This is a genomic window from Bacillus sp. CHD6a, from assembly GCF_001293645.1.
GTDB lineage: Bacteria > Bacillota > Bacilli > Bacillales > Bacillaceae_I > Sutcliffiella_A.
The window spans coordinates 1-57,671 of sequence record NZ_LBMD01000025.1; the positions used below are offsets into that span (position 1 = coordinate 1).

Consider the following 57,671-nt stretch of genomic DNA (forward strand, 5'->3'; position numbering starts at 1 on the left):
ATCATTTTCATCAGCTCGTCGCTCAGAAGCGACTTTATTAATATAACATGTTTCATTGTTATAAGTCAACATGTTTTTTAATTTCTTTTTCTCGTTGTCGCGTTTAAGCTTTTCACTTGCGGCGACGAATAATAATATACCATGTAACGACAAACATCGTCAATACATGTTTTAAACTTTTTTAAAATAATTTTCAAAAGGAAAAGAAAAGCTAAAGCTCCTAAGGAAATCCACCCTCATTAGGAGCCTTAAACGGAACATCATTTGTTATTATTTATCTGGCACGACCTGATAAAGTCGATGGAAGACACCGTTACCTTTAGTTTGTTTTTTCTCCACTTGCAGGAAGCCTTTTTCTACTAAGTATTCAACTAGTACGCTTAGATCTACAGAATACTTCTGGAGTTTAGGATGATGCAACATATCATTATAGGACCAAGGTTCTTTTTTCTCCATTAACACTTCTATTAGATGTTTAGCTCCTGTTCTTGTTCTGGAATAGATCATGAACTCATTTGCAAGGAAAAGAAGTTCGAGTCTTTTATCAATTGGTTCTTCCCCTTGAATGAGTTCTTCATATAATTTGTAGATTTCTGGTTCTATTTTCTTCACCTGGTTCCAGACGGTGATTTCTGGATGGAAACCGTGATCGATAACTGCCAACCTTGCCAAGTGGTGAAGAGAATGAACGATATGGTTATAAGCATCGATGTAATGTTTGGAATCAAAGAAATCTTTACCTTCTAGGTATCTTCTTATTAGTTTAGCAAATTCTAAACCAATTTTTAGTTTACGGTCTTCAAGAGGGAAATCAAGGAGTTTACCTCTTAAGGCATAGATAAACTCGTTTCGGTCAAAGAGCACTTTCCCATTGATGATCCAATCAATGACTCTGCGATTCGTTCCAAGCGTTATCCATTCATCTAATTGCTGTTCGCTTGCGATGTAAAGTGCGGCTTTCTTTTGGAGCAATTCATAGTGTTTTACATATAAGGATTCATCTAATTCTTTTACAACCATAAAGAGAATTACATCAAATTTATCTGTATTTGGGCTAACGGGGTTTTTCTTTTCTATCATTAATATTCCTTGCGTGTTTGATTGACTTGCGCGTTCTTGATAGATAGGACGAAGTAAATCTTCCATCTTAAGACCTCCATCTTTAAAGGGTTCCCCCTATTATTCGACACTTTCTTTTAAAAACCTTTTTATCAATATTAATCCAGAACATTCGGTCTTTTTGCAATTTCAACATGTGTGTGACTGTAACTCCATTTTAAGACAAAATGTGCTATTATATTGTTTTAGGAGGTAGTGTTTATGGCTCGTAAATATTCAAGTAAAATTAATAAAATAAGAACCTTTGCACTAAGTCTTGTCTTTATCGGTTTCTTCGTTATGTATATAGGAATATTCTTTCAAGGAAACATGTTAGTCATGACTTTGTTTATGTTATTGGGGCTTTTATGCATCGTTGGTTCCACAGTTGTTTATTTCTGGATCGGCATGTTATCGACTAAAGCTGTTCAGGTAGTTTGCCCGAACTGCGGGAGGCATACTAAAGTTCTTGGCCGTGTTGATATGTGTATGTATTGTAACGAACCGTTAACGATGGATCCTTCCCTTGAAGGGAAAGAATTTAATGAAGATTACAACTCAAAAAAGAAAGCTGATAGGAGCTAAGTCCTATCAGCTTTTTTTATTGGATGTTTCCCCCGATACAAAAGGTCAATGAGCGCCTTTGTCACACTCTGGGCAGACACCGTAAATTTCCATGCGATGGCGAGAAATTTTAAATCCAGTAACATGGGCAGCCAACGCTTCTACTTCATCAAGACCAGGATAATGGAAGTCGACAATTTTGCCGCACTCGTCACAGATCACATGGTAATGGTCGGTAGTCACGTAGTCAAAACGACTGGAGTTGTCTCCGTAGGTCAATTCTTTCACAAGACCCACTTCTCGGAAAACTCTCAGGTTGTTGTAAACGGTCGCGACACTCATGTTTGGAAACTTTCCTTCAAGTGCTTTGTATATATCGTCAGCTGTCGGATGAGACATAGATTGAATAAGATACTCTAAAATCGCATGACGCTGTGGAGTTATGCGAACTCCAGTTTGTTTTAGCGTTTCAAGCGCTTCTTTTAATTGTTCGTTTGCCACAGTCATGCACCTCGCTTTTCATAAAGATTATTACTTTATAATATTTATAATTAGTGTACATTGAAATTGATATTTTTGTCAATGTTATTACTTATATCTATATGAAGTTATCCAGATTTTAAACCTCTGGCTTTAAAATTGGTTCTTCCTTCTTTAACTGACTGTTCACATAGCGTGCAACGACAAATAAATAGTCAGAAAGACGGTTTAAATAAGCAAGTACATTTGGAGAAAGCTCATCACTCAAGCTTACTGCAGATCTTTCCGCTCTTCTTACAATCGTTCGTGCACTATGCAAAGCCGCTCCAGCTTTCGAGCCCCCTGGTAGTACGAAATTCGTCAACGGAGGAAGAGTTCCATCAAGTTCGTCCATTTCGTCCTCGAGACTTTTCACATGCTTTTCTGTCAGCTTCCATTTCACTTCTTTTCCTGCTGGTGTGGCAAGTTCTGCCCCCACGTGAAAAAGGATTGTCTGGATGTTGGAGAATGACTTGATCAATGTTTCTTTACGAATGAAGTCTTCGTCGTTAAGATACGCAACCGCAAGTCCAATCATGGAATTGGCTTCATCACATGTTCCATATGCTTCTACACGCACATGATTTTTATCCACTCTTTGTCCGTACACTAAAGAAGTTTGTCCTTTATCGCCTGTTTTTGTATAAATTTTCATAACTTCATCCCCTACTCTACATTTTTTAGCTACTACTTTCCTTATAGCAAAAAAACACCTGCAAGTCCATTATAGACAAGCAGGTGTTTCCTATTTATTAACCTACATAATCAATTGGAGCGTTCGGTCCGATTGGTAAACCTGTCAGGATCCAAACAATAAGCATGATCACCCATACAATAGAGAAGAACACTGAGTATGGAATCATCGTAGAGATTAATGTACCAATCCCCACCTTTTTGTCATACTTTTGGGCAAACGCTATGACGATTGCAAAATAAGGCATCAATGGTGAGATGACGTTAGTAGTGGAATCTGCAACACGGTATGCCAATTGCGTAAGCTCTGGGGAATACCCTAGACCCATCATCATGGGAACAAATACCGGGGCCATGATTGCCCATTTAGCAGAAGCACTTCCGATAAATAGATTAATAAAGCCAGCTACAATCATAAATACAAGAATTAAAAGAATGCTCATAAAACGATTATCGCTATCAAAACCGATTCCTTGGATGAGTTCTGCTCCATTAACAGCAAGAACAAGTCCAAGGTTTGTTTCATTAAAGTAAGCAACAAACTGACCAGCAACAAATGCAAGTACGATATATGCACCCATCGTTGCCATTGTGTCTGACATCTGGTTGGCTACGTCTTTATCATTTTTTATTGATTTTGTAATCATTCCATATACAAGCCCCGGAATGAAGAACATGATCAGAATTACTGGTACAAGCGTATGGAAAAATGGCGCTTCTAGGAATGAGCCATCTCCACGTAGTGGTCCCCAAGAAGGTACTACTAGCAATGCCATAACTGCAATCGTTGCAATAAATGCAAATAACGCAGCCCATAATCCTTTTTTCTCTTCAGGTTTTAAGTAATCAACGTCCCCTTTATAAGCACCTTTGTACTCACCAAGGCGAGGTTCAACGATTTTATCCGTTACAAACGTTCCAACAATAGTTAGAACAAATACTGAAGCAAACATGAAGTAGAAGTTCATCATGTAGTTCATTCCTGCAGCATATTCTGGGTCAACTGTTGCTGCCGCTTCTTGTGTTAAAGATCCTAATAAGGGATCAAGAGATGTTAATAGCAAGTTTGCACTGAACCCAGCAGATACTCCAGCAAACGCTGCTGCAAGTCCGGCCAGCGGATGCCTACCAAGTCCTGCGAAAAGCACTGCACCAAGCGGTGTTAAGACAACATATCCAGCATCTGCTGCCATAGATGACATAATTCCTCCAAATACTAGAGAAGCTGTCATAAGCTGTTTTGGGACAGATGTTACCAAACCGCGAAGACCGGCGCTGATAAGTCCAGATCTTTCCGCAATACCGATACCAATCATTGTTACAAGCACTGTTCCAAGCGGAGCAAAGCCTGTAAAGTTTGTTACGGCACTTTCAAAGATGTAAGCAATTCCTTCTGAGCTCATTAAATTCTTAACAGTAAGAACTTCTCCTTCATTTAAAGGATCGTCTACTTGTACACCCATGCTGGAAAAAATTCCAGAAGCGATAATTACCAATAACGCGAATATCGCGAATAACGTAACCGGATGTGGCAACTTATTACCAACGCGCTCAATGCTATCAAGAGCACGCATAACAAAGCCGCGTTTCTTTTGCGTTGCTTCCATTTTAAAATCCCCTTTCTCAATCTATTAAATTTTCAAAAAATAAGAAGAAAAAAATCCTTTACCAGTATAATAAAAAACACTCTCGGATGGAAGTGTTCAAGGAATATACATAAAATAACCAATTTTTCAAATAATAATAATACTATGTATCCTTTATTCAGCTAACGTACTTGTCCGCTATGTCTCCTTATTTACTTTACCCATAATAGAGACATTCATATCATAAAAAAGGAGTGCAAGCTCTATGCTCACACTCTAATCACGTCAACTTTTTGAGGAGGTATGCCCTACACTATAAAATACTCTGGAAGGGACCTTTTGTAGTTAGACGTTTGCCTCAATTATTTTAAAAAAGGCTTTTCCTCTTAAAGGTTTTCTTTAATAAAACGTAAAGCCTCTTCCACGTGACCCTTCACTTTTACTTTTCTCCACTCTTTTACTAGTTCGCCTTCTTTATTGATGATGAATGTGGAGCGTTCAATACCCATATATTCTTTTCCGAAATTTTTCTTCAGTTTCCACACTTCGTAACGTTCTGCTACTTCATGATCTTCGTCCACTAAAAGCATAAACGGCAACCCGTGCTTTTCAATAAACTTTTCATGCCTTGATTGAGGGTCTGGACTTATTCCAAGAATAACTGTATCCAGATTAGAGAAGTCTTCATGCATATCCCGGAAATCGCAAGCCTGCGTGGTGCATCCAGGGGTCATATCTTTTGGATAGAAATATAGTACGACATTTTTGCCTTGAAAACTTGAAAGGGACACTGTTTCGCCTGTATTAGACAGTAAAGAAAAATCAGGTGCCTTTTTGCCAACATCTATTGTCATCTTAAAACTCCTCCTTAAACGATTTCTGTATCTTTAAGCCTATCGAAAGCACGAAGAATTATCAAGAAAAGCACTACCATACATATACTTTCACAATTGACCTAAACTAATGATAATTGAAACGAATGGAGGAAGGTATATGAAGAAAGTAGAATTACACGAAGGAGCAGTTACTGAGCATAAGAAAAAAATCAGCGTTAACCAGAAGTCCATCGAGACTCCTTTGAACGCTGACGCCAACTGTGCGGAACCGATATCTGAGTTATCAAATCGCTTTCTAAACGAGGGCAATTAGTAATAACTACCTCTCACGCCCGTCCATATGCAGGACCACCCTTACTACAAAGGCTGCAGGCATAACGAAACCTATCAATGCTTCTATCATGGCAATAGCCCTGCCAATACCTATTGGAGTAATATCACCATATCCAACTGTCAAAATGGTAATGGCACTAAAGTAGACAGAACGAAAGAAAATAGAAAAGTAGCTTCCGTTGATCAGCTCGCCTCTTTCCAACAGAACAGGGTGTCCTTCAATATGAAGAACGGTATATAACAGGCCAAATGAAAGCAGAAGTGTAGAGTATATCAACAGTAACAGAAGGAGTGTCTCTTTTGAAACATAAGGTATGCTTCTGCTTTCTGAAGAGAATACATGTGAAAAGCTTATGAAAATAGCGATGAATATGAAGATGACGATAAATAAATAAAGCATCCTACTCCTCCAATGCGTGGACATGCCATTAGTACAATATACGCGTCAGAAGAGCAGGTATGCTTTTTGTTTTTATTAAGCTTGATCGTACCTATTTACGAGTGGATTGGAGCGGAAGGCACTCGACTCCGGCGGGAGATAGCGGTAGCTTGAGACCCCGCAGCAAAGCTAGGAGGCTCAAGCACCCCCGCAAAGCAAGTGCCTACAACGCAAAGGAACGGTTAAACTTGTAAGCTTTAATTCCCCGCACCTCTATATTTGGTGACTCCAACATTCCAGACGAATACGGCCAGAATAAAGAAAGCCAGTCCGATAAATGGAGTCATAAACGCGTATCCATACCACTCGGACCTGCCAAGGAAATATGCAGACGGATAAACACCTACAAACGCAAAAGGAAGAATCCAAGTCAAAACAAAACGGATGACACTGTTGTAAATATCAACTGGGTATCTACCGTAATTCCCGATATTATACATCATTGGCATTATCGATGTTCTTGCATCTGACCAGAAACCGATACTTGCAAGCAAGACGAATATACCTGCATACACTAGCGCTCCTCCAAGAACAAAAATAATTAATAGTAGATAATCGTACCAGGCAAAAGTGAGATCCAGGAGATTTCCTGCATAGACCATGATGGCAGCACCTGTTACCACACCAAATAAGGATTCCAGTTCCATTCGCTCGAGCACAACTTGAAACAGACTGTGAATTGGCCTAGTCAGGATCCGGTCCATCTCTCCTTTTACGATATACCTTTCATTAAAATCCCAAATATTAAAGAACGAAGAAAACAGCGCAAACGGCACCAAAAAGAACCCATAAATGAATATAATTTCTTCCCTGCTCCAACCGCTCAAAAGCTGAGTATGGCCAAAGACAACCAAGATAAACACCAGGTTCACGGCCTGAAACAACAAGTCGGAGAGGATTTCCACGACCAAGTCAGCGCGGTATTGGAACCGTGTTTTCATATACTGGCCAATGTATTGAAAAAACATCGAAACATAAAACATTCCTCATCCTCCTTGCACGACTAATTGTTTTTTTGCCAAATTCCACAGCAACTGTATCGGAATAATCAAAATGAACACCCAGACTGCCTGCATGAACAGGGCTTGAAATACAGCATTTCCTGTAATACCCTCTGTAAAAATCATACTTGGGATATAACTGATTGCCTGAAACGGCAGGAAACTCATGACGTCTTGTGCCCATAACGGGTAAAAGCTGATAGGTAAAAGCAATCCAGAAAATAAATCAATGACGACACGCTTCGCACGAATCAACCCGTCATTATTAAATAGAAAGAACGTCATGATACCTGTAAGCAAGTTGATCTGTGTATTCACAATAAAACTGAAGATGATGGAGATCCCGAAAAGACCCCACGTGGCAAAGTTTGCAGAGAACTCCAGCGGAAAGACCAATGCCACGATGAACATTCCTGGCACAGAGAAAAACACTAGGCGGAAAATCCCTTCTCCCAGCCCTTGCATCGTTTTCATTCCTAGATAGTTATACGGCCTGATTAATTCTACAGCAACTTTTCCTTCTTTTATCTCTTGGGCAATTTCTCGATCAATATTATTGAAATAAAACGCACGAGCCATCCATGATACGGCTACATAGGTTGTCATTTGGATGGTAGAAATACCTTGGATATCTTCTTTTCCGCTATATATTGCCTGCCAAAGGAAGTAGTAGGCTCCTATATTAATGCTATAAATCAGAATTCCAGAATAATAGTTCGTTCGATACGCGAGCATCATCAAAAAGCGGATGCGTATCATTTCGATATATTTATCCATGTGTCAACACCGGTTGCTTTTTGGATAACCCATCCCCGGTAGCACCCATTCCCTTATCATAGATATTGCGAATAATTTCCTCTGTGGAAATCTCTTGGATGGTGAGGTCTGTGATGGCAAATTGACCCACAACCCTTCCAATGAGTTCGGAAATTTCCTCTTCTTCTTTAGACACCACCGCGCTCCAAATTGTTTCTTTCCCCTCATTTTTCCAATGAACGTCGAGATCAGGAGTCAACGGCATCAGTTGTTCTTCTGTCACATTCTGAGCAAACTGGAATCGAATTTGCTTTCCTTCTCCCCAGTTGTTACGTAGCTTTTGTAGGGAACCATCATAGATGATTTTCCCTTCGTCTAACATAACGACTCTTTCGCAGAGTGCTTCGATGTCTGCCATGTCATGGGTGGTTAATAGAATAGTTGTTTTATATTTTTCGTTTATTTCTTTTAAAAACTGACGGATCTTAAGCTTTACAAGAACATCCAATCCTATTGTAGGTTCATCCAGGAAAAGCAATGGCGGATTGTGAATGAGTGCTGCTGCCAGTTCACATCGCATGCGCTGCCCTAGTGACAACTTTCTTACCGGCTTATCAAGGAGGTGACCTATATCAAGCGTCTTAATGACATGGTCCATATGCTCGTTATAATCCTCGTCTGAAACTTTATATACTTTTTTCAGAAGACGGAAAGACTCTTGTACCGCGATGTCCCACCAAAGCTGGGAACGTTGGCCGAATACCACTCCAATGGAGCGGACAAACTCTTCCCTTTCTTTATGCGGGTTCATGCCATTTACACGCACTGTCCCGGATGTCGGGGTGAGAATGCCGGTCAGCATTTTAATGGTGGTGGACTTTCCTGCACCATTTTCCCCGATATATCCTACCATCTCCCCTTGCTTAATGGTAAAAGACACATCGTTGACGGCTGGCACTATTTTATAATTTCTCGTAAAAAGGTCGCGGAACGCTCCCTTCAAACCAGAACGACTAGAATATGCTTTAAACTCTTTGCGGAGTGAATCTACTTCTATGACGTTATGCATCTAAGTTACTTCCTTTCTATTAATGTGCTTGTTTGAAAAAAAGCTCATAGAGACTAGTGTATTACAAGTAAGGGGGAACACTCAAACGGGAAGCTTTGGGAATTGCTTGATTGCTTATTTGGGGTGTAATAAAAATTTGATTGAGTTGTAACTAGGAAGATAGTAATTTTACGATAACAAGATCAACTGCTCCCTTCTTCTTTTGGCATCGTTCCCGCTCTATGGTAAAAGAGAGGGGGTTTCAATGATGCCCGGAAAGAGTGAAAAAGCAGTGGAGCCGGCTTCATTGGAGGTGTATGACGACCGGTGAAGGAGAAAAAACAGAAGAGCCGGCGTCATTGGAGGTGTATGACGACCGGTGAAGGGCAAAATGCTGTGGAGCCGGCTTCATTGGAGGTGTATGACGACCGGTGAAGGGCAAAAAACTGTGGAGCCGGCGTCATTGGAGATGTATGACGACCGGTGAACGGCAAAAAGCTGAGGAGCCGGCGTCATTGGAGGTGTATGACGACCGGTGAACGGCAAAAAATAGTGGAGCCGGCGTCATTGGAGATGTATGACGACCGGTGAACGGCAAAAAGCTGAGGAGCCGGCGTCATTGGAGGTGTATGACGACCGGTGAACGGCAAAAAGCTGAGGAGCCGGCGTCATTGGAGGTGTATGACGACCGGTGAACGGCAAAAAGCAGTGGAGCCGGCGTCATTGGATGACCGAATCGACTACTTCCTTCTTCTTTTGGCAACGTTCCCACTCTGCGATGTCAAAACCAACCGCTTTCTTCCTTTTCTGACATTGTTTCCGCTCTTCCCTGACTCCACCAGCCATTCTCCGTTACATCCCCACCACATTCATGATAAAATAACATATCATTTGATTTACCTTAATCAAGAGGAGGACTCGATCCATCATGAACTTTTCTAAATCACAACAAATACACGAAGAAGCCTTGCAACATATCGTTGGCGGTGTAAATAGCCCGTCACGTTCTTATAAAGCCGTTGGTGGCGGCGCACCAGTAGTAATGGAACGTGCGGAAGGAGCTTACTTTTGGGATGTCGACGGAAATAAATACATCGACTACCTGGCAGCATACGGCCCAATTATCACCGGTCATGCCCATCCTCACATAACCGAAGCCATTACAAAAGCAGCACAAACCGGAATTCTATACGGAACACCTACTCCCCATGAGGTGAAATTCGCAAAAATGCTGAAAGAAGCGATGCCTGGAATGGACAAGGTACGTTTCGTCAACTCCGGGACAGAAGCGGTAATGACAACAATTCGTGTGGCACGTGCTTACACCGGTCGCGACAAAATCATCAAGTTTGCTGGCTGCTATCACGGTCACTCTGACCTTGTTCTTGTTGCAGCAGGATCTGGTCCGGCAACACTTGGCACACCAGATTCCGCTGGAGTACCTAAGAGTATTGCCAATGAAGTAATCACGGTTCCTTTTAATGATATCGAACCGTTCCGTGAAGCGATGGAAAAATGGGGTGACCAGATTGCAGGTGTCCTTGTGGAGCCAATCGTTGGTAACTTCGGCATCGTTGAACCAAAACCCGGCTTCCTCCAAGCTGTGAACGATATCAGTCATGAAGCTGGCGCATTGGTAATTTACGATGAGGTAATAACAGCATTCCGCTTTATGTACGGAGGAGCACAAGATATGCTTGGTATCACACCAGATCTCACAGCGCTTGGGAAGATCATAGGTGGCGGTCTACCAATCGGAGCGTATGGGGGCCGTGCTGAGATTATGGAAAAGGTAGCGCCACTAGGCCCTGCTTATCAGGCAGGAACCATGGCAGGTAATCCCGCGTCCATCTTATCAGGAATTGCTTGCTTGGAAGTACTTCAAAAAGAAGGAGTCTATGATCACCTCGATTATATCGGCGGATTGCTAGAAGAAGGTATTCTCGAACGAGCAGAAAAGTACGGTATTACCATTACCATTAACCGCCTTAAAGGAGCACTGACCATCTACTTTACAGATGAAAAAGTAGTTAACTATGAACAGGCGGAAAATACCGACGGTGAACAGTTTGCAAAATTCTTCAAACTCATGCTGAATCAAGGAATTAATCTAGCCCCTTCCAAATACGAAGCATGGTTTGTAACAACCGAGCATACCGAAGAAGATGTAAGAGTAACACTAGATGCAGTAGAGCATGCATTCAAAGAATTAGCAACTGCATAAATATGCAAAACAGCGTGTACATTAACACGCTGTCTTTTTCTACATCAAACCTTGAAAACGCTTACAAATAAGCACTTTTATTACCCTCCCACTTGTATGACCTCTTCATTTTTTTGCATAAAAAATTGATTTTTATTGTTTGAAATGTTAGTATATAATTTAAAGTCTGAAAATTCCCTTTTTTGTTTTTCCTCACTTTTTACCTATTTATAAGAAAACCGCCGAGCTTACCTCACGCAGAACGAATAGGCACTACTAACTGCATAGGTTTTTCTTATCAAACTATCAAACCACAGGAGGTGAATGGCTAGTTAGGGTCCCCACGTTTATCCCTAGTTAACAGCCAATCCATATGAAAAACTGGAGTCCAAGTTCATTTAAAGATTTTCACAACGCAGAACATGATGCATGTGGTATTGTATCCGCTATTGAAAAGAAAAAAATCCCAACAAAGAAAAATATTGATGATTGTATAGATGCTCTTGTCAAAATGAACCACCGTGCAGGTTTTATTAATGGTGAAGGAGACGGTGTCGGTATTCATATCGATATCCCACGAGTACTATGGAAAGAAAAACTTGAGAAAGCCAACCAAGACACTTCGCTTGTAGAGCGCGAAGATTTCGTAGTCGGTCACTTCTTCATTAATCACCACGTAAATGTAGACCAAGTAAAAAGCGAGATTACGAGCATTCTAGAAAAAGAATCTCTTAAACTAGTTTTTTCTTCTGATACTGTTACATCTTCTGAAGCATTAGGACCGATTGCGATCATCCAAGACCCAGTGTTTTGGCAGATTGCCTTGGTTTCTGAAAAAGAAGAGTGCACGCAAGCGCAATTATTTCAAGCTGCCATTGAGATCGAAAAAAATGATGACGTCCATGTTGCATCCTTATCCAACTATCATGCTGTCTATAAAGTGATGGGTGCCGGAGATATCTTGCCAAAATTCTATCATGACCTTGCAAGCCCGCTTGTAGCGTCCACGATGACACTTGGTCATAACCGCTATTCTACTAATACACTTTCAAACTTTTTTCGTGTGCAACCATTTAGCGTCCTAGGACATAACGGTGAGATCAATACAATTGCTAAGCTTCGTGACGAGGCAACAATGATTGGCGTACCGCTAACAAATGGAGGAAGTGATTCTCAGGACTTAAACAGAACAATTGATACATTGATTTCTCGAGATGGCTTCACCCTATTTGAGGCACTTGATATTGTATTCCCTCCAATAATCAATGAAATCAAAAGCTATCCTGCTCATTTACAAGATCTATACACATACGTACGTGAAACATGGGGGCATTTCTCCCAAGGACCTGCCGGCATCATCTCTCGTAATAAAGACGAAGCTGTATTCAGTCTAGATGCTCTCGGACTTCGTCCACTTTGGATGTTAGAAACGGAAACATCGTTTTATTTTTCATCTGAGCCAGGTATTATTCCTACAACAGAATACATGTCAGAGCCAAAGCCATTCTCCCCAGGTGAAAAAGTTGGGATGAAGTGGGTTGGCGATACAATTAAAGTATTCGACTACCATGCTTATCAAGAAGAAGTTTATCAACGTATGAACAAGAAGTTTGCAGTGGAAGGCTTCGCTGAGCGTCTTCAGGCTCCGAAACTTGAACACTACGTTTCTACTGCCCCACTTGCAAAAGTGCATAACGGACATTATGCAGCTTTTGGTTGGGACCGTGAGCATATTCAGTTGATTGAACAGATGGCAGAAAAAGGGGCAGAACCGATCCGTTCCCTTGGTCATGACGTGCCGCTTGCTGCTATGAATCCTGGCCGCAACAATATTGCTGATTTTATAAAAGAAAGCGTTGCAGTCGTAACAAATCCGGCCATTGACCGTGACCGTGAGACAGAACATTTTTCTACCAGAACGGTTCTAGGTGCTCGTCCTGCTCTACAAAAAGAAGACGATGTACCAAACGGCTACACAATGGAGCTTCTTACTCCCCTATTGATAGAAGGCCAGGTAGGCATGGATTGCGCCTCAGAGTTAGGGCAGCCTTCTTACGACCAAGTGGTAAACAAGTTCCAAACACAAGGCTTAACGTATTACGTAAATGCTACCTGTAGTTCGGATGAAGATATTACCTCTGCTTTAGACCGTTTAAAAGCGGAGGCAGTGGCTGCAGTAAAAGACGGCAAAACATTATTGATTATTGATGATGCCCAAGCACATAAGGATGGACAGCTTTGGTTGGATCCGCATCTTGTGACGGCAGCGATTAATGAAGAGTTAGTTCAACATCAATATCGCCGCAAATGCGCATTAATGCTGCGTTCCGGTGCCATTCGCTCCCTGCATGATGTCATGGTTGCTATTGGACTTGGTGCAAATGCTATCAGTCCGTACCTACTATTCGGTACAGTGAGTGATGAGACAACTAAGCCTGTTGTGAACCTTTTCGGGGCATTGACAAAAGGTATGGAAAAAGTTATTTCCACAATTGGTATCCATGAATTAAGAGGATACGGTCGCTTATTCTCAGCAATCGGCCTGCATCAAGAAGTGGAGAATGCGCTTTGCATCGTCAATTTCTTAGGTTCCGACAAACTGGGCTTTAATTTTACAAAATTAAAAGAGGATGCTGCAGAGCGTGCAGTGGACTTTGAAGATGAAAAAGCTCGTCCAGGCAAATCGTTCCACCTCTTCCCTCGTATCTGGAAAGCAATCGGGGACGTGGCAAAGAACGGAACATACGATGACTATCGTGAAAAACTCGATGAACAAGAAACGAAAAATCCGATTACCATCCGTCATTTAACTGACTTGAGGGTGGCCGGCAAACAACCTGCAAAAGAAAAAGTGAATATTGGGGTAGGCGCGCACGATTTACCATTCGTCATTGCATCCATGTCTTTTGGTTCTCAAAACGAAATAGCATTTAGAGCATATGCCGAAGCAGCAGATAAACTGAACATGGTCAGCCTGAATGGTGAGGGTGGCGAAATCAAAGATATGCTTGGAAAATATCCAAAAACCCGCGGACAGCAAGTGGCATCCGGACGTTTTGGAGTAAACGCTGAGCTACTTAACAGCTCCAATCTATTAGAAATCAAGATTGGTCAAGGAGCAAAGCCTGGTGAAGGCGGACACTTACCAGGTTCAAAAGTAACAGCTAAAATCGCCGAAGCACGTAACGCAACGATTGGATCGGATTTAATCTCTCCATCCAATAACCATGACATTTACTCTATCGAAGACTTGGCTCAGATGATTGCCGAGCTGAAAACAGCCAACGATCAGGCGAAAGTTGCCGTGAAAGTACCGGTTGTTCCTAATATCGGTACAATTGCAGTCGGAATCGCAAAAGCTGGCGCCGACATCATTACCATCAGTGGTTTTGACGGCGGTACAGGGGCTGCAAGAATCCATGCCCTTCAATATGTAGGTTTACCAGTTGAAATCGGTGTAAAAGCTGCGCATAACGCGTTAATTGAATCCGGACTCCGAAACAAAGTGGAAATCTGGGCGGACGGCGGTATCAAGAGTGCACTAGACTGCATGAAGGTTATGCTATTAGGCGCCAACCGTATTGGTTTTGGAACTCTCTCCATGATCGCCATCGGTTGTACAACATGCCGTGGCTGTCACTTGGATACTTGTCACGTTGGAATTGCAACGCAAATCGAATCCGAAGCACAAGCAAAAGATCACGGTCTTCGTCGTTTTGTTCCCAGACAATCAGATCTTGCCGTACAAGGCTTAATGAACCTGTTTAGCGCTTTTGGTGACGAGCTAAAAGCACTTACTGCTTCCTTAGGTTTTGATAACCTACAAGAAATTGTTGGCCGCTCTGATCTTCTTGAGCAAACGCGCGGCTTGGAATCGCTGGACCTTTCCAACTTGCTTCATACATTAGATGTACCGCAGCTTGCACAAAAAGAAGTAGCGGCAAGTATGGAAAAAGAAAAACTTCTTGTAGCAGCTGGTGCGGAATATCTCGATTACCAAGAAAGCGACTTGCATGAATCTCGTCAATTTGATGCAGTAACAGCAGAACAACGCGTCCTTGGCAGCCGCGTTTCCTGCCACCGTGTACGCGGTCGCTTGGACGGCTCTTATCTGGAACTTCCTGAAGTAGAACTACGCTACAACAAAGGCTCCATCCCAGGTAACGGACTTGGTGCATACAACTCCACCGGTATCAACATCAAGGTTGAGGGTGGCGCACAAGATGGCATAGGTAAAACGGCATTCGGTGGTAGCATCTTCGTCTTCAAATATAAAGGAAAAGACGGCAAGTTCTACAACGGTTCCGTTGGAAAAGGTTTTGGTTACGGCGCACAAAAAGGAGCGCTTGTTGTGCAAGGAAACGCCGACGCCCGTGCAGGTATCCGTCTTTCCGGAGCAGACATGATCATCGGCGGGAAAGTTACCACTCCTATCCCAGCTATTGAACATGGAAACCTTGGCGTCAATGCCAATATTAAAGGCTTTGCATTTGAGTACATGACAAACGGCCGCGGCCTTGTCCTTGGTGACCCTGGTCCATGGATCTGCGCAGGTATGACAGGTGGTACTGTTTACCTTCGTCACCAGCCGGAAATGGGCTTAACAAAAGAAGCACTTCAACGCCGTATCGCAAAAGGTGCTAAAGTGAATATCGAACCACTGAATGCATCTGGCCTGAAGGATGTTGTAGAGTTACTATCCATCTATCATCAATCATTGCTAGATCAGCACCAACTCGAAGAAGCCGCAGAAATCAAGCAAATGATAGATAACCCGGCAGACTTCTTCCTGCAAGTAAACCCTGTCAAAGAACAGGCAGACCCAGCAGTATCTACAGAATGATGTATCTCTTTACTACAACCCGCATAATTTTGCGGGTTTTTTTTAGAAAAAGATTAGTGAATTAAAGCATCCTTGTTGATTGAAGTGGAAGCCAAGACGCCCGGGGGAGGAATGGACTGGCGAGACCCCTCAATCAAAGAGGCCACTGAAAAAGTCTTGATTTTAGTATTTCACTAAACACCGCTGTTGATTTCCGCAAATGGCTTCGCTTTCCTAGGGGCGCTAGGTGGAGCCTCCTCGGCTTCGCCTGCGGGGTCTCCACCTAGCGCTAGCTCCCTCAGGAGTCTTCGCCTTTTGCTCCAATCAACAGCTAGGAATCACTAAATACTTTACTTTATCAGTTATTCAGTGGCCTCCAGGCAAACGAGGAGGCTCACGGACCGCCCGCAGCCAAGCGAAGCGCATGGAACGGAAATCAACAAAGTAAGAGAGAATAATAAAATTTGATAGTCCCGCAATCTTCCATTTGCGGGCTTTTTTCTACCATATTTTTGCTTGCGCTACTTAAGGAAACCGTGTATAGTACAATATCGAATAACATGAATACCACACTTCCGACATATACTATTAAGTGTTTAACTTTCGAGATAATAGGCTATTTACATCGGAAAGACAAGAAAGGACTTATATTAAAATGAAACTTGGTGCACGAATAGTCAAGACCGGTATTGCGATTACCCTTGCTTTGTTTGTGGCACAGTGGCTTAACGTCCCCACGCCCTTCTTTGCAGGAATCGCCGCAATCTTTGCTATCCAACCATCCATCTATAAATCGTATCAATCTATTATTGAACATGTTCAAGCCAACCTGATCGGGGCAATTTTAGCCATCATCTTTTCTTTACTATTCGGACATGATCCTTTTATCATTGGTTTGACCGCCATTTTTGTCATTGGGATTAACTTAAAACTAAAAATTGAAAATACCATACCACTAGCTCTAGTGACCGTTATCGCGATTATGGAAAGCCCTGGGGAAAACTTTTTTGAATTTGCATTAATACGTTTCTCCACTGTCATGATTGGTATCCTTTGCGCATTTCTAGTCAACCTGATTTTCCTACCACCCAAATATGAAACAAGGCTTTATTACAAGGTAAAGTTAACGACAGAAGACATCATAAAATGGATTCGCATCAATATGCGTCATGGTACGGAACATCATCTATTAAAAACAGATATTGAAATGCTGCATCAACGAGTGCTGAAACTTGAACAACTTTTCATGCTGTATAAGGAAGAACGGACATATTTCCCAACATTGAAAAATTCAAGCTCAAAAGCGCGCAAACTTGTCATCTTCAGGCAGCTGATTGTTACAAGTAACCGTGCTTTGTATACATTAAAAATGCTACACCGGTTAGAAAACGAACTGCATCATATGCCCGTACAATACCAGCATTACATTAAAGCAGAATTGGATCATTTGGTTAACCTGCACGAACAGATCTTATTAAAATTCGTCGGGAAAATTAAACAGCACAACACCTCAGAAATGTACGAAGAAGAACGTTTTAACAAACAGCAATTCATTGATGAATTTATGGCTCATAAAGATAACTGGTGCGAATATGAAGGCGATGTCGAAGTCTGGTACCACCTGTTCCCTCTCGTTTCTAAGATTATTGATTATAGCGACCAATTAGAGCACTTGGACAAATTAATCGATAGTTTCCAGAAGTACCATGTGGATGATAATGAGTTTAAAATTGGAGCACATGAAGAAGAATAGGACACTTTCCTGCTTTTATTAAAGGCAGGGAGGTGTTTTTTTATGGGGAGAATTGCTTACATGTAGAAGGTGGCATGGGAAATGTCGAAGGTCTCCTCTAAACGGTAGAAGCATAATTATGCCCTAGAAAATCCAGAACCCTACGGCTCCCTAAATATAAAAAAACCAACCCTAGCACAGAAACCCCGCTAAAGGTTGGCTCACAATAATTAACTTATTTCTTGAATCGTAAACAAATTATAATAGTGACCTTTTTTCCTCATTAATTCTTCATGGGGACCGACTTCTACAATCTCACCATGCTCAAGCAGCACGATGCGGCTTGCATGTGTAATCGTTGATAGACGGTGAGCGACGACAAAAGTTGTCCGGTTGGCCGCCAAACGCTCAAGCGACTCTTGAATCAAATGTTCACTCTCCAGATCAAGTGCAGATGTTGCTTCATCCATTACAAGGATTGGCGGATTCTTCAAGAATACACGGGCGATGGCTACACGCTGCTTCTGGCCACCAGATAGCTTCACACCACGCTCTCCCACTTTCGTTTCGTACCCCTCAGGCAAGCTTGAGATAAATTCATGGGCGTTGGCCGCTTTGGCCGCTTCGATAATCTCATCCATTGTAGCATCGGGTTTACCAAGAGCAATATTTTCGCGAACCGTATCACTGAATAAAATGCTGTCCTGCAACACAATGCCAATTTGTTTCCGTAACGACTGCACGGTGACATCACGAATATCCAATCCATCAAGCTTGATTTTACCTTCTGTGACATCGTAGAATCGCGGCAACAAGCTTACTAATGTCGACTTTCCGCCACCGCTCATCCCAACTAGGGCAATGGTTTCTCCCTCTTGTACTTGCAATGATAAATCCTTCAAAACGTACTCTTCATTTTCTTCATATTTGAAAGAAACATTTTCAAAGCTTACCTCACCACGTGCGGTTTTACATTCCACGGCATTTGGCTTATTCGTAATGTCATATTTCTCATCCACAAATTCAAATACTCGGTCCATGGATGCAATAGATTGCGTTAGCGTAGTAGAAGAATTAATCAATCGGCGCAACGGATTGTAAAGGCGGTCAATATAGGCGATAAACATAACCATTTCCCCTACTGTCAGCCCTTGATTGATAACCTGATAGCCTGCGTACCCAATTACTAAAAGTGGCGCAATATCTGTAATTGTATTTACTACTGCAAAAGTCTTCGCGTTCCAACTTGTATGATCCAAGGCTTTTTGCAAAAAGTTTGTGTTCTGCTTTTTAAATTGCTCCTGTTCGTAGCCCTCAATCGCCATACTTTGGATTACAGGCATTCCTTGGACCCGTTCATGCAAGTGCCCTTGAACTTCTGCAAGCGCCTGTGATCGCACTCTTGTCAAATGACGCAGACGACTGTAGAAATACTTAATCGAGAACCCATAAAACGGGAACAATATAATGGATACAAGCGTCAACGTAATGTCGACTTGAAACATAATTATGATGACTATCAAAATTGTCGCTAAGTCTAGCCAAAAGTTCATCAAACCTGTGATAACAAAATTCTTCGTCTGTTCCACGTCATGAATAACCCTTGAAATAACTTCCCCTGCCCGGTTATTCGCATAAAAACGCAAGCTCAGCCTTTGAATATGATCGAACAACTTATCCCTTAAATCATATAGGACCTTGCTGCCTGTCCATTGTGCAAAATATTGTCTATAGTATTCAATTGGCGGTCTTAACACCAAAAAAGTAACAAAAATAGCGCCCATGATTAAAAGCAGCTCGTTTGTTTTCTCCTCTGCTGAGCGTCCATCTACAAGCAATATATCATCGACTACGTATTTCAATAATAAAGGAATTAATAATGGCAACCCAAATTTCAGCATTCCTATAAGTATGGTACCGACAATTTGCCACCTATACGGTTTTACAAATTGCATGTACCGTTTTATACTATCCAATTGACTTCCTCCCAAATGATGACTGCTATCTTTCTTTTTAGCTTCCTCTTTTCAATTTGAAACATGTATTTATTTTTTTATAACGCCCCTATTGAAACTCGCCATAAAACAAAAAAGGCCTGGCATATCAAGTTACCAGTTGCCTTTTGTATGATACTAGCCTCGGTATGTAAGATAGCGCTCGTACCACAAATCAATAAAGTCCGGAGCAAACGGACCTTTACGCTGCCTGATCCAGGAAATCAACGTTTGGACGTTTCTCTTAAGAATTTTATCAATTACCTCAGGGTAGTTCATCTCTTTTCGATGTTTTTCATACTCATCTTCATCAAGCATAATAAACGTCATGTCAGGGAACACCTTTATATCCAAGTCATAATCTATGTATTTCAACGCTTCATCATCCGCAATAAATGGTGAACTGATGTTGCAATAATAGTACACCCCATCTTCTCTAATCATGCCGATGATATTGAACCAATGCTTTCCATGAAAATAACAAATTGCTGGCTCTCTTGTGACCCAGGTTCTTCCGTCCGACTCTGTCACAATGGTTTTGTCGTTTCCACCAATAACAAGGTTTTGCGTCCCCTTAAGCACAGTTGTTTCATCCCACACTCTGTGAATGTGGCCGTTGTGCTTATAGCTATGTATTTGTATTGTTTCACCTTCTTTGGGACAACCCATTCCTCTTCCCCTTCTTTCTATTTTATGCCCGCACTTCTCAGCTAAAAGCAATCCATTTTCTACTATTATAACGGTTATAGTAAGATTTTAAAACAAAAGAGCCATCTTTATGAAAAGAAGATAGCTCCAAAGTTAACATTTAATCCAATCATATTCCCTTAGAAAGACTCCTGCAAGTGAAAAGATTTAATTGCCTCTTCTGTTTGCGTTTCAAAAATGGACTGAATTTCTGCTAATTCCTCTTTCATCTTCGCAATGTCTTCTTTTAGTTTTCTTAGCTTTGCAGCTTCTTCCTTTAATTGTTCCAGCTGTTCTATCACCTTTTCATTCTCCTCAATCTCTCCCTGAAGTAACAACAATCTGTCCATCGTCTTCAACTGCTCCGCCACCGCCACATCAAACCTATCCACCACAATATCATCCTCCTTACCAAATACCATACCCTCTACTCATAACATTCTGCCCCCATCTCCCAATCCCTTTGACTACATATGTTGAGCTAAGGGAAGTTTTGTCGAGGAAAAAATTTTGAAAAAGGGGTCAGACCCCTACAGGAAAATGCCCCATAACGTCGACGGTTATCTACCACTGAAGACTTTGTCTGATTTTGACGAACGAAAAGGGGACAGACCCCAGCAGGAAATTCTGTTTCCACAACGAAGAAACACTCCCTATCGGTTTGATAAGGAGTGTTTCTTTTTATTGCTTAATTAGTATTGTTGGTTTTGTTGGTTCTTTTTCGCTTCAGCTTGAGCGTTTTGTTGTTTCACGTGTTGCGCGCTAGTTTCGCTCGCATACTCAGCACCATATTGTTGTTGTTGGTTTTGTTGAGCATTTTGTTGTTTCACGTGTTGAATGCTTGTACCAGAAGCTGTTTTAGCTTGGTTTTGTTGGTTGTTGTTTGCCATTGTTTATCACCTCCACGAAATTTAAGATAACCATTTCGAAAGGAAACTATGACAAAAAAATTAAAAAATATTTTCTGTATATTTTAGACGAGTAAAGACCTACCGCCATCCACGATAATCGTCTGTCCTCGAATCATGCTCGCCTTATCAGATAATAAGAACAACACCGTATTTACTAGATCATCAGGTTCTACCATACGTCCAGCAGGTGTATTATTCTTTGCATCTTCAAGCAGTTCGTCTCTATTTGGGAAGTGTTTCAACGCATCGGTATCCACTGCCCCACCTGACACTGCATTCACCACAATATTCTTATCTGCAAGTTCAACTGCAAGGTAACGAGTCAGTGCTTCAATGGCAGCCTTGGAAACGCCAACTGTTGTGTAATTTTTTAAATAACGGATGGAGCCAAGGGAGCTGATGCTGACAATCTTACCTCCGCCAACCTTCTCCATTCTTTTTGCAGCCTCCTGCGCTAAAAACAACAACGCCTTGGAATTGATATTCATGGTCCAGTCCCAATGAGACTCCTCAAGTTCCATCACATGGCGCAACACTCCTGATGCAGCGTTACTTACCAATAGATCAAGACGACCAAACTCTTCATCAATTTTCACAAACATTTCTTTAATCTTTTCCGGTTGTCCGACATTGGCCTTTACAGTCAGTGCTTTTACACCTAGCGCTTCGATCTCGGCTGCTGTCTCTTGTGCAGCTGACTTACTGCGGTTATAGTTGATGACAATGTTATACCCGTCTTTAGCCAACTCCAATGCAATTTTCTTTCCGATACCTCGGCTGCTTCCCGTTACTAATGCCACTTTGTTTGTCATCTTCTCTACTCCTTTATGTATGGAAACTATATATAATATCTTTCAGTATAAGCGTTATTGATTCATCAAACAATAACAGCATAATCATTGCCATAAAGGAGGCAGGAACTATGTACGTTGGACGGGATATGACCGAACTATCGATGCATTCCAAAAAAGAATGGAAAGACAGCGAACTGGCTTACTTTCACCATTCCTTGCAACAAATGGTCCCTTATTTAAATGCAGAGGGTCAGAGCATTCACATGGAGATTGTGAAAGAAATTGAAGCGCGTGGCGGATTACAACGGCACGAAGCAGATTGGACACACGGAACTAGAATAAGCTATGACTGAACATGCAAAAAGGATCAACCGAAAAAGGTTGATCCTCCAATTTTTTCACTGGATAGTTTTTAGATATTCTTTCCACATGTTCTGATGCGAAACAGGAAAAGCATACTCCTGCATTTCTTCTGCAGTCACACTAACAAGATCACTTCCCTCAGGAAGATCTCCTTCCCAGTTCCCAACGTAAACATTTACATCCCATACTAAATGAGAAAAGATATGTTTAATATCGCAAACGTAATCCCCAGGAGTTACATTCATTTCATATTCCGTTTTCATCAATTGCTGTAACTGTTGCTTTGAAGTTCCAAGTTCATCTACTTTTACGAAATTAGGAAATTCCCACATGTTTGCCAACAATCCTTCGCTTGGCCTCTTATGAATTAAAAATCGTCCGTCATTGTCTATGAAAATTCCCGCAACAAGCGCTACCTGCTTTGTTGATTTCTTTTTTGTTTTAACCGGAAGCTCCCGTTGAACTCCCTCTGCAAAAGCACGGCAATGTTCACGGACCGGACATAACAAGCAAGAAGGTGAAGTTGGTGTGCAGACCATTGCACCAAGTTCCATTAACCCTTGATTGAAAAAAGATGGATTGTCTTTTGAAATGAGATCGCGAATGACTTCTTCAAATACTTTACGTGTTTTAGGCTTGGCAATATCATCTCTTATCAACAGTATTCGAGATAAGACTCTCATTACATTACCGTCCACTGCAGGTTCAGGGACACCATAAGCAATACTAAGAATGGCTCCCGTTGTGTACGGGCCCACTCCTTTTAAGGTGGAGATTTCCTTCGGCGTATTCGGGACAATGCCGCCATAGCTTTCATGGACCTCCCTAACCGCGCTTTGCAAATTTCTTGCACGAGAGTAGTAACCAAGACCTTCCCAAGCCTTTAACACCTTGTCCTCCTCTGCTTCAGCCAAGCTTTGGATGTTTGGGAATTGTTTAATAAAGGAATTAAAATAAGGGATAACTGTGTCCACTTTTGTCTGTTGGAGCATGATCTCTGACACCCATACTTTGTAAGGGTCTTGATCCTTACGCCATGGCAAATCTCGTTGCTCCCGCTCAAACCAAGTAATTAAATCGTCTTGAAAACCATATATATCAAAGTCATCTAGTCGTTCGTGATGGGTACTTTCTTTTTTCAAAATAAACCTCCATGTTAGTTCGAAATTTTCAAGCCTATATATTCAACCGTGCCGGCTTCTGTATCAATATACTGGGACAGTTCATGGAAAACATTGCTCTGCTGAGAACCGCGCAATGCTTTCATAGCAAAATAATGCGATTCAGTTGGAAGTAAAAAAGATTCACGATAATAAGCGGCTCCTTTTTCAGAACCAGCTTTGGTCCAATGATACTCATTTGCTCCCATTTGGTTCATCGCTTGCAGAACACGCTGCATCGTTTCTTCATATTGATTTGTCACTGTTTCCTTTATAGGATATTGAATGAAAATATGCAACTGTTTTGTTATCATGTTTGAAAACACCCCTTTTGCATCAGACTAAATAAAAATTAGATGGAGCAAATTTTTTCTAACCAGCCGGAAAGGAGGCCTACCATTGGATACTGGAACACATGTTGTAATGGGTATTGCAATTGGATCCATGGCTACCATTGATCCTTTTGTAGCAAGTAGCCCTGAAACAGCAACAGCCATCATGATGGGAGCAGTAATTGGTTCACAGGCTCCGGACACGGATACCATTTTGAAATTCCGTAATAATGCGACATATATAAGGAATCACCGTGGTATCACTCATTCCATACCTGCAGTGTGCCTCTGGCCGCTTCTTATAGCACCGGGCATCTATTTGTTTATACCAGAAGCTAATTTTCTTTACTTATGGATTTGGACATTTATAGCGGTAATCCTTCATGTTTTTGTCGACATTTTCAACGCTTATGGGACACAGGCGCTCCGTCCTTTTACAAAAAGGTGGGTGGCACTTGGAATTATTAATACCTTTGATCCTGTTATATTCGGCTTTCATATCGCAGGACTTGTACTTTGGGGAGTGGGATTCCACCCAGGCTACACATTTCTCTCGATATATGGCATATTAATCGCCTATTATGTGCTGCGATATCGAATGCAGCAAAAAGTGCTGCAACAGGTAAGGGAGATCATTCCAAGTGTGAAACAAACCCTCATTTCACCGACACTATATTGGAACCAGTGGCATCTTGCCATTACTACTAAGGATAATTTTTACGTCGCAAGGGCAGTCAAGTATCAAATCTTCATTCACGATACATTTGAAAAAGTACCGCTGCCCGAAAATGCCATCATTGAAGCGGCAAAATTCGACGACAATGTTTCCGCATTTCTCTCCTTCTCTCCCGTATACCGGTGGGAGATGGAAGAATACGATGACCATTATGAGGTTCGGTTTATTGATCTTAGGTACCGCAGCAAAGATTATTATCCTTTTGTGGCCATTGTACAGCTGGATCATGATTTGAATATTATCAGCTCGTATACAGGATGGATTTTCAGCGAAGAAAAATTACGAACGAAACTAGAGATTATTCCAAATATAGACTAAACCGCTCGCCCAAACGAAGGGCGAGCGGTCTTTTAATGTGTTAAATGATCATCTGAATTCAAGAGATGCTTATATTTGGGGTTATTGGAGAAAAACTCGTGAAGACGATCTCCATGACGGTCAATGATCTGCATAACCATTCTCTCTGTCATGTCCTTTCCCTTGTATTCATATCCTGCTTTTGCATAGGAGCTCTCAAAATCCTCCCATAAATGTTCCACCCAGGTTCTCGCCTTATCATATGTTAAGGCAGAATTCTTTTCCATCAAGCGATCTGCCAACCGTTCAAAATATTGCTCCATAAAAAAACACTCCGTTCTGTTTTGGTTTAATTTCTCTATGCTTATCATTACATATAATCACATCTAAAATCCAATATTAAAGATAGATGTTGGGCTACTAAGCCAACATCCACTTACCGAGGAGGCGAGTCGCATGAGGAACAAAGCGAGAAACTTTCCAAACCCTAACGACAACAAGTTTGAAGGGGAAGGTCGTGCAAAGTCTGAATATGCTTCAAAGCGTGCTAATGGAACGATTAACACGCATCCACAAGAGCGCATGCGTGCTTCTGGGGCCAGAGAAGAAGATACATTCTAAACTTTGTGTGTAAGGTTTTTTCGTATTTATAGCGATATCTACCGCTATTTATTTCGAAGCGACCCTAACTAATAGGAGGTTGTTATCATGGCAAAACAAAATCACAAGCCATCACGCAGTAATCCTTTTACGTTAAATGACCATCCGTTTCCGCAGCCTAATGCCCATTCTAAGCACTCGTTCCGTCAAGTTAACGGTGAGACGCAACAAGCTCAGAATATCCAGATCTTAGAAGTACAAACAAGAAAAAGATCTTAAAGCTTGCAAAAAAGCAAAGAGGCCTAAGCTTCTTTGCTTTTTTCGTTGATGAGCATGGATATTGGCAATCCTTCTTCTTCCTTGCTTGTTGTATAGCCGTGCATTCTATGTCCCCATGCAAAGACACCGTTCATGTATGTAATTTTAAAATGAACGCCCGGATCGCCTTCTATTTCATACACATCTCCTGGTGTAAAGTCATTAGGATCTAGCATATAAGCTTTCGCCATCGTAATCTTTCGTTCCAATACTGCAAATTCATTTACAATACCAAGTTGTTCCGCTTTTCGTGCCTTTTCTTTTAACATGGCGATTTCCTGATGCAACTCATGAGGTGTCATCTGACTATAGCGTTTTTCCTGTTCCACTTGCTTTCCCCCTAAAAAATCTATATAAAGTAAGAATAGCACGATTCCGACATTACAAAAAGCGATAATGAGAAGGTGATATGCATGCAAACAATACTGGTCACAGGTGCCGGTACAGGTCTTGGAAAAGAATTAGCACTGTCATATGCGAAAACTGGCCACACAATTATCTTGACTGGTAGAAGGTTAGGCCCCTTGGAAGCTGTAAAAGAAGAAATCTTATCTATGGGAGCAAAGGCCTTCGCCTACCAAATGGATATCAGCAGTTTAGATAATGTTAAACAGACGGTAAGGAAGATTACCTCCAAACATACTGTAGACTACTTACTAAACAATGCTGGTGCAGGATGCTTCGGTTCGTTAACTAATTTAGATGATGGAGAGATTGTAACAGCCATTCAGACGAACGTACTTGGGACCATTTTTTTGACGAAAGAATTAGTTCCTCATTTGTTAAAACAGGAGAATAGCAAAATCATGAACATTATCTCCACTGCCGGTCAAAAAGGAAAAGTGAATGAGAGCGTCTATGTTGCAAGTAAATTTGCAGTCCGAGGCTTTACCGAGAGCCTGCAAAAAGAATTAGAAGGAAAGATCCATGTCATCGCAACCTATATGGGCGGAATGGATACGCCCTTTTGGGATGAAACTAATCATATAAAGGACAAGTCCAGGTTGAAATCTCCTAGAGAAGTCGCTGAGATGATTGTTGCTCAGGATGACCAGTTGGAGATACAGATATGATTAAAAAGCAGCCGCTAGGAGCCAAGTCTCTCCCATGCGGCTGCTTTTATATTTGAGAAACATAAGTAACTTCTGCCTCTAAAGTTAATTGTATTACCATTTTGAATAGCCCTTCTACCATTGATTAAAGTTAATTACCCTCATTTTCCTCCAACCACCGGTCTATAAGATCCATTCCAAACCCCTTTCTATACAGTGCCCCCTTCATCTTCATCTTATATTCGTACCCCTCAAGCCCTGCATACTTTCGGTGGTATTTTTCCGCTTGTTTTACAATTGCCTCCCACTCTTCTGATGTATCTTCCTCAAGTTCCGCCTCTTCCACTGCTGTTTGGATGACGGAAAAAGCATATCCCTTTCTCACTAATGCTTGCTCAACTTTTTGAATCATGATTTTAAAAGAGTCTTTTTTATATTTTGGTGCATATTTCAACACAAGCTTTATCGCATGCTCAAGCTCTGTCTCCTGGCTATACTCCGATTCAAGCACCTCAACAATAATATCCTTTCTCACACCCTTTTCAAGCAATTCCTGTTCCATCACGCCTCGGCCCTTTAAAGTAGTGTTCACCTGCGTCCTTACGTATGCATTGGCAAATTCCCTGTCATTTAAATAGCCCTGCTCCTTTAGTTTCACGATAATCTCTTTACTTATAAATGGTTCATATTCTTTTTCTTTTAGGTAATCCTCTATTTCTTTTTCCGTTCTCATTCGAAAAGAAAGATAGTGGACCGCAGCATTATATGCTTTATTGATTTGATCGCTGTAGAGGATTTCTTCTATATCCAACTCATCTAGTTCCTTGCCTTTTACTAGCTGGAATTTCAATAGCGTCGCTTCGTACACAGCAAACGCGTACTCCTCATCCAAGAAAATATTGAATCTTTCCTTGTTTTTTTGCTGTACCGATATTTTGGTTATTTTACGCATTTCTGTTCTCACTCCGTTTCTTAGCACATTGCGCCGTATTAAATAAAGGATAATTAGGGAAAAGAACTAATATAGTATGTAAGATATTCTCTATGGAGGGTGATATAGATGAAAATTGCCATTGCTGGCGGTACGGGGCTTGTTGGTCAAGCTCTGACAGACCATTTAATTGATAAAGGGCATTCCATTTTTATTCTAACGCGAAACACATCGAATAAAAAGGAAAAAGCAAATGTCACCTATGTTGAGTGGCTAAAAGAATCTTCCACTCCAGAAACAAGTTTAGATGGAATGGATGCTTTTGTGAATCTAGCAGGCGAGTCAATCAACAGTGGCCGCTGGACAGAAGAACAGAAAAAGAAAATTATCGAGAGCCGCATCTCTTCCACGAAAGAAATAAATAGAATTATCGGCTTAATGGAAAATAAACCGGAAGTGTTGGTGAACGCAAGTGCTGTTGGCTTTTACGGGACTTCAGAAACGAAAACATTCACCGAGGAGGATACAACTCCTGGATCTGATTTTCTTGCTTCTACCGTTTATGCTTGGGAAAAAGAAGCGGTGCAAGTAAAGAAAGAAGGGGTCCGTACCGTCTTTGCACGTTTCGGGATTATTTTGGATAACGAAGAAGGTGCACTACCTAGAATGATGCTTCCATATAAAATGTTTGTTGGTGGAAAAATCGGCTCAGGTGAACAGTGGATGTCTTGGGTGCATATTAAAGACGTAGTTGGCGCTATTTCTTTTAGCTTGGAAAATATTGCGGTAGAAGGACCACTGAATGTAGTCGCACCACATCCGAAACAAATGAAAGACTTCGGAAAAACGCTTGGAAAAGTAATGGGCCGTCCACACTGGTTTCCAACACCAAGTATCGCTTTGAAGGTGGCGCTTGGAGAAATGAGTGTGCTCGTTTTGGAGGGCCAAAAGGTATTACCAGTAAAATTAGAAGATAAGGGCTATAATTTTTTATTTTCCCATCTTGATGACGCTCTGTCCGACATATTACAATCAAAGTAATGACAGAAAATTAGGAGTCTTCTATGGGAATAGTAATGTTTCGAAACGCAACGGTGTATCCTGTCACATCAGCCCCCCTTTATCATGCGGATGTGATAACTGAAAATAGAAAAATAAAAGCGATTGGCAAAGGATTAGCCGTTCCCGAAAACGGGAAAGTGATAGAATGTAATGAAAAATATCTATTTCCTGGGTTTATTGATGTCCATACCCATCTTGGCTTATATGATGAAGGAACTGGTTGGGCAGGCAATGATGCCAATGAGACTGTCGAACCTTTAACCCCCCATATCCGCGCACTAGACGGGGTTCACCCTTTTGACCCAGGATTCCAGGATGCTATTCAGTATGGAATTACGACTGTCCACGTTATGCCCGGAAGTGCGAATGTAATTGGAGGAACCACGTCAGTCATAAAAACACATGGTGTGAACATTTCTAAAATGATTATTCAAGAAACTGCTGGGTTGAAGGTAGCTTTTGGTGAAAATCCTAAACGAATCCACAGCCAGGGAAATAAGGATTCCATTACCCGAATGGGCATTATGGGGATGCTTCGCGAAGCCTTTTATCAGGCAAAATATTACGACAACCCGGAAAACCTTCGGGTAAAACCAATTATCATGGCTCTTGAGCAAAAAATTCCAGTTCGCATCCACGCTCACAGGGCAGATGATATCATGTCAGGCGTCCGTTTCGCAGAAGAATTCAATTTGCGCTTTACAATCGAGCATTGTACAGAAGGACATCTGATTGCAAATGAATTGAGAGGCAGAAACATGAAAGTCTGCGTTGGTCCAACGATGACGAGGAGATCAAAAATTGAATTGAAAAACAAGAGCTGGAAAACTTATCAGGCATTATCAGAAGCAGGCGTGGAGGTTTCCATCACAACTGACCATCCTTATACCCCTGTCCAATACTTAAATATGTGTGCGGCTTTGGCGGTGAGGGAAGGGTTAGATGAACAAAAAGCATTAGAGGGAATAACCATCACTGCGGCTAAAAACCTTAATGTTGCAGACCGTGTCGGGAGTATAGAAACTGGCAAAGATGCGGACTTGGTACTATGGTCTCATCACCCATTTCAATTTCTCGCAAAGCCTGTCATGACAATGGTTGAAGGTGAAATAATTTACCAAAAAAATTAACAAAAAAGTTGTTTCTTTTTTAAATAAAATCGAGTATGATACGTAGGTAAACAAAATTAAATCAACTAACAATTGTGTTTAAATGTTAGGGAAGGCAAATGGTGCGCCACCAGTTAAACTGGTTCTAGTGGGTTCGATTCCCACCCCGAAATTTTTTGTAATTTAAAAAATTTCGAGGGTGGGCCAGTCTTCACGTGAACGTGACAGTTCTGCCCTCAATTGGAGGGTTAGACATGCTCAAAAAACGTGATTTCCAAGAATCTCAAACTCTTTATGAGTTAATGGTGCACCCTGAAGTCTTCCCTTTTGTGCGTCATAAAGCGTATTCCTACGATGAGTTTCTTTTCCTTACAAAACAAACCATCGAAGCGGAAGAACGCGGAGAATTGATTTCACGTACCATTCTTGATGAGTGGGGCACTCCAATTGGAACAATCAATCTCTTCGATGTGCAAGATGGAGCAGGTTTCCTCGGCACTTGGCTCGGCAAACCATACCATGGCAAAGGCTACAACCAACCTGCCAAGGATCAATTTTTCGAGGAACTGTTTTACGAACTCGACATTAAATCCATTTTCATGCGTATCCGCAAAGTAAATGTTCGTTCCACAAAAGCAGCGGAAAAATTACCTTATGTCGTTTTAGCAAATGAAACGCGCAAAAGCCTGCTGGATGAAATCAACGGCGGAGAAGATATCTACAATCTTTATGAAATCTCCCGCGACCAATATACTCTATACAAACTCCGCACCGGACACGAAGTGCTGCACGAAGAGCATCAGTTGAAGGAAGCATAATAAATTTACGCCTGCCCAATGTTTTGGGTGAGGCGTTTTTTAGTATATTTTCCCACATTCTAGTTAAAACTGATGGTATGCAATTATGAAGGAGGGGTTCTTGATGAATGATAAAAAACGTCGTGAAAAGGCAAAGACAACATTAAGCAAAACACAGGAAGTTACCTACTCTCGTGAGTTTAAAATGGCGGATCGTGTTGGGGGATATACGGAGAGACGCCGGTAGTCCTAATGAAAAAATATGACTTACAGTAAACGTGCCTTCATCCATCTTCTTGGAACTTGATGAAGGCACGTTTTTTATGTTTTACCGAATCGGGCAATTTGAGAAATCCCGAGATCCCCTCTCTTTAATAGAACTTCAAACTCCCATCTTCCTCTCCAACATCTCCCTCACATCACCGTCCTCTTCTCAGGTTAACCTATTTATGAAGACATAAAGGAACAACAAGCGTATGTACCTTCTGTCTATCACATATTCTTAGGAGGGTTTCGAATGGGACGTTCACGCGGACATCAATCAGGTGGCAAGAACAAATCATCACTTCCACAAGTACCTAAGAACATGAAAATAGCTGCACAAGATACAGAATTCGGGAAAGAGCAACATGCGGACAATGAGATTCTAGAAGCACAAGCTCGCGCATCAGCAGCTGGAATTAAACGAAACAGTAAAAAAGATACCTTTAGATAGTTCCACATTTTTGCCGGGTATGATCAAAAAGGTCATGCCCAGTTTTCTATTTATACTAATATAAATTAATCGCTAAATTGCGAATAATTTTATGTGGATAAATTTTCAGAATGTTGTTGATAATGTGGATAAGTGTGTGTATATCCCGTCTATCAAGGAAATTGACTGTGCACAACTGCAAATAAACATGACTTTAGAACCACAAAACATAAAGAATTACATTACCCAATACCTATTTCGAAATAATTCTAATCTTTTCCAACCTCCTAACATTTGTTTGATATCAACTACTCCAACGATTAAAATAAAGATACTATTATAAAGCGAGGTGTGGCCCACAATGAGTAACTATATGATTGGACTGGAGATCGGCACCTCTACAACCAAATCTGTCATTTTCAATAGAGATGGAGAGGTGGTTTCCGAGTCAGAACATGCCTATTCTACCTACCGTCCAAAACCTAGTTATTCGGAACAAAATCCCATGGAGATAGAGAGTGCTGCACGACTGGCCGTCTCCACTTCTATTCGTAAATTAAAAATCGCTCCACACGATATTATTGGTCTAAGTATTTCGGCTCCTATGCATAGTTTGATCTGTATTGATGATAATAACGAACCCATCTCTCCCATGATAACTTGGGCTGACGGCAGAAGCTATCCACAAGCTGCCATTATAAAGGAGTCTTACGGCCAAGACCTATATGAGCAAACTGGAACGCCGATTCATCCCATGTCACCTTTTGTGAAGCTTGTTTGGATGAAAGAGAATCAATATACACCGTATTATGAGGCAACTCGCTTTGTTTCTATAAAAGAATATATTTTATATAAATGGTGCAGGACGTGGCAAGTAGATTATTCTATTGCCTCTGCGACCGGACTATTCAACATTCATACACTCCGTTGGGATGAAGAAGCGCTTGCCATTGCGGGAGTAAATGAATCTCAGCTCTCAAAAGTGGTTCCATGTACCACACAAGTCGGCCCACTTACAGAAAATATCGCAAAAGAAATGTCACTACATACATTTACCCCCATTATTATTGGGGCAAGTGGCGGTGTGCTAGCCAATATTGGGGTTGGAGCTACAGAAGAAGGAGAAACGGCATTAACGATTGGTGGCAGTGGGGCTATTCGAAGATTCACCACCCAGAAAACGATTGACGCAGAACAACGTACCTTTCAATATGCGTTTACGAAAGAAAGTCGTATCGTCGGCGGTGCAACCAACAATGGTACGATTCTCATGCAGTGGCTAGCAAGACAATTCTCTTCCTTAACAAAAAAGGAAACGGTAGAAGTGTCTGATCTTGAAACACTTGCTGCAACTTCAAGCGCAGGAGCTAACGGGCTATTTTTCCTGCCATATCTGAATGGAGAACGTGCGCCAAAATGGAACGCTAAAGCAAAGGGGGGGTGGATGGGCCTTACCCTTTCGCACACAAGTGCAGACATGATTCGCAGCGTGATGGAAAGTGTAATCTTCAACATGTATGAGATTCATGAAAAACTTCACGAACACACACATCCTATAAAAAAACTGGTGGTCAGTGGTAGCTATGCTCAATCACCTCTATGGGTTCAGATGACAGCAGATATTTTTCGCAAAACGGTCATCTTACCGGAAAGTACCCATGCTACTGCGTGGGGTGCTGCCTGGTTTGGTATGTTTGCCCTAGGAGAAGTGAAGTCCCTTGAAGCGATTAAATCATCAATTCCAATTAAGCATGAGGTATTGCCTACTGTTCGTAATGTGGCCATGTACGAAGAATATTACCATCTCTACCGTGAGCTATATAATAAAAATAAACCGTTATTTGCAGAAATCGACCGTTTGCAATATTGACGATTTCAAGAATAATCGGGCAAATACGTCTGTTCCTTTTAAAGCTAAAAACTTTTGACGATTCTTTAATCGCCGCTGTTGATTTAGCCACTGAAAAAGACATTGATTTTGAAATTTTATAAAACACCGCTGTTGATTTCCGCAAATGGCTTCGCTTTCCTAGGGGCTGACGTGAGCCTCCTCGGCTACGCCTGCGGGGTCTCCACCTAGCGCTATCTCCCTCAGGAGTCTACGCCATTTCCTCCAATCACCAGCTAGGAAGCATAATAAACTTTACGTTATCAGTTTTTCAGTGGCTTCGGCGCAAGCAGAGAAGGCTCATGGACCGCCCGCAGGCAAGCGAAGCGCCTGGAACGGAAATCAACCGCATCATTTAATTTTATATCATTTAAGAGAAAGAGCTAGCAGTCCTGTTGACTGCTAGCTCTTTTTTCACCTTACCCTTTAACTTGTTCTCTTTTCCTAATACTAATCCCAGTAAACCCATAAAACAGACTTAATAACGGACTGACTAAGCAAAACAGGGCAAACGGTAAGTAATCCAGCACAGGTACTTCAAGCACACCTGCCATGAACACACCACTTACTCCGTATGGAATTAATGGATTAATAACAGTTCCCGCGTCTTCTAACACTCTTGCCAAGTTTTTAGGCGCAATTCCCTGTTTTTCGTATTCCTTTTCAAAGGCTTGGCCGGTTAGTATGATGGACATATACTGCTCTCCAACGGTTACATTTACTCCAATTGCTGTTGCTACCGTCGCGAAAATCAGCTTTCCAGTGGATGATACAAAGGATTGAATCATCACTAGTAATCGTTCCATCACTCGCAGCTGTTGAATTAATCCACCCATACTCAAGGTTAGTATCACTAGGGATACCGACCACATCATGCTTTGGATCCCGCCCTTTGTCAAAATGCTGTCGATCGCTTCGTCCCCAGTTGCCCCGGTATACCCATTTTGCATAACATCCATAAGTTGGGCTACTTGAACGCCAGGTTGAAGGACGAATGCCATCACGGCACCAACGATAATGCCAACCATCATGACAAAGATTGCAGGTACACGTTTAAGTGCCACTCCAAACATGACCACTGCCGGGATTAATGCCCAAATGCTGACCATGCCCTGATCTTTAAGAACCTTAGGCAATTCTGCAAAATCCCCTATCTGCCCTCCACCGTTAACAGTAGAGAAAAGTCCAAATACCACCAAGCAAATAATGGCTGCAGGAATGGTTGTCCATAACATGTGTCGGATATGCTCAAATAAGTCAACCTTGCAGACTGCAGATGCAATATTGGTTGTATCTGAAAGAGGCGACATTTTATCTCCTAAAAGAGCCCCAGATATTATAGCACCTGCCACTATAGCCGGATTGAGTCCCATGCCTGTCCCAAGCGCGATAAAGGCAACTCCTACCGTTGCAGCAGTAGTAAAAGAACTACCAATGCTAATCCCAATTATTGCGGTTATAATAAACACACTTGGAAGGAAGAATTGAGCGGAAATGAGCTGTCCTCCATAGTAGATGAACGTTGGTATTGTACCAGCAAGCATCCACACCCCAATTAAAATACCAATGAGAATAAATAATAAAATCGGTGTAAGACCTTCTTTTAAACCATTTTTTAATCCCGTTTCAATAAAGTCCCATGAATGTCCTTTAATGAAGGAAAATAATATCAAGACCATAATACTTGCAAAAATCGGTATGTGAGGCTCTGCTTTAAAAATAAATAATGATAAAGAAATGATTGCGATGATGCTGATAATTAAACTAAGAGCTGCAAAGCCGCTAATGTTTATTTTTTCTTTTTGTATATGCTGCTCCAATGATATTCCCTCCAAAAAATAAGTTTGCCTACCTGTTAATTTGCACCAAAAAAGCTTCCTCATCCCAAAAGTAAGGGACGAAGAAGCTCCGCGGTACCACCCTAATTGGCAACATGTTAATTGCCCACTCATCTGCTGTGATAGCCTTTAAAAATATGTATCGTACTTCATCTTCCATCACGCCTAGATTCTCACCATCCATCCAGTCTCTTTTTGCTGCAATAAGGAAAACTACTTTTATACATAGCTATCAACCTATTTATATACTAAACTCAACTCGGCTAATTTTCGCTAACACACTTAAACGCTTAAACGCTTTTAGGTGTTAAAGTGTTGTTTTTAAGATAATATATAATTTAACGCTTGTCAACAAAAAAAATCCTCCTGCGTTTTGCTGAGGCCACTGAAAAAGTCTTGCTTTTAGTATTTTTATAAACATCGCTGTTGATTTCCGCAAATGGCTTCGCTTTCCTAGGGGCTGACGTGAGCCTCCTCTGCTACGCCTGCGGGGTCTCCACCTAGCGCTAGCTCCCTCAGGACAAGGAAGGCTTCGGCAGCGATTCATCGCACGAAGAAAATGCGTAGCATTTTCGAGGAGTCTTCGCCTTTTGCTCCAAACAACAGCTAGGAATCAATAAAAACTTTATTTTATCAGATTTTCAGTGGCCTCGTTTTGCTTAGGAGGATTTATCGGTTTTATGTGTTAGGTAAATGAATAACAAAGTTAGTTTTTTCATCATCAGATTTACAAAATATTCTACCATTGTGCTTTTCAATCAATTTTTTGCAGATATACAGTCCTATTCCTGTGCCTAAATCCTTCGTAGTAAAGAAGGGTTCAAATATAGCGTGAATGGTGTTTTCTTCTATTTTCGGTCCGTTATTGGATATGGATAGCTCGGTAAATGCCCCATTCTCTACACAAACCACTTGAATGGCACGAGAGCCACCCTTTTCCTGCTGTAGTGCATCAATTGAATTAATGATCAGATTCAAAAAAACCTGCCTTAATTCGTCTTTATTGGCAATTATGTTTACGGAAGGATCAATGTCCAATTGAATAACGACATCTCCGTCTAGTAAGCTAGGATATAAAAATTCTACCAATTCTTGTAAAAGGAAGGATAAGTTCACTTCTTCTCGCTTACTCTCAATCAATTCTTTTCTAGAGACATGTAAAAATTGAGATATGCGGTAATTAAGTTGATCCAATTCATGACGCATTATTTCCAAATACGGATGGTCAGGAAGTTCTTGCTCCAAGAGTCTTGTGAACCCAATTACCGAGGTTAAAGGGTTTCTAAATTCATGGACAAAACTTGAGCTCATTTGCCCAAGAATAGTAAGACGTTCTTTGTGGGTTTGATTAATATATACCTCTTTTTCTTCTAACTGTTTTTCTTTGATCTCCGTGTATTTCCTAACAGCCAGGTAAGAAAACTTGTCAAACAGGGCATTGATTTGGTCAATAAATGGTTTCAGTTCCTTTAATGGAATACCGGAATCCCAAACCCACTTAACAACTTCACTTCTTCCGGTATTGACATTGTATACGAACTCGCTAATGTTTACATTGGCTTGGACACGTTCAAGCGCTGTCTTATTTGCCAGCTGAGTAATTTCTTCTTCAGTTAATGGATTTTTTATCGCTTTTTTTATGAGTTGGTACATTTGCCAGCCGTTGCGTATTGCTTCTTCCTTATATATATCATCTTCCGAGATGACACTATTATTTCTCCAATTACTGATAAATTGATCATGATTTTCTTCTAAGAACAAAATGAGTCTCTGAGCAGCGTCCATACTTGCCAGCCACCTTCTACTATATTTTCGGACAATCTATGTCTATCATACCAGAAAATTTCAGCAGAAGAAAAAATATTCTGACTATCCATGTCATTAGTTGGATACTTCTTATTTTTTCATCATCGAGAAAGGACATTTACCTTCCATAGGCTTTACATCGTCTCCAATAAAGTATTGTTTCCATTCCCGATGGTCTGGGTCTCCGTAGTGACTAATATTAGGATGGGTTGAGAGCCGGTCCCATTTCTCCACACGCTCTCTTACCTTCTCACGGGACATGATTCCACCCTTTGATGTCCCTTCCAGTCCTTCAAATATCCTTCTTGGCTGGAACCCTAGAATAAGACTGTTCCCTAAATCTCTTGTCTTTCTCTGCTTGTAGGCAGGAGCATTTCCAAAGACGAAATACGGCTCTTCTGCAAAAGAAAACGCCCACAGGTGATGATCTGGATCTGTAGGATAATCTTTAGGCCAAGGCTGATTATCTTTCATATGTAAGAACTGCAAAATCTCCCAAAAATATTCCCGATAGTAAGGGATCGTTTTTTCTTCTTTCTCTGGCTCGACAAAAAGAAAGAGACCATGCCGTACAAGTGGTTTTTCAGGATTAAACAGGGAGTTAAATTCCTTTAAAGTATCCGGCAAATGACTCCAATTATCATGACTAATATAAGAATAGCGAAGTTCCCCTTTTTTTTCTGCACTCATTCCAAAATAACAAGGAAATGTTTTATTTGTTACAACTTCGCGGAAATTCTTATATTCTTGCACAACCCATTTGGGTACAATTTTCTCATTCATCATTTCTTCTTTTGTAAGCAACTTACCTTTTGTGGAGCGAACTGCTGCTTCCATTTCATCACCTCTAGAATTAGTAGTTTATGAACCTTTTAACTAGCAAACTACCCTTAAACATTCCAGGCAAAACATGGACAAATAGATGCGGAAAAAGGTTTTATCTATCTAGGAAGAGGGTATTAAGTTATGGGGTGTTTACTATTCTAGAAAGATAGAGGAGAAAAAGAATATGGGCATACTAATTGTCGATGATAACCAAGTAAATTTGTTCGTTATCGAAAATATCTTAAAAAGGGCGGGGTACAAAGAATACTTATCCTTCACATCCGCTAATGAAATGTTTAGATATTTACATAATAATAATTCCGCATCACCTCAAATGCCCGTCGATATCATCTTAATGGATATCATGATGCCTGAAATAGACGGAATTGAAGCGTGTAGAACACTTCAAAACAATCCACACCTGAAAGATATCCCTGTCATTTTTGTCACCGCATTAGAAGATTCTAATAAGGTAGCAGAAGCGCTGGATGCAGGTGGTTTGGACTATGTCATGAAGCCCATCAATAAAACAGAACTTTTGGCACGTATTCGGGTAGTTCTTCGACTTAAAGAGGAGAAGGATAAGAATAAAAAGCAGGCGGAAAAGATCAAAAATCAGTTGGACCTTTCTCAACAAGTACAGAATAGTCTTTTAAGCGAACCAATCATTGAGGACAAATTCACTGTGAAAGCATCCTACATTCCCGCTTATAAACTCGCAGGCGACATGTATTATTGGTATAAGGTAGACGACTCGAGGTATGCAGTCATACTGTTGGACATGATGGGGCACGGTATTTCTGCCTCCTTAGTATGCATGTTCATCTCCTCTGTATTGCGAGACTCCATCAGAGGCCGCTCCGACCCTGAATTCGTTATTAGTGAGTTAAATCGGTGGATGCATGCCCTCAATTTACGGAATCAGCAAATTCCATATTATTTTACAGCTATTTATCTTGTCATCGATACAAATGAAAAATCAATGGAATATGTGAATGCTGGTCATCCGGCTGGTTTTGCGTTCATTGATGAAGAGGAAGTAGTAGAGCTTTCTAATCGTACATGTGCTTTAGGTTTCTTCGAGAACGTAGATGTTACGACGACGAAGGTCCCTTATAAGGATTCGGTTCAAATTATGCTTTATACAGACGGGGTTGTCGAAACATTGGAGAAAGTGGGTATGAATCAATACCCTCAGTTTATTAAATCCGCATCAAAACTCTGGGATTTAACAAACATCCCTGAACCTATTAACCTGGTCTTACCAGCTGACATGCAACAACAAGCCTCCGACGACATGTGCGTCGTCATGATACAAGCGAGATAAATGCATAAAAAGGAGAGCTGATTAACTATAGCTCTCCTTTTTTGCGATAAATCTTATCATACACATCAAACTCTTCAAAACCAGGATGGGCATCAAGACGAAGTGCCTCTTTGCTTCCGAGCCCAAGAAACCCCTGAGATCCTAGACTTTCCTGAAACAATTGAATTACATTAAATTGAAGCTCCAAATCAAAATAAATCAATACATTACGGCAAACAATGATATGAAACTCATTGAACGAACGGTCTGTCACAAGGTTATGCTGAGCAAACACAATTCTGTTCAACAGGTTTTCCTTTATATAGGCAAACTGGTGATCAGATTGATAATATTCCGAAAAGGCCGTTTTACCACCTGCTTGCATATAATTCTTCGTATATGTTTTCATTTTGGAAAGGGGAATGACGCCTTTTTGTGCCTTCTCTAAGATCTGTTCATTCATGTCTGTTGCATAGATTTTCGACTTATGGCCGACCCCCTCTTCTTCTAAAAGAATGGCCATAGAATAGGCTTCCTCTCCGGAAGAACAGCCTGCGTGCCATACACGAATTTCCGGTAACTCTCTTAAAAGAGGAATCACCTTTTCACGGAAGGACAAGAAAAAAGAAGGATCACGGAACATCTCTGTTACATTAATAGAAAAATCATCTAATATCTTTTTCAGAAATACTTCTTGATGTATTACTTTTTCTGTTAGTTCCGTGATATTTTTTAACCCTTCTAACCTTAATCTATTTTCCACTCTTCTCTTAATCGAAGACTTCATATATTTTCGAAAATCGAAACCCGAAAGCCGATAAACTGCGGTTAAGAATAATTCTAATTCTAAATCTTGCTTGTCCACTTGTAATCCTGCCTCCAAAAAAAAATCTTAAAAAAGGAACGGTTACTCATCCAACGAACCGTAACCGTCCCTTTTGTCTATAGCCTAATTTTTTGCTAACCAAACTCTCATTGCAGACAATAGTTGTTCAAGTTTAAGTGGTTTGCTGATATAATCAGAAGCTCCCACTTCCAGACATTTTTCACGGTCACCTTTCATCGCTTTCGCAGTAAGGGCAATGATTGGGACGTCTTTATGTTTTTCTAGATTACGAATTGTTTTAATGGCTTTATATCCATCCATGACCGGCATCATAATATCCATTAAAATAATATCAACATGTTCGGTTTCATGGAGGATGTCGAGGCACTGTAATCCGTTCTCTGCTGTTAAGATATTCATATCCTCTTTGTTCAATGCATTATTCAGGGCATAGACGTTTCGATGGTCATCATCTACCACAACAACCGTCTTTCCTTTTAGGATATTAGAGATATCATTTTCTTCAACTATTGTTTGCGATTTATTACGTACGTCTTCATTCCTCGCCATGTCTAGAACCATGTTTTCCTCTTCCAACAAATCTGTTTCAGATGTGGCTGCTACTTCCTGCCACGCTGCCTCTACTTCTTTTATCTGAGGCATGCCTTTTGGTAGACTAGGAATCAATAGTGTGAAGACACTTCCCTCGCCCTCTTCGCTTTCTACAAACACACTGCCCCCCAAAAGATTAGAAAACTCTTTCGAGATGGAAAGGCCAAGTCCTGTGCCACCATACTTTCTCATCGTCGCTCCATCCCCTTGATGGAACGCTTCAAAAATAAGGGACTGCTTGTCCTTGGAAATGCCTATTCCGGTATCTTCCACAGATATTTTTAACCAAGTATCCGATATTACATTTGCGTTTGCTTTTAGAAGGTCCCTTTTTAGTGCCTTCTCGATTTTCACCGAGACTTTCCCTTGTTCTGTAAACTTAAACGCATTCGATAATAGATTTTTTACTATCTGTTGAAGACGTTGTTCATCTGTGAAAAATACATCTGGTAACTGATTTCCGCGAACAATCTCGTAATCCAGCTTTTTATGCTTGGCAATATGGGTGAATTGAAGCTCCAGGCGGTTGATGAACTCTTCCACATTCATTTCCCCAAACATCACTTCCAGCTTTTTCACCTCGACCTTGGAAAGATCAAGAATATCATTAATTAGATTCAACAAATCCTGACCGGAAGAGTTGATGACACGGGAGAACTCTCTTTGTTCATCTGTTAATTGATCTTCCGGATCTTCCGCCAGCATTTCTGATAGTAATAGAATACTATTCAGCGGTGTTCTCAGCTCGTGGGACATATTTGCCAAAAACTCCGATTTATATTTTGAGCTAAGTTGAAGCTGTTTCGCTTTTTCTTCAAGCTCCGTTTTTGCATGTTGAAGATCCGCAGATTTCTGTTCCGCATCGCGGGACCTTTCTTCAAGCTGCTCATTAATCATGCGCAACTCTTCTGATTGGGTCTGAAGCTCTTCTGACTGAGCTTGCAATTCCTCAGACTGAGATTGCAGCTCCTCTGTTTGCGCTTGTGATTCAAGTAACAGACGCTCTACTTCCATTCTTCCTAGAATGTTGGTGATGGCAATTCCGAGCGTTTCCAACACTTTGTTTAAGAGCTGGCGATGCGTCTTTGTGAATTCTGTTAATGTCGCCATTTCAATCACGGCAATCACTTCATCTTTTACGATGACAGGAGCAATGATGATACTCTTCGGTTTAATATGCCCAATTCCTGTCGTAATGACGGAATAGGCTTCAGGGACATCCTCCAGTAGGATTACCTTTTTGTCCCAGGCGCACTGTCCTACCAACCCCTCACGCAACTTATATGCTTCTCCACCAACTTCTTCTGCACCGTCAGCATAGGTCGCAATTTTTCGATAGGAGGATTCTTTTCCTTCCCCATCCAACAGATAAAAAGCACCAAGCTTTGCATCCGTAAGAGGTGTTAAGGTTGCAATGAACTTTTGTGCAAGTGAGTCTGTAGAAACATTACGGTGATAGAGGTTAATAATATCTGCAGAATTTTTTTGCACCCAGTTTTGTCTACCAATTTCTTCTGTAAACTGTTTTTCTTTCTTATGATAAGTTTCAATGGATGAAGCCATCGTGTTAAATGCTACCGATATTTCTCCAATTTCATCCTTTATGCCTGTGCTTAATCGAGGCAAAACAGATAGGTCATTATAGTTAATATCTTTAATTCCATTCTTGACTTCATCTAGACGTCTGTTTGTGCTTCGAATTACCCAAAGTGTGGTCAGGACAATTACCATTAATGATAGGATGACGGCCGTAACCATAATAATGATTAGAGTTTGATAGGTTTCATTTGCGTTTGACAAAGTATCTTGCATAAACGATTCCTGCATATCTTTAAAATCAGATATGTCTTGCAGAAGTGCTGTTCTCGTATCAAGTTGAGAAACATAGATGTCTTGCAACTCTCCATTAGAAGCACCATTGTTAATTTCGGAAACAATTTGTTGTTCCATAACCCAGTACGAATCGTAACGTTCTTGAATACTACGTATTAACGCCTTTGTTTCTCTCCGCTCTAGAACAGCTTCCAATTCTATGATGTTGGTTCTGGCAGCTTCTCTATTTTCTGCTATGTTTTCTAGATTATCTGTTATATCTTCTGCGGCATCCCTATTAATAATAAACAATAGCTGCCTGTCTGTTTCATAGAATAACTGTCTAATATCAGTCGCTTTGTTGACTTTGTAATACCTGTCCTCTACTATTTCGAGCATGTTTGTCTTCATGGAATTGCTCATTAATAGAATGACAGACAATAGCAAAACAAGCGAAACCACCGTAACCCCCAGCCCGACGAATTGTTTTCTCTTAAAGCTCACCGCAACTCCCACTTTCATTGATTTATGATGCCAAAACGCACGCAATTATTGAGATTAATTATACCAGTTAGAGGAAATAGTGGTCGAGTTTGGATGCTCGGAGTTAGAAGATTTTTGTTCAAGTAAAAAACAGAAAAATGCCTGGTTCTCTTCTTATTAGAAGAACCCGGCATTTTTCATATTTCCTTAGATGAAATTGGAAGAAATAATTTAATTCCTCTTTTATTAAAGGGCAATAGTTTCATATCAGCTATCAAGTGGCTGATATAGGAAATGGTGCATGTTAAGAATACTCCGTTAATAGAAAGTGAGTGTTCTAGCTTTAAAGCTATGTAAGCGAAAAATGCTACACCAAGTAGGGAGTGGGTATAACTTCGGTGGGACACCAAGGAAGCCACTATGATATAGACGCCAAAAAGCATCACCCACATTTGTTGCAGGGAAACACCTCCTATAATAACCCCTGCACCAGTGATGGTAAGCATATGTTTCTGTTTGATGAAGGAAGAAATAAGAATCATAAGCGCTCCAATTCCTATTCCCCTCAACTTTTCCTCTAGGGTTCCTTCATATAAACTGTATAGGATCATCATTGTTCCTATGATTTGAGCAATTAATCTCGTCACTTTGTGGGATAACGTTATTCTTCCGCGGAGTTTCCCGTCAATATCAAGGTCTGGCACAAGGCCTGATATGGTCCCAATGCTGACTAAGATAAGAGTGGTAGTTGGGGTTGTGTTTAACGTGTTTGCTACTGCGAAACCTGTAGCTGCCCCTATGGCTGCATGTGCAGTTCCATTCATGTTTTATTTCACCTCTGTCTGACGTTCTGAGTTGGTGATGTGTCAGAATTCCCTTTAAATCTTCGATTATGAAACATCACATTTTAGCTATTTTACAAGAAAACATTTGTTCTGTTTAGGTGCAAAAGTCCTGATTGTTAGTGACTGGGAACCAGGGGATGCGGGTATGTTGGGAAAATGTATTTTTGGAGTGGATAGTGCGAATCGCCCGATTGTACCTGTAAATCGCCCGATTCCTCGCTATTTTCGCCCGATTCCCGGGTCACATACCCCCAATAGCTTTCTAATCATCGACTCCTGTTGTACTAAACTCTAATATAAAATGCCCCTCCCACTTGAAAGTGAGGCCACTGAAAAACTGATAACGTAAAGTTTTTATTGATTCCTAGCTGTTGATTGGAGCAAAAGGCGAAGACTCCTGAGGGAGATAGCGCTAGGTGGAGACCCCGCAGGCGTAGCCGAGGAGGCTGTCGTCAGCCCCTAGGAAAGCGAAGCCATTTGCGGAAATCAACAGCGGTGTTTAATAAAATTTCAAAATCAAGGTCTTTTTCAGTGGCTTCCTTGAAGTGCAGGGGAGTCTCCAACTCAATCCATTTTCTTCAAAAAGTGCTCCACAAGCTCGCTATGATCACAAAGTTCCTTCTTTCCTTTCTCACTGATCACATAGGTCCCCCGCTTTACGCGCTCAAACCAGCGGTAATAGTTCTTCGTTAATATGGAGGAGGTTTTTTCGCCCGTTCCTAAATCCCGCAAAGCCTTTGGCGACAGAGGACCTAACTTTTCAAGAAAACATGCAATTTGAACGCAGTTCTCTTTATAAGCAGTTCTTATCTTTACTCGGTTGCTACCTCCGAGATTGACATCAGATGAACGCCCGTCCATCTCTTTGACCAATGCATCACGCTTTCGCTTATGTTGACGCATGCTTTTAGCTCGGTCAAACGGAACTGGATCAAACATAACCTCCACACGCTTCCCTCGCCCACTGAATGACACTACAATTAAGCCCAGTTCAAGCCGCTTAATCAAATGACACAAATCAGTCCAACGTTTTGAACGCCTGCTAAAAGATGGCTTTGGAATCGCAATATATACGAGGTCCGTAAGCTTTTGCCGCTTCGTCGCCTGTATGAGCAGCTGAACATTTAAAGTCAGCTTTAGCTCTACTACAACCACCGCTTCGCCTTTCACCATCGCAATATCGCAGTCGTTCACTTCCCCGTAAACCTCATAGCCTTCTTTGACAAAATGCTTTTGAATTGGTTTATACAAATCTACTTCATATATTTTTTTCTTTTCCGTCATGCTTACACACCAACCTCCCCTAAATGGAAAGAATCTCTCGGATATCCTCCTCCGTTAATGACTTTGATATTCTTTCATCAGGGTCTATTATTTCCTCTATTAAATGTCTCTTTTTATCTTGCAATTCGTTCATTTTTTCTTCAATCGTTCCCCTTGTTACAAGCTTTATCACCTGAACCTTTTGCGTTTGGCCCATACGGTGGGCACGGTCAGCCGCCTGCTCTTCCACTGCGGGATTCCACCAAAGATCATATAAGATAACAGTGTCAGCACCAGTCAGGTTAAGACCAGTCCCACCTGCCTTTAGCGAAATTAAGAAAAAGTCTCTTTCCCCAGAATTGAACCTTTCACAACGTTCTACTCTTTCTTCTGATGGAGTTTGGCCGTCCAGATAAAAGTAGGGAATTCCTTGAAATGCAAGCTCTCTTCCTATCAGCTCCAGCATTTTTGTAAATTGGGAGAAAATAAGCACCCTTCTGCCTGAACCCTGAGATTCTTCAATTAATTGTAAGAGCATGTCAAACTTCGCAGACCTTCCCTTATATCCGTTAACAAAAAGCGTGGGATGGCAACATATTTGGCGGAGCCTTGTTAACCCAGCCAGTATTCTAATTTTATTTTTCCTCAAAGTGTCTTTGTTCAAATGTTTCAATGTGTCATGTCGAAGCTTTGCAAGATAAGCTGCATAAAGCTTCTTTTGCTCTGGTAAAAGCTCTACTGATTCCAAGCTTTCAAGTTTCTCCGGCAATTCCGCCAGTACATCCTCTTTCACACGCCGAAGCATAAAGGGCCGGATTCTACGTGAGATGGTTTTTCTAGTCAAATTGCTGTATTCCTTCAATCCCATAAACAACTCAGGAAAGACAACATGAAAAATAGACCACAGCTCTTCGAGAGAATTTTCAACAGGAGTCCCTGTTAAAGCAAATTTATTATCGGCTTTCACTCGTTTCACTGCACGAAACGTTTGAGTAACTGGATTTTTAAAGGCCTGTGCTTCATCAAAAAACACCGTATGGAAAAGGTTAGCAGCATATAGGTTAATATCACGACGCAACAAAGGATAGGAAGTGATGACGACATCCACTTCTTTTATCTGAGAAAAAGCCTGTTCACGTTCCTTTCGAGTTCCATCCATAATGAGAGCCTTGAACTCTGGGGCAAATTTACCAATTTCACTAAGCCAGTTATAGGTTAGTGAGGAAGGAGTAACAATCAATACTGGACACCTGTTATGGCGGATATCAGGTAGCTCAGAGAGGATAAATGTGATACTCTGCAAGGTTTTCCCAAGTCCCATATCATCAGCCAAGATTCCACCAAAACCATAGTGAGCAAGTGTTTTCATCCATCTGTAGCCTTGTATTTGGTAATCTCTTATGAGGTTAGCCACTTGATTTGGAACTTGAAAATGGTCACCACTTGGATTTCTTACGTCCTCCAGAAATTGGCGGAAACTCTCTTCTAAGGAAAACACACCCTCATCTGTTACGGAATCCATCATCTTGAAGCCTTTAATTATGGGGACATTTAAACCCTGTTCTAAATCCTCATTTTGCACTGGATTGGCTTGTAAAAAACGTTGAATCTCCTCAAATTCCCTCGTCTCCAAAGAAAGTATTGAGCCACTCTTCAAACGATAATATTTTCTTTTTTCCTCTAATGCATGTAAAAGCTCCCTGATTTGCGATTCTGGTATGCCGTCCATTTCAAATTTAAATTCTAGCCAATTTGTGCGCTCTTTTTTTACTCTAATTCGTATTTGCGGCTTAGCAGGCTCTCTAAAAATACGATTTCTAATAGCAGTTGTTGCATACACTTGTACAAAACGTTGCAACTTAGGCAACATATGATAGAGAAATTGGTACTCCAGCTCTTCGTTGTGAAGAAAGTATCCTTCTTCTGTACTACCAAATTCACTGTCCTCCATTAGATCAAGGATTAATTGCTCCTTATCATAATCGCGGATAATCATGGTGTTCATCCGGTGTTCTCTTGGATCTAATGGATTAATCATCACCTGTTCGTATTGAAACTCTAAACTTGCTAAAAGCCGATTTTTCACTCTGTCCAAATAAAGTATTGCTACTAATGGGGTTTTTGCAAAACGCTTGGCGACCGCTTCATCAAGTTCCACTTTTCCGAGTTTTCGTAAGCCCGGCACTACCTTCTCCATAAACACCTGAACCTGATTTGGAGCAATAGGGATGGAATTTGTCCTAGATGCATCCAACATTCTTTTCAACTCAGCAAGTCGATGACAGTCATCCGTCTCCAAGGATATAAAGTATCCATCCTTAAAAACAATATTATATGCTCTGAAAACCACTACACTATTTAGCCCATCAACCTTTAGTAGAACCCCATTTGCGTTATCTTCTGTAAAAGAAAAATGAAGGGAAAGAGGGTCTTTTACTAACTTAAAGCCTTCGTATGCTTGCTTATTAAGAAGTGTTTTCACATCTACCTGCTGTAAAAGCGGTGCAATTTTTCTAAAGGAGGATGGTGGAAGAATTAGTGCTTGTGGCGATTTTTCCATTTGCTCCATAAATGTTTTTTCATCATCTAAAATGTCTATTAAATGGTGAATTACAGCATCCGCTTCTTTTTTGAAGCATTGAATCTTTGGGTCAAAGAAGTCACTTTGCTTTCCATTCTTAATAAAATGTAATAGTTTACGCGGATCTTGGACAACGCTCTGCTGCAACGAAAGCTCTATTCCAAGAAAATTTTCTTCATCTTTTAATACTGGTTTTATAAAGAAATCTACGTCTACCACTTCTCTTTTTTCGAAATGCATCTGACTGCCACTTGAAGGTTTCTTATCTGCTTGGAATAGGCGGAACACTTCTCCTGACAAGTCTTGCTGTGACAAGTGACTTTCATGAATCGTTAAAAGTACAGCTGCAATATGCTGACATTCTATTTTTACGGAAGCTAGCTTTGGACAACTACAGCTTGTATGAAAATCTCCGGTTCCATCCGTCCTTATGACAACCCGGAAATCCTCGGAGGCCATAACAACAGCAACACACCGATCATTCGTCCACTCTTCTATCTTTACTTTATCCGCTCTACGAAATGCCTCCCCGCTTTTTAAGGAAACAGAACCACATCGTTCTTGTATGAGTTTTTTATCTACATGTATGTTCATGTGGTGTTCTCCTTTCAGGGTGGATTTCCACTTTATTATGTAGATTGTAACATACAATAAGAAGCACAGCCCCATAGTCTCGCAAGCTGTGTCTCCGGTTTTCTATATTCTTCTTACACTCTTAATTTCATTTCATCAACTGCTTCGTTCAATCTTCCAAGATCATAAATTCCTTTCATCAGAAAGAATTTGATTACAAGGTCAGAAATATCGTTTTCCGACAAGGATAACCCTGCAGCACCAAGCAGGTCTTCTGTTTCTTTTTCATCAAGTCCCAAGGCAAAAGCCAATGCCACCATCGTTGCTTTTTTGGGACGATAATCCGGATTGGTTCGTATTTTAGAAAAGTGTTTCCGGTCCAAACCGGCCTTTTTATATATCTCCGCATCTGTTCCGCCATGGCGGTCCATGTAATGAAACAGGACCTGTTGAAGAGTGGGCTTCTTATTATTTTTAATAAACTCTTCTATCTCAAAGATATCACTTTTTTCATGTAAAATAGGAGATTCATTGTAGCAGATGTAATCTTCTTTCCCACGTACATCATAAATTCGATGCTGCCAAATAAATTCTTCGAGTTCCTCCAAAAACTTTTTATCTACCATTCTCCTACCTCCAAATGTCGCTTAAAAGGCGACCATTTTATGGATATTATTAGTTATTATTATAGCATGAAGGAGGAGGATGAAAATGAATAAAAACTTAACAGAAATTATTTTTCTATTGGACAGAAGCGGATCAATGGGAGGTCTTGAAAAAGATACAATCGGAGGGTTTAACGCATTCTTGGAAAGACAATGTAGACATGAAGGAGACACGCTTGTAACCACCGTCCTTTTCGACGATGTAGTGGAAACTTTGTGGAATGGTGTGGATGCGAAGGATGTTAAATTAACCAGAGAAGATTATTACGTTAGGGGCACTACCTCCCTTTTGGACGCAATCGGCAGAACTATACTAGATGTCGGAAACCGGTTGTCTCGAACGGATGATGTTAAACGGCCTGGTAATGTAATCTTTGTCATCACCACGGACGGTATGGAAAATTCAAGCATAGAGTTCACGTATCCGAGAGTAAAAGAATTAATCCGTCACCAAGAAGAAAAATACAGTTGGCAATTCATCTTTATGGGAGCCAATATTGATGTAGCAAAGGAAGCGGAAAGCTTAGGTATACAGGAGGATCAAGCATTTAATTTTGAAGCTACCCACAAAGGTGTCGAGATGATGTATGAAAATGTCTGTGACATTGTTTCTGAAAAAAGGATACAATTGAAAAATTAAATAATATGTAGGACAGAAAAAGTGAACAAAAAGAACCCGTCGTTGTAGATATAATACGGGTTCTCCCACTCTTTTTCACCTATTTAGTAGCTGTGGAAAGCAACTCTTCCATCCCTACCCAAAGCTCTGTTTTTTCTATCTGTGCTGCCATCTGCAATAAGAGATCCTCCCTCCCCCTCCCTGCCATAAACTGGACACCTATTGAAAGACCCTTCATTGTCACATGAACTGGTAACGACATAGCCGGTTGCCCAGTCAAATTTGAAAGCTGCGTAAAAGGAACTCTTTTTAAACTTTCTTGTACAAGTTGTTCCACGATGCCCATTTTCTTAAGGATTGTAGCAGATCCTAATTTCCCCGTCACTTGCAGCGCAATACTCTCAAGAGGCTTAAGTTTGTGATCCCCAATTTTTGAAGGAGGGAAGGCAGTAGCTGGTGTTATATATAAATCGTAGGTGTCGTGAAATTCTTCCATTGCATATGCTGCAACGTCCCATTCCCTCATATGGAGGACAAATTCTTGCGCAGACATGGATTTTCCAATTAGGGCAAGCAGCCAAGTTGCAGGCTCCACATCATTCAAAGTAGCTTTCCTTCCAAGTATCTCGTCAAGGGTAGAAATCATGGCGCTAACTTCTCCAAAGTAGAGAGAAAGATAACTTGTGGCAACTTTCTTCCCATCTACCGGTGCATCCTTCTCTTCAAGAATATGCCCTTCTGACTCTAGATGTTTTAACGTTTTTGTGACTGCCTCAACACAGTCCGGATGAACTTCTGTACCAATGGGGGATTTAGTAGAGTACGCAATACGGAGCTTTTTCTCAATCGGCTGTTGAATGATATCTAAGTAGCTTCCTTCATAATCAGGGATAGAAAATGCCGCTCCCTTTTCAGCTCCCATTAACTCATCTAAGGCTGCTGCGCTGTCTCTTACGGTCCTTGTCAACACGTGTTCAACTGCCGCTCCTTGCCAAAACCGACCAAGCTGCGGACCTACCGGAGTTCTTCCTCTTGTAGGTTTCAACCCAAACAGTCCACAGTATGCAGCTGGAATACGAATAGAGCCCCCTCCATCATTTGCACCTGCAATTGGTACCATTCCTGAGGCCACCGCCGCTGCCGAACCGCCACTTGAACCCCCAGGGGTATGAGTTAGTTTCCATGGATTTCTTGCAGGACCGTATACAACAGGTTCTGTTATTGCCATTAAACCAAACTCTGGGACATTTGTTTGTCCTAAAAACAGAAAGCCGCTTCTCCTGAGCCGACTTACATATTCTGAATCCCTTTTGGCCCTATATTTGTAGAGAGCTTTAGAGCCAAGTGTTTTCGGTTCCCCTTTTATTTCCTGCCCTATATCTTTTAATAGAATTGGAACCCCTGCAAACTGCCCTGTAGAAGCCAGTTCCGCTGCAGTCCTTGCCTGTTCGTACATCGTATGGATAACCGCATTCAGTTGGGGATTTTGCGTTTCAATTTCACTGACCGCCATTTCTAACAGTTCAACAGGCTTCACTTCTTTGTTTTTTACCAACTCTGCCAATCCAAGACCGTCATACTTTTTATATTCATCCCTCTTCAACGTTATCACCTCTCTATACTCTATTCCTTAAGGTAGGAGAATAAACCTCTCTCTAGTAACCAATTAGTATTCCATTATGATGATGTAGGTTTCTCTATCAGCACCAAAGCCCACCTTTTAACATAGGCTACCATACAGAAACTTATCTTTTACATCTCTGGCTTGATTGCCTTGGAGGGGAGTTTGGTACAGATGGAATTGACGGCAGCGCATTGGATGTATTTAGTTGGAACACTAGTTATTATCGTTACTATGTTGTTCAGGAAAAATATAGTGGTTCCGGCCATCCTGGTGACTTTTTTTGTAGGGTGGATTTTCAAGGGGTCATTCATATTTGGGCTTCAAACCATATTTAACGCCAGCCTGGTTGCGGCAGGAGAGCTTTTTAATATCTTCCTGATTATCGCCATCATGACGGCACTTTTACATTCCCTTAAATCATTAGGGACGGATGAACAAATGATTACTCCTTTTCAGCGGGTCATGAAAAACGGGCATGTCTCGTTTTGGGTAATTGTGTTTGTTACCTACGCGATTTCCCTGTTTTTCTGGCCGACTCCAGCGGTACCGCTTGTGGGTGCACTCTTAATTCCTGTTGCCATTAGAGCCGGGCTACCACCCATTGGGGCCGCTATCGCCATTTCCCTTGCCGGTCAAGGGATGGCGCTATCTTCGGATTACATTATTCAAATTGCACCGTCCTTAACAGCCACCGCTGCTGCAGTTGACATCGGTACGGTAGCCGATCGCGGATTGATCTTATCTCTTGTTACAGGAGTTGTTGCTATCACACTTGCTTATATTTCAATTCGCAAGCTTATTGTACGGCCGTCTAATGAGCATCTAATTAAATGGAACAATATAGATAACCAGGGCGGTGATACGAATGATATGACAAAAAGCGGATCTGTGACAAAAAGCAAATACAGCACACTGTTTGCTATCTTAGTTCCAGGAACGTTTCTAGCTATCATCATCTATATGGTTCTGGCCAAATTTTCCGATGTCATTCCTTCTCTAGAGGGTGGGGCAGGCGCGTCTCTTATCGGAGGAGCTTCGCTTATTCTATTAATTGGAGCGTCATTCTTCCTTAACGCGCGTACCACCTTTCAAACTGTCAGTGACAATATGGTCAAAGGATTCTTGTTTGCCTTTAAGGCGATGGGGCCGGTTATTCCAATTGCTGGATTCTTCTTTATTGGTAGCGGGGAACTTGCTTCTAGAATTCTTGGCACTCCTGTTGAAGAGACACCCTCCTTCCTGTTTGACCTCATACTTGCCGGTCAGTCTTACATCCCTGAAAGTTCATTTATAGCAGGATTTGGAATACTCTTAATTGGAATGATAACAGGGTTAGATGGTTCTGGCTTCTCAGGACTCCCTCTTGTTGGAGCGCTTTCCGGAGCCCTTAGTGAAAGTGTTGGAGTGGAAGCTGCCACACTTGCAGCAATAGGACAGATGGGTTCTGTGTGGGTTGGAGGGGGAACATTGATTGCCTGGTCTTCCCTTGTAGCTGTTGCCGGATTTTCAAAGGTTCCTGTCATGGAGCTTGTTCGCCGGAGCTTTATACCCGTAATTATCGGGTTGATTGTAGCAACGTTAGTAGGACTCTGGTTATACTAATATACCTAAAAGCCTTCATTCTTTTATGGATGAAGGCTTTTAACTGTTAAGATTGGGTATGTGTATTTACATAAGGAAAAAAATAGTTGAAACTTTCGTTCTACCTGTTCGTATCTTTAAATATACGATAATTAAGTAATTACTCATTTCGGAGGTTTAGGCTATATGATAAAAAAGGTAATGAGCTATTTAAATTTAGGTTCTCCTCATGTAGATTTAGTTTTGAATAATATGGAGCTAAATCCAGGTGAAAAAGTGACTGGCGCTTTTCACGTGGAAGGCGGTTGGGTTAGGCAGCACATAAAAAGATTAGAATGTGATCTAGTAAAAGAATTTCAAGGGGATACGGTCGAAACAGTGGATGCTGTAACGACCATTCTCATGTCCAAGAGCATGGATGCAAATGATAAGGTAGAGTATCCATTTTGCTATCAGCTTCCGAATGCATTAGAGCCTTCTACCAATCATATAAGCTATCGTTTCCACACACGATTGATTTTTCAAGATGATGTGAAGAGCATGGATCATGATGAGATTATTGTTCTTGGGCGAGAAATAATCAAGGCCTGACTCCTATTGGAGGCAGGCCTTTGTTTTTTCAATTTATTCTTCCTGTATTTATTTTCATTTTTACTTGGATGAAAGGAATGAAAAAGCAAAGAAAAGGGGTCTGACCCTCACCACTCTAAAGTGATAAAGTCAACCCCTGCTCCTACTAATTTTATTCTACTGTTGGCAGTGTTAGTTTGTATTTAGCAAAGCCATTTTGGGAGGCTCCTGCGTATTGGATGGTGCCGTTTTCTGGTAAGGTGTCGACTGCGTTAGGTGAGGAGTCGAATGTTACGTTGACAGATTTAGTAACTGGCGCAAACGTCCAGTTTCCGTCAGCTGATGGATCAATTTCACCTTGCTCTAGAATATAGTCAATGATTGCCTGACGGTTTTCATCCGGGTACAACTCCATATCCATTTTGTTGCGTACTCCTGGGAAGTTACCGCTCGCACGATAGTTATTGGTTACAACAATAAACTCCTGATTCAAGTCCATTGGTTCTCCGTTATATGCCAGGTTCTTAATACGGTTTGCCCCTTCGTTCATGACAACCCCGTCTTTGTTGTATTTTGCCGGCTCTGTTATATCAATTTCATAAGTGACGCCGTCAATGACATCATAGTTATAGGTTGGGAAGTCTGTGTTAATCAAAGCTTGTTCACTACTATTATTGGGATCGACCTGCTTGAATTGTCCAGCTGACATCTCAAGCCATTCTTTTACATCAGCACCTGTCACCTTCACTGTAGCTACTGTGTTTGGATATAAATACAAGTCTGCTACATTTTTAATGGCTATTTCTCCCTGAGGGATGAATGTATAATAGTCTGCTCCGTTTCTCCCTCCAGCTTTGAAAGGTGCTCCCGCAGAAAGAATAGGCGTATTTTCATCTACCGTTCCTTTTAATTGTTTTTCTATATACCATCTTTGTGCATTAGTGACGATTTGGACGGAAGGATCATCCTGCACCAAAGCAAAGTAACTCTGAATGTCGGCTTTTGTTGTGCCAACTGCAGTTCGAACGTAGTTTACTGTCCCCTCATGCGCTTCTTTTACCGCATGTAAAATAGCTGGATCTGGCTCCACGTCCTTTACATTCCTTAATTTTGTTGTAGAATCTGTCACTTTCCAATCACCTTTCACTTTAGAGAGTGTAAGGTCCATAATCCCTAAATTGTTCCCCCAGTTACCAGGCATCACAACCGGAACACCATTAATGGTTCCCTTTTCTGCGTCCACACCAGGAAGGTCTTTAAAGTCTCCAGGGAATGTAAGATGATTGTGTCCTGTAATAATGGCATCGATACCATCTATTTTGGTCAAATCATATGTAGCATTCTCTTCCATCTCTGCATACTCCACATCACCCATCCCAGAGTGTGCCAAAACGATAATGATGTCAGCACCGGCTTTTTCCATTTTAGGAATAATTGCTTCCACTGATTGAACAATATCCTTTGTGACAACTTTCCCTTCAAGATGCGCTTTGTCCCATTGCAAGATTTGTGGCGTGACAACCCCAGTTACACCAACACGGAGTACTTTGTTTTTCCCCTTCTTATTCTTGAACTTTTTCTTTATTATTTTAAAGGGCTTCACATAATACTTACTGTTGTCAGCACCATCATCATAAAATACGTTTGAACTGACATATGGGAATGGAGCACCCTCTAATACCGTATCAAGGAAATCCAAGCCATAGTTAAACTCATGATTGCCAAGTGTGGCAGCATCATAATCTAGTAATCCCATTGCTTGGAATACAGGATGAACCTCTCCAGGTTGTAATACATCTACCTTCGCTTTGTAGTCTCCTAGAGGATTTCCTTGAATAAGATCTCCGTTGTCAAAAAGCATCGTGTTTGGTACTTCTTCACGGGCCTGTTTAATCAATGTAGCTGTTTTTGCAAGACCAAAATCTTTAACTTCCATGTCCTTATAGTAATCATAGTTATAAAGGTGAGTATGGATATCTGTTGTTCCCATTACTCTTAGTTCCACTTCATGTTGCCTTGATTTTGTTCCTTTATTTGACGCAGCCTCCGCCGAGTGGAACATGGGTGATGTTGCTAGTAAAGATACAGCCATCGTGACAGCCAACACTTTTTTTCCTAGTTGTTGGAAAACTTGATTCAAGCAAAACAGCTCCTTTTAAAAAGTAAATGGTCATACCCTTTCATTATAGAGAGTATTATTCGTTTAGAAATAATCTGAAAGGACTGAATTTGACAAAATACAACAGGAATCTTTCAATAATACGGGTATAAATACTTATATTGTAAAATGACCCTGATAAAGAAGCGGGGTTCCTACGAATTTCTTTACATATAAAGTAAGTGGAGTAGGTTTGAAACCTCCATCCTTGAGGATTGGAACCATTTTAAAAGCTATTGTGACTTTTTCAGCCGTTTTTGTAACTATTTTTACTGTTATTGTGACTTTTCAAAGGGTTATTATAACTTTTTCTTTTTCAGCCCCATATAGCTCTCGCATCCACACAAAAAAACCGCCCAGCGCATTCACACGCCAAACGGTTCTATTCAAACTATGAAACTTTTATCGAATCTCTACGCGACCTTTTTCCCCAACTCGTACACTACCATCCTTAATCTCCACTGCTTCTCCAGCAGCCAAGTTTGTGAAGATGATAGGCGTGATGATGGATGTCGCTTCTTCTGACACAATGCGAAGGTCAACGTTCAGTAACGCTTGTCCTTGCTCAACTGTGTCGCCTTGTTCTACTAAACTTTCAAAACCTTTTCCTTTTAGGTTAACTGTGTCAATTCCGACATGCACAAGCACTTCGCGGCCATCAGCCGTTTCAATTCCGATTGCATGTTTGGTCGGGAACAAGTTTACGATCTTCCCTGCAACAGGTGATACCACTTTACCGTCCGTTGGTTCGATGGCAAAACCGTCACCCATCATTTTTTGAGAGAAAATCTTATCAGGAACTTCAGAAATAGGCAGTAGTTTACCTGTCATCGGCATTACTACCTCAAACTTTTCGGAAGTTTTTACTGCAACAGTATCCACAGTCTTATCTTCAGAAGTTGCTGCCACTTCTTGCTTCACTGGCGTTTTCCCACTTAAAATATCTTGGATTTGTCCTTTAATTGTCTCAGAACGAGGTCCGAAAATTGCTTGGATGTTGCGGTCGATCTGCATAACACCTGCAGCACCTAACTTTTTCAGTCGCTCTTTATCAACTTGCTCCACATCTTTTACACTTACACGAAGACGAGTGATACACGCGTCCAGGTTTGTAAGATTTTCTCTTCCGCCAAGTGCCTCTAGTACACCGAATGGCAGTTCATCAACGGAAGCGGAACCAGCCGTTGCTTCCTCTGTTTTTTCCTCACGACCTGGAGTCATTAAATTAAACTTCTTGATTGCAAAACGGAATCCAAAGTAATAGATAACCGAGAATACTAGACCAACAGGAATCACCAACCACCATGCCGTCGCATTTGGAAGGATACCAAATAGAATATAGTCAATGACACCACCAGAGAACGTCATACCGATTTTTACATCTAGAATATGCATGATCATGAAGGATAAACCAGCGAACACTGCATGGATTGCAAACAATACTGGTGCTACGAATAAGAAACTGAACTCAAGTGGTTCTGTGATACCTGTTAAGAAAGATGTTAATGCCGCTGAACCCATGATACCTGCAACAAATTTCTTGTTTTCTGGACGTGCACAGTGATAGATTGCTAGTGCAGCTGCCGGAAGACCGAACATCATGAATGGGAATTTACCAGTCATGAACGTACCTGCAGTAAGCTCGGCACCGTCTTTCACCTGCTCCATGAAAATGCGTTGGTCCCCACGAACCAATTCTCCTGCCGCGTTTGTATAAGAACCAAACTCGAACCAGAATGGAGAATAGAAAATATGATGCAAACCAAATGGAATCAGTCCACGTTCAATGACACCGAAAATAAATGCTGCCAACGTACGGTTTGATTCTGTCATAAAGTAAGAGAAGGTATTTAGTCCTTCTTGCGCAAATGGCCATACGAAGTTCATGACCACCCCTAGTACAAGTGCGGAAGCTGCCGTTACAATCGGAACGAAACGCTTACCAGCAAAAAATCCTAAGTAAGATGGCAATTCAATATTGTAAAATTTATTGTACATATAGGCACCGAGCACCCCGGCTATGATACCCCCGAATACCCCGGTTTGAAGGGTTGGGATTCCTAACACATTAGCAAGTGCAGGGTCTGATCCTACCTGTTCAGCGGTCACTCCACTGATTACACTCATCGTAACGTTCATAATTAAGTAACCAATCATGGCTGCAAGTCCGGCAACACCGTCTCCTCCAGCTAGTCCAATGGCTACCCCGATAGCAAAGAGTAGTGGCAGGTTAGAGAATACGATACTTCCTGCCTGTTCCATAATTTGTGCCAGTAGCACGAGGGAGTCTGCCTCTAGAAAGCCGAGACGACTTGTTAGGTTTGGGTTT

Annotated in this window: 53 protein-coding genes (1 of these 53 running past the window's edge); 21 read left to right on the forward strand and 32 right to left on the reverse strand. The window is 41.2% G+C overall.

Annotated elements, in window-relative coordinates; genetic code table 11:
• Window positions 1–270 precede the first annotated feature (270 nt).
• On the reverse strand, window positions 271–1,146 hold the full coding sequence (locus AAV98_RS15820; RefSeq protein WP_060666519.1) for a nucleotidyltransferase-like protein: 876 nt from the start codon (window positions 1,144–1,146) through the stop codon (window positions 271–273).
• A gap of 174 nt (window positions 1,147–1,320) precedes the next feature.
• Between AAV98_RS15820 and AAV98_RS15825 the strand changes: the two genes are divergently transcribed.
• Window positions 1,321–1,683, forward strand: a complete 363-nt coding sequence (locus AAV98_RS15825; protein ID WP_060666520.1) for a YgzB family protein — start codon at window positions 1,321–1,323, stop codon at window positions 1,681–1,683.
• Between the two features lie 45 nt (window positions 1,684–1,728).
• On the opposite strand, the gene perR is transcribed toward AAV98_RS15825, so the two are convergent.
• The 4 genes from perR to bcp form a co-directional block, all read right to left on the reverse strand.
• Complete coding sequence (perR, locus tag AAV98_RS15830) at window positions 1,729–2,163, reverse strand: peroxide-responsive transcriptional repressor PerR (protein WP_169289790.1); 435 nt, start codon at window positions 2,161–2,163, stop codon at window positions 1,729–1,731.
• A gap of 118 nt (window positions 2,164–2,281) precedes the next feature.
• Window positions 2,282–2,836 carry a cob(I)yrinic acid a,c-diamide adenosyltransferase gene (locus tag AAV98_RS15835; RefSeq protein WP_060666522.1) on the reverse strand — a complete coding sequence of 185 codons (555 nt, stop codon included), beginning with the start codon at window positions 2,834–2,836 and terminating at the stop codon, window positions 2,282–2,284.
• 97 nt (window positions 2,837–2,933) lie between these two features.
• Window positions 2,934–4,481 carry an AbgT family transporter gene (locus tag AAV98_RS15840; protein WP_060666523.1) on the reverse strand — a complete coding sequence of 516 codons (1,548 nt, stop codon included), beginning with the start codon at window positions 4,479–4,481 and terminating at the stop codon, window positions 2,934–2,936.
• Between the two features lie 365 nt (window positions 4,482–4,846).
• On the reverse strand, window positions 4,847–5,314 hold the full coding sequence (gene bcp, locus AAV98_RS15845) for a thioredoxin-dependent thiol peroxidase (protein ID WP_060666524.1): 468 nt from the start codon (window positions 5,312–5,314) through the stop codon (window positions 4,847–4,849).
• Between the two features lie 139 nt (window positions 5,315–5,453).
• On the opposite strand from bcp, the gene AAV98_RS20355 reads away from it, so the two are divergent.
• Window positions 5,454–5,609, forward strand: a complete 156-nt coding sequence (locus tag AAV98_RS20355) for a hypothetical protein (RefSeq protein WP_156317816.1) — start codon at window positions 5,454–5,456, stop codon at window positions 5,607–5,609.
• Between the two features lie 6 nt (window positions 5,610–5,615).
• Here AAV98_RS20355 and AAV98_RS15850 read toward each other — a convergent pair whose 3' ends face one another.
• The 4 genes from AAV98_RS15850 to AAV98_RS15865 all read right to left on the reverse strand — a co-directional run bounded on the left by AAV98_RS15850 (window position 5,616) and on the right by AAV98_RS15865 (window position 8,894).
• Window positions 5,616–6,029, reverse strand: coding sequence for a potassium channel family protein (locus tag AAV98_RS15850; protein ID WP_060666525.1), 414 nt, complete (start codon window positions 6,027–6,029; stop codon window positions 5,616–5,618).
• 236 nt (window positions 6,030–6,265) lie between these two features.
• Window positions 6,266–7,051, reverse strand: coding sequence for an ABC transporter permease (locus AAV98_RS15855; RefSeq protein WP_060666526.1), 786 nt, complete (start codon window positions 7,049–7,051; stop codon window positions 6,266–6,268).
• Window positions 7,052–7,054: 3 nt separating this feature from the next.
• The gene (locus tag AAV98_RS15860) at window positions 7,055–7,846 is read right to left on the reverse strand and encodes an ABC transporter permease (protein WP_060666527.1); all 792 of its coding nucleotides are present in this window, start codon (window positions 7,844–7,846) and stop codon (window positions 7,055–7,057) included.
• A complete protein-coding gene (locus AAV98_RS15865; RefSeq protein ID WP_060666528.1) occupies window positions 7,839–8,894 on the reverse strand; it encodes an ABC transporter ATP-binding protein in 1,056 nt (351 codons plus the stop codon). The genes AAV98_RS15860 and AAV98_RS15865 overlap by 8 nt, the downstream gene beginning before the upstream one ends.
• A gap of 660 nt (window positions 8,895–9,554) precedes the next feature.
• Between AAV98_RS15865 and AAV98_RS20360 the strand changes: the two genes are divergently transcribed.
• From AAV98_RS20360 to AAV98_RS15880, 4 genes are all read left to right on the forward strand, one after another.
• Entirely contained in the window at window positions 9,555–9,815 is a 261-nt protein-coding gene (locus AAV98_RS20360; protein WP_156317819.1) for a hypothetical protein, read from the forward strand.
• Window positions 9,802–11,097: a glutamate-1-semialdehyde 2,1-aminomutase gene (locus AAV98_RS15870; protein WP_060666529.1), complete on the forward strand. Its 1,296-nt coding sequence runs from the start codon at window positions 9,802–9,804 to the stop codon at window positions 11,095–11,097. Before AAV98_RS20360 ends, AAV98_RS15870 begins: the two co-directional genes overlap by 14 nt.
• A gap of 352 nt (window positions 11,098–11,449) precedes the next feature.
• The gene (locus AAV98_RS15875) at window positions 11,450–15,919 is read left to right on the forward strand and encodes a glutamate synthase-related protein (RefSeq protein WP_060666530.1); all 4,470 of its coding nucleotides are present in this window, start codon (window positions 11,450–11,452) and stop codon (window positions 15,917–15,919) included.
• A 634-nt stretch (window positions 15,920–16,553) separates the two neighbouring features.
• Window positions 16,554–17,651, forward strand: a complete 1,098-nt coding sequence (locus tag AAV98_RS15880; RefSeq protein ID WP_060666531.1) for an FUSC family protein — start codon at window positions 16,554–16,556, stop codon at window positions 17,649–17,651.
• Between the two features lie 209 nt (window positions 17,652–17,860).
• Here AAV98_RS15880 and AAV98_RS15885 read toward each other — a convergent pair whose 3' ends face one another.
• The 5 genes from AAV98_RS15885 to fabL all read right to left on the reverse strand — a co-directional run bounded on the left by AAV98_RS15885 (window position 17,861) and on the right by fabL (window position 22,034).
• Complete coding sequence (locus tag AAV98_RS15885; protein ID WP_060666532.1) at window positions 17,861–19,606, reverse strand: ABC transporter ATP-binding protein; 1,746 nt, start codon at window positions 19,604–19,606, stop codon at window positions 17,861–17,863.
• 156 nt (window positions 19,607–19,762) lie between these two features.
• Window positions 19,763–20,293, reverse strand: coding sequence for a nucleoside tri-diphosphate phosphatase (ntdP, locus tag AAV98_RS15890; RefSeq protein ID WP_060666533.1), 531 nt, complete (start codon window positions 20,291–20,293; stop codon window positions 19,763–19,765).
• Between the two features lie 158 nt (window positions 20,294–20,451).
• The gene (locus AAV98_RS15895) at window positions 20,452–20,733 is read right to left on the reverse strand and encodes a YgaB family protein (RefSeq protein WP_060666534.1); all 282 of its coding nucleotides are present in this window, start codon (window positions 20,731–20,733) and stop codon (window positions 20,452–20,454) included.
• 270 nt (window positions 20,734–21,003) lie between these two features.
• Window positions 21,004–21,201, reverse strand: a complete 198-nt coding sequence (locus AAV98_RS15900) for a gamma-type small acid-soluble spore protein (RefSeq protein ID WP_060666535.1) — start codon at window positions 21,199–21,201, stop codon at window positions 21,004–21,006.
• An 83-nt stretch (window positions 21,202–21,284) separates the two neighbouring features.
• On the reverse strand, window positions 21,285–22,034 hold the full coding sequence (gene fabL, locus AAV98_RS15905) for an enoyl-[acyl-carrier-protein] reductase FabL (RefSeq protein ID WP_060666536.1): 750 nt from the start codon (window positions 22,032–22,034) through the stop codon (window positions 21,285–21,287).
• A gap of 110 nt (window positions 22,035–22,144) precedes the next feature.
• Between fabL and AAV98_RS15910 the strand changes: the two genes are divergently transcribed.
• On the forward strand, window positions 22,145–22,369 hold the full coding sequence (locus AAV98_RS15910; protein WP_060666537.1) for a hypothetical protein: 225 nt from the start codon (window positions 22,145–22,147) through the stop codon (window positions 22,367–22,369).
• 45 nt (window positions 22,370–22,414) lie between these two features.
• On the opposite strand, the gene mutY is transcribed toward AAV98_RS15910, so the two are convergent.
• Window positions 22,415–23,521 carry an A/G-specific adenine glycosylase gene (mutY, locus tag AAV98_RS15915; protein WP_060666538.1) on the reverse strand — a complete coding sequence of 369 codons (1,107 nt, stop codon included), beginning with the start codon at window positions 23,519–23,521 and terminating at the stop codon, window positions 22,415–22,417.
• 14 nt (window positions 23,522–23,535) lie between these two features.
• The gene (locus AAV98_RS15920) at window positions 23,536–23,853 is read right to left on the reverse strand and encodes a hypothetical protein (protein ID WP_060666539.1); all 318 of its coding nucleotides are present in this window, start codon (window positions 23,851–23,853) and stop codon (window positions 23,536–23,538) included.
• An 85-nt stretch (window positions 23,854–23,938) separates the two neighbouring features.
• Between AAV98_RS15920 and AAV98_RS15925 the strand changes: the two genes are divergently transcribed.
• A complete protein-coding gene (locus AAV98_RS15925; RefSeq protein ID WP_060666540.1) occupies window positions 23,939–24,925 on the forward strand; it encodes a metal-dependent hydrolase in 987 nt (328 codons plus the stop codon).
• Between the two features lie 32 nt (window positions 24,926–24,957).
• Here the strand turns inward: AAV98_RS15925 and AAV98_RS15930 are convergent, their stop codons facing one another.
• A complete protein-coding gene (locus AAV98_RS15930; RefSeq protein ID WP_060666541.1) occupies window positions 24,958–25,227 on the reverse strand; it encodes a YfhJ family protein in 270 nt (89 codons plus the stop codon).
• Window positions 25,228–25,360: 133 nt separating this feature from the next.
• Here AAV98_RS15930 and AAV98_RS15935 point away from each other — a divergent pair, with 133 nt between their 5' ends.
• Both AAV98_RS15935 and AAV98_RS20040 read left to right on the forward strand, forming a co-directional pair.
• Window positions 25,361–25,525: a small, acid-soluble spore protein K gene (locus tag AAV98_RS15935; protein WP_010198995.1), complete on the forward strand. Its 165-nt coding sequence runs from the start codon at window positions 25,361–25,363 to the stop codon at window positions 25,523–25,525.
• A gap of 87 nt (window positions 25,526–25,612) precedes the next feature.
• Window positions 25,613–25,783, forward strand: coding sequence for a YpzG family protein (locus tag AAV98_RS20040; protein ID WP_010198993.1), 171 nt, complete (start codon window positions 25,613–25,615; stop codon window positions 25,781–25,783).
• A gap of 23 nt (window positions 25,784–25,806) precedes the next feature.
• Here the strand turns inward: AAV98_RS20040 and AAV98_RS15940 are convergent, their stop codons facing one another.
• A complete protein-coding gene (locus tag AAV98_RS15940) occupies window positions 25,807–26,151 on the reverse strand; it encodes a YfhH family protein (RefSeq protein ID WP_269433476.1) in 345 nt (114 codons plus the stop codon).
• A gap of 84 nt (window positions 26,152–26,235) precedes the next feature.
• Between AAV98_RS15940 and AAV98_RS15945 the strand changes: the two genes are divergently transcribed.
• Entirely contained in the window at window positions 26,236–26,895 is a 660-nt protein-coding gene (locus tag AAV98_RS15945; RefSeq protein WP_060666542.1) for an SDR family NAD(P)-dependent oxidoreductase, read from the forward strand.
• A 130-nt stretch (window positions 26,896–27,025) separates the two neighbouring features.
• Here the strand turns inward: AAV98_RS15945 and recX are convergent, their stop codons facing one another.
• A complete protein-coding gene (recX, locus tag AAV98_RS15950) occupies window positions 27,026–27,826 on the reverse strand; it encodes a recombination regulator RecX (protein WP_060666543.1) in 801 nt (266 codons plus the stop codon).
• A gap of 108 nt (window positions 27,827–27,934) precedes the next feature.
• On the opposite strand from recX, the gene AAV98_RS15955 reads away from it, so the two are divergent.
• The 6 genes from AAV98_RS15955 (at window position 27,935) to AAV98_RS15975 (ending at window position 33,337) form a co-directional block, all read left to right on the forward strand.
• Complete coding sequence (locus AAV98_RS15955) at window positions 27,935–28,846, forward strand: TIGR01777 family oxidoreductase (RefSeq protein WP_060666544.1); 912 nt, start codon at window positions 27,935–27,937, stop codon at window positions 28,844–28,846.
• 23 nt (window positions 28,847–28,869) lie between these two features.
• Window positions 28,870–29,997 carry an amidohydrolase gene (locus tag AAV98_RS15960; RefSeq protein WP_060666545.1) on the forward strand — a complete coding sequence of 376 codons (1,128 nt, stop codon included), beginning with the start codon at window positions 28,870–28,872 and terminating at the stop codon, window positions 29,995–29,997.
• 233 nt (window positions 29,998–30,230) lie between these two features.
• Window positions 30,231–30,794 carry a GNAT family N-acetyltransferase gene (locus AAV98_RS15965; protein ID WP_060666546.1) on the forward strand — a complete coding sequence of 188 codons (564 nt, stop codon included), beginning with the start codon at window positions 30,231–30,233 and terminating at the stop codon, window positions 30,792–30,794.
• A gap of 103 nt (window positions 30,795–30,897) precedes the next feature.
• Window positions 30,898–31,020, forward strand: coding sequence for a YfhE family protein (locus AAV98_RS20045; RefSeq protein WP_082380928.1), 123 nt, complete (start codon window positions 30,898–30,900; stop codon window positions 31,018–31,020).
• 270 nt (window positions 31,021–31,290) lie between these two features.
• Window positions 31,291–31,488, forward strand: a complete 198-nt coding sequence (locus AAV98_RS15970) for a YfhD family protein (RefSeq protein WP_060666547.1) — start codon at window positions 31,291–31,293, stop codon at window positions 31,486–31,488.
• 340 nt (window positions 31,489–31,828) lie between these two features.
• Window positions 31,829–33,337, forward strand: a complete 1,509-nt coding sequence (locus tag AAV98_RS15975; protein ID WP_060666548.1) for a gluconokinase — start codon at window positions 31,829–31,831, stop codon at window positions 33,335–33,337.
• A 437-nt stretch (window positions 33,338–33,774) separates the two neighbouring features.
• Here AAV98_RS15975 and nhaC read toward each other — a convergent pair whose 3' ends face one another.
• From nhaC to AAV98_RS15990, 4 genes are all read right to left on the reverse strand, one after another.
• Window positions 33,775–35,175 carry a Na+/H+ antiporter NhaC gene (gene nhaC / locus AAV98_RS15980; protein WP_060666549.1) on the reverse strand — a complete coding sequence of 467 codons (1,401 nt, stop codon included), beginning with the start codon at window positions 35,173–35,175 and terminating at the stop codon, window positions 33,775–33,777.
• Window positions 35,176–35,203: 28 nt separating this feature from the next.
• Window positions 35,204–35,377, reverse strand: a complete 174-nt coding sequence (locus AAV98_RS20365; RefSeq protein ID WP_156317821.1) for a hypothetical protein — start codon at window positions 35,375–35,377, stop codon at window positions 35,204–35,206.
• Between the two features lie 494 nt (window positions 35,378–35,871).
• On the reverse strand, window positions 35,872–36,978 hold the full coding sequence (locus AAV98_RS15985) for a sensor histidine kinase (protein ID WP_060666550.1): 1,107 nt from the start codon (window positions 36,976–36,978) through the stop codon (window positions 35,872–35,874).
• Window positions 36,979–37,089: 111 nt separating this feature from the next.
• Window positions 37,090–37,836, reverse strand: coding sequence for a YqcI/YcgG family protein (locus AAV98_RS15990; RefSeq protein ID WP_060666551.1), 747 nt, complete (start codon window positions 37,834–37,836; stop codon window positions 37,090–37,092).
• 172 nt (window positions 37,837–38,008) lie between these two features.
• On the opposite strand from AAV98_RS15990, the gene AAV98_RS15995 reads away from it, so the two are divergent.
• Window positions 38,009–39,151, forward strand: a complete 1,143-nt coding sequence (locus AAV98_RS15995; RefSeq protein ID WP_060666552.1) for a SpoIIE family protein phosphatase — start codon at window positions 38,009–38,011, stop codon at window positions 39,149–39,151.
• Window positions 39,152–39,176: 25 nt separating this feature from the next.
• Here AAV98_RS15995 and AAV98_RS16000 read toward each other — a convergent pair whose 3' ends face one another.
• From AAV98_RS16000 to AAV98_RS16025, 6 genes are all read right to left on the reverse strand, one after another.
• Entirely contained in the window at window positions 39,177–39,995 is an 819-nt protein-coding gene (locus AAV98_RS16000; RefSeq protein WP_060666553.1) for a CheR family methyltransferase, read from the reverse strand.
• 84 nt (window positions 39,996–40,079) lie between these two features.
• Complete coding sequence (locus tag AAV98_RS16005; protein WP_060666554.1) at window positions 40,080–42,884, reverse strand: hybrid sensor histidine kinase/response regulator; 2,805 nt, start codon at window positions 42,882–42,884, stop codon at window positions 40,080–40,082.
• A gap of 176 nt (window positions 42,885–43,060) precedes the next feature.
• On the reverse strand, window positions 43,061–43,687 hold the full coding sequence (locus AAV98_RS16010; protein ID WP_060666555.1) for a metal-dependent hydrolase: 627 nt from the start codon (window positions 43,685–43,687) through the stop codon (window positions 43,061–43,063).
• A gap of 585 nt (window positions 43,688–44,272) precedes the next feature.
• Window positions 44,273–44,992, reverse strand: coding sequence for a DUF2161 domain-containing phosphodiesterase (locus AAV98_RS16015; RefSeq protein ID WP_060666556.1), 720 nt, complete (start codon window positions 44,990–44,992; stop codon window positions 44,273–44,275).
• A gap of 19 nt (window positions 44,993–45,011) precedes the next feature.
• The gene (locus tag AAV98_RS16020) at window positions 45,012–48,146 is read right to left on the reverse strand and encodes a DEAD/DEAH box helicase (protein WP_060666557.1); all 3,135 of its coding nucleotides are present in this window, start codon (window positions 48,144–48,146) and stop codon (window positions 45,012–45,014) included.
• A gap of 113 nt (window positions 48,147–48,259) precedes the next feature.
• A complete protein-coding gene (locus AAV98_RS16025; RefSeq protein WP_060666558.1) occupies window positions 48,260–48,751 on the reverse strand; it encodes a hypothetical protein in 492 nt (163 codons plus the stop codon).
• A gap of 85 nt (window positions 48,752–48,836) precedes the next feature.
• On the opposite strand from AAV98_RS16025, the gene AAV98_RS16030 reads away from it, so the two are divergent.
• Window positions 48,837–49,430, forward strand: a complete 594-nt coding sequence (locus AAV98_RS16030; protein WP_060666559.1) for a vWA domain-containing protein — start codon at window positions 48,837–48,839, stop codon at window positions 49,428–49,430.
• A gap of 79 nt (window positions 49,431–49,509) precedes the next feature.
• On the opposite strand, the gene AAV98_RS16035 is transcribed toward AAV98_RS16030, so the two are convergent.
• The gene (locus AAV98_RS16035) at window positions 49,510–51,012 is read right to left on the reverse strand and encodes an amidase family protein (protein WP_060666560.1); all 1,503 of its coding nucleotides are present in this window, start codon (window positions 51,010–51,012) and stop codon (window positions 49,510–49,512) included.
• 192 nt (window positions 51,013–51,204) lie between these two features.
• On the opposite strand from AAV98_RS16035, the gene AAV98_RS16040 reads away from it, so the two are divergent.
• Together AAV98_RS16040 and AAV98_RS16045 are read left to right on the forward strand one after the other, a co-directional pair.
• Window positions 51,205–52,635 (forward strand): hypothetical protein, encoded by a 1,431-nt coding sequence (locus AAV98_RS16040; protein WP_060666573.1) that lies wholly within the window; start codon window positions 51,205–51,207, stop codon window positions 52,633–52,635.
• 165 nt (window positions 52,636–52,800) lie between these two features.
• Complete coding sequence (locus AAV98_RS16045) at window positions 52,801–53,205, forward strand: sporulation protein (RefSeq protein WP_060666561.1); 405 nt, start codon at window positions 52,801–52,803, stop codon at window positions 53,203–53,205.
• Window positions 53,206–53,356: 151 nt separating this feature from the next.
• On the opposite strand, the gene AAV98_RS16050 is transcribed toward AAV98_RS16045, so the two are convergent.
• Both AAV98_RS16050 and ptsG read right to left on the reverse strand, forming a co-directional pair.
• Complete coding sequence (locus AAV98_RS16050) at window positions 53,357–55,276, reverse strand: bifunctional 2',3'-cyclic-nucleotide 2'-phosphodiesterase/3'-nucleotidase (protein ID WP_060666574.1); 1,920 nt, start codon at window positions 55,274–55,276, stop codon at window positions 53,357–53,359.
• Window positions 55,277–55,744: 468 nt separating this feature from the next.
• Window positions 55,745–57,671, reverse strand: the 3' portion of a protein-coding gene (gene ptsG, locus AAV98_RS16055; protein WP_060666562.1) for a glucose-specific PTS transporter subunit IIBC. 110 nt of this gene lie beyond the right edge of the window; 1,927 of the gene's 2,037 nt are visible here — the last part of the coding sequence; its start codon lies beyond the right edge, outside the window; the stop codon is at window positions 55,745–55,747.

What these genes read in the sequence shown, in the direction of transcription:
- AAV98_RS15820 (WP_060666519.1), bottom strand. Translation starts at nt 1,146, where the DNA reads ATGGAAGATTTACTTCGTCCTATCTATCAAGAACGCGCAAGTCAATCA.
- AAV98_RS15825 (WP_060666520.1), top strand. Translation starts at nt 1,321, where the DNA reads ATGGCTCGTAAATATTCAAGTAAAATTAATAAAATAAGAACCTTTGCA.
- AAV98_RS15835 (WP_060666522.1), bottom strand. Translation starts at nt 2,836, where the DNA reads ATGAAAATTTATACAAAAACAGGCGATAAAGGACAAACTTCTTTAGTG.
- AAV98_RS15840 (WP_060666523.1), bottom strand. Translation starts at nt 4,481, where the DNA reads ATGGAAGCAACGCAAAAGAAACGCGGCTTTGTTATGCGTGCTCTTGAT.
- bcp (WP_060666524.1), bottom strand. Translation starts at nt 5,314, where the DNA reads ATGACAATAGATGTTGGCAAAAAGGCACCTGATTTTTCTTTACTGTCT.
- AAV98_RS20355 (WP_156317816.1), top strand. Translation starts at nt 5,454, where the DNA reads ATGAAGAAAGTAGAATTACACGAAGGAGCAGTTACTGAGCATAAGAAA.
- AAV98_RS15850 (WP_060666525.1), bottom strand. Translation starts at nt 6,029, where the DNA reads ATGCTTTATTTATTTATCGTCATCTTCATATTCATCGCTATTTTCATA.
- AAV98_RS15855 (WP_060666526.1), bottom strand. Translation starts at nt 7,051, where the DNA reads ATGTTTTATGTTTCGATGTTTTTTCAATACATTGGCCAGTATATGAAA.
- AAV98_RS15860 (WP_060666527.1), bottom strand. Translation starts at nt 7,846, where the DNA reads ATGGATAAATATATCGAAATGATACGCATCCGCTTTTTGATGATGCTC.
- AAV98_RS15865 (WP_060666528.1), bottom strand. Translation starts at nt 8,894, where the DNA reads ATGCATAACGTCATAGAAGTAGATTCACTCCGCAAAGAGTTTAAAGCA.
- AAV98_RS20360 (WP_156317819.1), top strand. Translation starts at nt 9,555, where the DNA reads ATGACGACCGGTGAACGGCAAAAAGCAGTGGAGCCGGCGTCATTGGAT.
- AAV98_RS15870 (WP_060666529.1), top strand. Translation starts at nt 9,802, where the DNA reads ATGAACTTTTCTAAATCACAACAAATACACGAAGAAGCCTTGCAACAT.
- AAV98_RS15875 (WP_060666530.1), top strand. Translation starts at nt 11,450, where the DNA reads ATGAAAAACTGGAGTCCAAGTTCATTTAAAGATTTTCACAACGCAGAA.
- AAV98_RS15880 (WP_060666531.1), top strand. Translation starts at nt 16,554, where the DNA reads ATGAAACTTGGTGCACGAATAGTCAAGACCGGTATTGCGATTACCCTT.
- ntdP (WP_060666533.1), bottom strand. Translation starts at nt 20,293, where the DNA reads ATGGGTTGTCCCAAAGAAGGTGAAACAATACAAATACATAGCTATAAG.
- AAV98_RS15895 (WP_060666534.1), bottom strand. Translation starts at nt 20,733, where the DNA reads ATGGTATTTGGTAAGGAGGATGATATTGTGGTGGATAGGTTTGATGTG.
- AAV98_RS15900 (WP_060666535.1), bottom strand. Translation starts at nt 21,201, where the DNA reads ATGGCAAACAACAACCAACAAAACCAAGCTAAAACAGCTTCTGGTACA.
- fabL (WP_060666536.1), bottom strand. Translation starts at nt 22,034, where the DNA reads ATGACAAACAAAGTGGCATTAGTAACGGGAAGCAGCCGAGGTATCGGA.
- AAV98_RS15910 (WP_060666537.1), top strand. Translation starts at nt 22,145, where the DNA reads ATGTACGTTGGACGGGATATGACCGAACTATCGATGCATTCCAAAAAA.
- AAV98_RS15920 (WP_060666539.1), bottom strand. Translation starts at nt 23,853, where the DNA reads ATGATAACAAAACAGTTGCATATTTTCATTCAATATCCTATAAAGGAA.
- AAV98_RS15930 (WP_060666541.1), bottom strand. Translation starts at nt 25,227, where the DNA reads ATGGAGCAATATTTTGAACGGTTGGCAGATCGCTTGATGGAAAAGAAT.
- AAV98_RS15935 (WP_010198995.1), top strand. Translation starts at nt 25,361, where the DNA reads ATGAGGAACAAAGCGAGAAACTTTCCAAACCCTAACGACAACAAGTTT.
- AAV98_RS20040 (WP_010198993.1), top strand. Translation starts at nt 25,613, where the DNA reads ATGGCAAAACAAAATCACAAGCCATCACGCAGTAATCCTTTTACGTTA.
- AAV98_RS15945 (WP_060666542.1), top strand. Translation starts at nt 26,236, where the DNA reads ATGCAAACAATACTGGTCACAGGTGCCGGTACAGGTCTTGGAAAAGAA.
- recX (WP_060666543.1), bottom strand. Translation starts at nt 27,826, where the DNA reads ATGCGTAAAATAACCAAAATATCGGTACAGCAAAAAAACAAGGAAAGA.
- AAV98_RS15955 (WP_060666544.1), top strand. Translation starts at nt 27,935, where the DNA reads ATGAAAATTGCCATTGCTGGCGGTACGGGGCTTGTTGGTCAAGCTCTG.
- AAV98_RS15960 (WP_060666545.1), top strand. Translation starts at nt 28,870, where the DNA reads ATGGGAATAGTAATGTTTCGAAACGCAACGGTGTATCCTGTCACATCA.
- AAV98_RS15965 (WP_060666546.1), top strand. Translation starts at nt 30,231, where the DNA reads ATGCTCAAAAAACGTGATTTCCAAGAATCTCAAACTCTTTATGAGTTA.
- AAV98_RS20045 (WP_082380928.1), top strand. Translation starts at nt 30,898, where the DNA reads ATGAATGATAAAAAACGTCGTGAAAAGGCAAAGACAACATTAAGCAAA.
- AAV98_RS15970 (WP_060666547.1), top strand. Translation starts at nt 31,291, where the DNA reads ATGGGACGTTCACGCGGACATCAATCAGGTGGCAAGAACAAATCATCA.
- AAV98_RS15975 (WP_060666548.1), top strand. Translation starts at nt 31,829, where the DNA reads ATGAGTAACTATATGATTGGACTGGAGATCGGCACCTCTACAACCAAA.
- AAV98_RS20365 (WP_156317821.1), bottom strand. Translation starts at nt 35,377, where the DNA reads ATGGATGGTGAGAATCTAGGCGTGATGGAAGATGAAGTACGATACATA.
- AAV98_RS15985 (WP_060666550.1), bottom strand. Translation starts at nt 36,978, where the DNA reads ATGGACGCTGCTCAGAGACTCATTTTGTTCTTAGAAGAAAATCATGAT.
- AAV98_RS15990 (WP_060666551.1), bottom strand. Translation starts at nt 37,836, where the DNA reads ATGGAAGCAGCAGTTCGCTCCACAAAAGGTAAGTTGCTTACAAAAGAA.
- AAV98_RS15995 (WP_060666552.1), top strand. Translation starts at nt 38,009, where the DNA reads ATGGGCATACTAATTGTCGATGATAACCAAGTAAATTTGTTCGTTATC.
- AAV98_RS16010 (WP_060666555.1), bottom strand. Translation starts at nt 43,687, where the DNA reads ATGAATGGAACTGCACATGCAGCCATAGGGGCAGCTACAGGTTTCGCA.
- AAV98_RS16015 (WP_060666556.1), bottom strand. Translation starts at nt 44,992, where the DNA reads ATGACGGAAAAGAAAAAAATATATGAAGTAGATTTGTATAAACCAATT.
- AAV98_RS16020 (WP_060666557.1), bottom strand. Translation starts at nt 48,146, where the DNA reads ATGAACATACATGTAGATAAAAAACTCATACAAGAACGATGTGGTTCT.
- AAV98_RS16025 (WP_060666558.1), bottom strand. Translation starts at nt 48,751, where the DNA reads ATGGTAGATAAAAAGTTTTTGGAGGAACTCGAAGAATTTATTTGGCAG.
- AAV98_RS16030 (WP_060666559.1), top strand. Translation starts at nt 48,837, where the DNA reads ATGAATAAAAACTTAACAGAAATTATTTTTCTATTGGACAGAAGCGGA.
- AAV98_RS16040 (WP_060666573.1), top strand. Translation starts at nt 51,205, where the DNA reads ATGGAATTGACGGCAGCGCATTGGATGTATTTAGTTGGAACACTAGTT.
- AAV98_RS16045 (WP_060666561.1), top strand. Translation starts at nt 52,801, where the DNA reads ATGATAAAAAAGGTAATGAGCTATTTAAATTTAGGTTCTCCTCATGTA.
- AAV98_RS16050 (WP_060666574.1), bottom strand. Translation starts at nt 55,276, where the DNA reads ATGGCTGTATCTTTACTAGCAACATCACCCATGTTCCACTCGGCGGAG.